The following is a 57,671-nucleotide window of genomic DNA, read 5'->3' as shown; positions in this document are numbered from 1 at the left end:
GGTGATCGTCCAGCGCCACCAGCGATGCCTGGCTCGACACGTTGACGATGCTGCCCTTCACACCCGATCCGATCATTGCCTTGGCGACACTGGCGGCCGTCATCGCTGCCGCGCGTACGTTGACCGTCATCACTTGATCGAACGCGCCTGCACTGACCTCGGTCGCGGCCTCCAGGATCGATATCCCCGCGCAGTTGACCATGCCGTGCATGACGGGCAGTTCGCCAAGCAGAGCCCCGAGCTGCAGGTGATCGGCCATGTCGATGCGCAGCACCTGACAGCCTTGAGTCGCCAATTTCTGTAACGCCAGAGGATCGCGCCCCATGGCATAAACCTGGGCGCCGGCCTTGAGCAATTGCTGCGCGACTTCCCAGCCAATGCCGCTGCTGGCGCCGGTGACCAGAATGCGCTGGCCGCTGAAATCAAAATGGGCGGTGTTCACATTCAAGCTTCCTGCAGACGATGCATGATCGGTTTCAGCGCGGGATACAGCGCTACGTAATCGGCGAACAGACGCGAATACAGCGCGACGTTTTCCGCCTGCGGTTCAGCTCGGCGCTCCAGTTGCACCCAGCCTTTGTGCACCTGTTCTTCATCGACCAGCCCGACTGCATGAGCCGCCAGCAAGGCGGCCCCCAACGCTGCTTCGACTTCCTGAACGATGGTGTAGACGGGGAAGTTGGTGACGTCGGCGATGATTTGCATCCACAGGTCCGAATGACTGGCGCCACCGACCACGATCAGTCGCGGGTCCAGCGATTGCGCGCCTTTGCTGCCCGCTTCGATGTTGTGACGCAGCGCGAAGGTGACGCCTTCCAGCACCGCCCGATACAGGTGGATTCGGCTGTGGTAGAGATTCAGGCCAACGAAACTGCCGCTGGCCTTGGCGTCCCAGACCGGGCTGCGTTCGCCCATCAGGTATGGCTGGAACAACACCCCTTCGCTGCCGGCGGGAATCTGTGTCGCGGCGCGTTCGAGGATGACGTGGCTGTCCTCCCCGGTCTCGCGCCCCTGTTGTTCTTCGGCCTGGCAGAACTGCTCGCGAAACCAGCTCACCGAGGCGCCTGCGGTGATCGCGCCGCCGAAGATGTAAAGATCTCTGGCGCCGTTGAAGACATGGGGGAAGCTCACCAGACCATGCCGCGCATCGACCTGTTGATTGAGGTAGCCCCAACACATGCTGGTGCCGATCATCGCGACGTGGTTGCCCGCTTGAGTGACGCCGGCCGCGAAGGTCGCCATGGCCGCATCCACGCCGCCGCCAAGCAACGGGATGCCTGCAACGAGGCCCAGGCGCTCGGCCCACTCGTCCAGCAGTCCGGCGGCCACTTCACCGGAGTGCACCAGGCGTTCCGGCATCATCGAGCGGGGAATCCCCAGCGCATCGAGCATCTCGGTCGACCAGCCGCGGGCTTCGACGTCATAGACGCCGCCAATGTTGCCAGCAGAACTGTGATCCACGGCAACTTCGCCGGTCAGGCAGTAATTGATGTAGCTGTTGGGCGGCAGCAGGTAGCGGGTATCGGCCCAGACTTGCGGTTGCTTGTCCTTGAGCCAGAGCATCTTGGTGAAACCGTAATAACTGTCCACCGAGTTGCCGGTGATCGCATACAGGCGTTCCAGATCGACGTTCTGGTTGACCCACTGGACCTGTTCTTCCGCGCGCCGGTCCATCCAGATCAGGCACGGGTAAAGGGGTTTGATCTGCGCATCGACCGCAATACCGGAGCCGCCGTAGAGGCTGCTGACGCAGAGTGATTTGACGCTGCCCTTGGGCACGGCGCTTTTCTTCACGCAGGCCGCGACGCAAATTTCCACGGCGTCCAGCCACACCTGCGGCCACTGCTCGGCCCAGCGCGGTTTGGGGGTGTCGACCTTATAACTGTGACTGTGCTGCGCGACGATGCGGCCCTGAGCATCGACCAGCAATGCCTTGGTGCTCTGGGTGCCGATGTCGACCCCGATGACGTATTCCATCTTCGTGCGCTCTCTTGTTATTGGATGTGTAACGCCACAAGGCTTTGGTCTGGCCACTTGTGGGAGTTGGCTTGCTGGCGAATGCGGTGTGTCATTCAACGCATCAGTGCATGACCGCACGCCTTCGCCAGCAAGCCGGCTCCCACGCCCCTCGGGCAGAAGCTCCGATCAACCGTTCACCGGCTTGAGCAGCACCTTGATCGACTTCGTCGAATCCGCCAGTGCGAACGCTTCGGCGTAGTCATCCAGGCCGAAATCGTGGGTGACGATGCCTTCGGACGTCACCAGCCCGCGCTCGAACAGGTCGATGGCGATGGGGTAGCAATACGGGCCCAGGTGCGCACCGCGAACGTCCAGCTCCTTGCGGTCGCCGATGATCGACCAGTCAGCGCTGGTCTCTGCGCCAAACACGCTGAACTCGACGAAGCGGCCCAGCTTGCGAATCAGATCCAGCCCTTGGGTCACGCCAACCGGCACGCCTGTGGTTTCGATGTACACGTCGCAGCCGTAGCCGTCGGTGAGGCCGTTGATGATTTCTTTCGCATTGTCGCGGCTCGGGTTGATCACCACGTCGGCGCCGAACTTCTTCGCCAGTTCCAGACGCTCGTCGACCATGTCGATGACCACCAGCTTCTTCGGCGTCTTCAGCGCCGCCACCTGAACCATGCACAACCCCAGAGTACCTGCACCAGCGATTACCAGTACGTCATCGAGCTGCACGTCGCCACGGTTGACGGTGTGAATCGAGCAAGCCATCGGTTCGATCAGTGCAGAATCTTCCAGCGAGACCGACTCGGGAATCTTGTGCACGATGGCGGTTTTCGGGATGCGCATGTACTGGGCCATGCCACCTTCGGCCACGTCTTTCTGGAAGCCGAAGATGTTGTGGACTTCGCACATCCAGTACTTGCCGGACTTACAGAATTTGCACTTCTCGCAGGGCACGATCTGTTCGGCGATGACCTTGTCGCCAACCTTCACGCCGAAGTGCTCTTCAGCGCCTTCGCCCACTGAATCCACGTAACCGAAAAACTCATGGCCTGGCACCACTGGCGCCTTGACCCACGGGCTTTCCCCGCCCCAGAACATCGCCGCGCCCGAATGGCATTTGCAGTCACTGGCGCAGATGCCGCACGCGCCGATACGAATGACCAGCTCATTGATGCGCGCGACCGGTTTGGTGATCTGCTCCAGACGGTAGTCTTTCGGGGCGTGGCAGACGACGGCTTGCATGGTGGTTTTTGTGTTTTGTTCCATGTCGGGTTTCCTTGTGAGGCTGATGGGTGATCTGTAGGAGCGCGCTTTCCCGCGATTGCGTCATGTCAGACGACACCGTGTTTCAGGGCTGACGTCATCGCGGGCAAGCGCGCGCCTACAGGTGCAGTGTTCAAATCGGTCTATTTATGCCGCTGCCGACTGATGAAAATCGCCAGCAGGATGATTGCGCCCTTGATCACGCTCTGCACATAAGGCGAGACGCCGAGCATGTTCAAACCATTGTTCAATACGCCCAGAAGCATGGCGCCCACCAGCGTGCCAATGATCACGCCACGGCCCCCGGCAATCGACGCACCGCCGAGCACCACCGCTGCAATGGCATCCAGTTCGAAACCAACGCCGGCGTTGGGCTGGCCGCTCATCAAGCGCGAAGACAGCACCAGTCCGGCAATCGCCGCCGTCAGCCCGCTGATCGAATACACCAGCAACTTGAATCGTGAGGCACGTACCCCTGACAGGCGCACCGCCTCTTCGTTGCCGCCAATGGCGTAAACGTAACGCCCGATGCGCGTGTGTTGCAGCAGCACCCAGGCGAAGAAGTAGGTCACCAGCATGATCAGGATCGGCACCTGAATGCCGAACAACGTGCCGCGACCAAACCAGGCAAACCAGTCAGGCATACCCGAGATCGGGTAGCCATCGGTGTACATCAGCCCCAGCCCGCGAGCGATGCCCATGGTCGCCAGCGTCACGATGATCGGCGGCATTTTCAGGTAGGCGACGAAGATTCCGTTACCGACGCCAAACCCCACGCCAATCAGCAAACCGATGAGGATCGCAATCGGCGCCGGTACGCCCGCCACCATCAAGCCGGTGGTCAATGTGCCGGACAATGCCATCACCGGCCCGACCGACAGATCAATACCACCGGTGAGAATCACGCAGGTCATGCCCACGGCGATGATCGCGTTGATCGACACCTGCCGCGCGATGTTTTCCAGGTTCGCGCCGGTCAGGAATTTGTCACTGGCGAAGATCATGAACACCGTGACCACAACCAGCCCCACGAAGGGGTAAAACGCGGGAGAGCGGATCAGTTGAGCGAAGTTGAGCTTCATTCGGTTGGGTTGTGCGGTCATGGTTTTAATGGAGGTGTTCACTGTTCAGACTCCCGGTGGCATGGCGCATCACTTCCTGGGGATTGATGTCGCTTGCCTGCAGCACGTTGACGATGGCGCCCTTGTTGAAGACGGCTACGCGGTCGCACATGCCGATGATTTCCGGCAGTTCCGAGGAGATCATGATGATCGCGAAGCCTTGTTCAGTGAGTTTGCGCATCAGGGTGTGGATCTCGGCCTTGGCGCCGACGTCGATGCCTCGGGTCGGTTCGTCGAAGATCAGGATGTCGCAGTGATGATTGATCCAGCGCGCAATGACGACTTTCTGCTGGTTGCCGCCGCTGAGGTTCAGCACCCGGCTTTCGCAGTTCGGCGCCTTGATCGACAACTGCTTCATCAGCTCGGCGGTGGTGGTGTCTTCCTTGTGCCGATCCAACAAATGCGCCGCGCTCTCGTACTTGCCCAGATTGTTCAGCGAGATGTTCTCGCGAATGCTGAAATCGACGATCAGCCCTTCGCTCTTGCGGCTTTCCGGCAGCAGTCCGATACCGTTTGCCAGCGCGTGAGCCGGATCGCTGAGATTCACAGACTGACCGCGCAGCAACACGTCCTTGCTCACCACAGGCAACGCGCCGATCACACCCAGCGCCAGTTCCGTACGCCCTGAACCGACGAGACCGGCAAAGCCGAGAATCTCGCCCTTGTGCAGATTGAAACTGTTATGCGGCCCATTGCGAACCAGTTGAATGTCGCGCACTTGCAGCACCACGTCGCCTTTCGCGTGAGTCGGCTTGGGAGGGAAGCTCGCCTCCAGGCGACGTCCCACCATCATCTCGACGAGGGTGTCGATGTCGCTGTCGGCTACGGTCAATGCGCCGACATTCGCGCCATCGCGCAGCACGCTGATGCGGTCGCAAACCTGGAAGATTTCCTCAAGGTGATGGGAGATGAAGATCACCGCCACGCCCTGATTCTTCAGCTCGCGCATGATGTCGAACAGCAGTTCGGCTTCGGACGGTGTCAGGGTCGCGGTGGGTTCGTCGAGAATCAGCAGACGCGCTTCCAGGGCCAATGCCTTGGCGATCTCGACGAACTGCTGCTCCGCCACGCTCAGGTGCTGCACCGAACAGTCCAGGTTGATCTTCACACCGAGACGATCGAACAGCGCGATCGCCTTCTCGCGCATCTCGTTTTTGCGCAGCAGTCCGAAGCCGTTGACGATCTCGTGACCGAGGAAAATGTTCTCCACGGCATTGAGATAGGGGATCAGGCTGAACTCTTGAAAGACGATGCCGATGCCCGCGGCGATGGCTTCGTTGTAGGTCGCGAAATGTTGTTCCGCGCCATCGATACGAATGCTGCCCTGATCCTGATGTTCGACCCCGGCGAGGATTTTCATCAGCGTGGACTTGCCCGCGCCGTTCTCGCCGAGCAAGGCATGAATTTCGCCGCGCTCGACCGAAAGATTTATCGACTTGAGCGCATGCACGCCGGGATAGCTTTTACAGATGTTTTCCAATTGCAGAAGGCAGCTCATACGCACCTCATCGCAGCACGGCTCTGTGTCAAAGCAGAGCGTCAATCCGTGGCGCTCGCCGCACGGATGTCAGGCGAGCGGCGACACGCTCGTCACCAGGTAAAGGTTTTAGCTTTGGCCTGATCCACCAGCAGGATGTCGACCGGGATGGTCGCCGGGACTTGCGAGCCCCACTTCCTGGCGAGCGCCAGGCCCAGCGCCAGACGTACCTGGTCACGTGGATATTGAGCAGAGGTGGCGATGAACTTGCTGTTTGGCTTCTGGATTTCCTTCACAGCCTCCGGCGAGCCGTCGACGCTGGTCAGCTTGACATCCATGCCGCTCGATTCGATGGCCGCCAGCGCGCCGAGCGAGCCGTTGTCATTGACGCTGAACAGGCCTTTCATGTTCGGCTGCGCCTGCAACATGTTCTCGGTCACGCTGAGCGCCTGATCACGTTCCTGCTTGCCGTTCTGAATGCTGACGATCTTGATGTCCGGGTGCTTGGCCAGCGCGTCTTTGCAGCCGCGCACGCGCTCAAGGATCGGCACCACAGCGATGCCATCGAGGATGCCGACATCACCCTTGCCGCCGATGTTCTTGGCCAGATACTCACAGGCCTGCACACCCGCGTCGTAGTTCTTGGAGCCGACGAAGGAATCGAGCGGGCCGTTGGCCTGAGCATCGACCGCAACGACCACGACGCCTTTGTCGTGGGCCTGCTTCACGGCAGACTGCACGCCCACGGAGTCGGTCGGGTTGATGATGAGGATGTCGATGCCCTTTTGCAGCATGTCTTCGATGTCGCTGATCTGCTTGGAGACATCGTGGCGTGCGTCGGTGACCAACAGGGTCGCACCAATGCTGCTGGTGGCGTCCTGACGAGCGTCCTTCATGGTCACGAAATAAGGGTTGTTGATCTCTTGAAACGAAGCACCGACTTTCAGCGGACCGGCTTTGGCAGCATCGGCGGCTTGAACGGTGAAGGAACCGGCGCACGCTACAGCCACAGCGAGCGAACAGAAAACGGCGGAGAAGCCCTTCTTGAGGCGAATTGTCATAGCGAAAAATCCCGTTGTTTTTATTGTTAAAGCGGAAATGTCATCGTTAACATTTTTGAAGCTAGCAGAGAAACAATTGCTCCGCAACCGCTGCTCGTCACAGGACATTCGTCGGCTGGATGCCTCAAGCAAAATATTCAGGCCAAGCGGAGTTGACAGCACAATTATCTCTGTCGATACTCGGGCCTGCGTTGTACGACAACGCATAACAGATAACAACAATAAAAAAGGAATATTCTGATGACACCCAGGATCCGTCTGCGCTCATCGCGCCCACTCAATCAGCGTCCGCTCTCCCCCCCAGACCTCTACTTCGCTATTGCCGGTTTCACTCCCGGCTGAATCGAGCGGCTGCTCGTTCAACAAGCGCTGAAGCAGGGTCGATCGCGCCTCAGCCAATCAACCAGATCATGTCGATCAATGGATTACCTGCGTTCGTATTCGAAGCGATCATCGGTGCGCGCGCGTTGGCAAAAAAGGGAGAACAATAAAAATGAATTTTCAGACCACTACCCGTTCCTGGCTATTACTGGGAGCAGGCAGCGTTGCGCTTAGTCTGCCCGGCATCAGCCACGCAGAAGGTTTCATTGATGACACCAAAGCCTCGCTCAATCTGCGTAACGCTTACTTCAATCGAAACTTCACCAACCCGGCTAACCCTCAAAATTACGCCGAAGAGTGGACGCAAAACTTTATCCTCGATGTGAGATCCGGCTTTACGCAGGGCACCGTCGGCTTCGGCCTGGATGTACTGGGGCTTTACTCTCAGAAGCTTGATGGCGGCAAGGGAACAGGCGGATCGCAGTTGTTGCCGATTCATGATGACGGCCGACCTGCTGACAATTTCGGTCGACTGGGCGTCGCGGCCAAAGCGCGTGTCTCCAATACCGAATTGCGTGTCGGTGAATGGATGCCGGTTCTACCGATTCTCCGGTCTGATGACGGACGCTCGCTGCCACAGACATTCCGTGGCGGACAGATCACATCCAAAGAAATCGCTGGTTTCACGCTCTATGGCGGTCAGTTTCGCGGCAACAGCCCGCGCAACGACGCCAGCATGGAAGACATGTTCATGAACGGTAAATCGGCGGCATTCAAGTCGGACCGGTTCAATTTCGGTGGTGGCGAATACACGTTCAACGAAAAGCGCACCCAGGTCGGCCTCTGGTATGCGCAACTGGAAGATATCTACCAGCAGGAGTTCCTGAACCTTGTTCATAAGCAACCCGTAGGCGACTGGACGCTGGGCGCCAATCTCGGTTATTTCCAGGGCAAGGAAGACGGCCGCAAACTGGCTGGCGAACTGGATAACAAGACCGCTTATGCGATGCTTTCTGCCAATTACAAAGGCAACACCCTTTACCTTGGCCTGCAAAAGCTCTACGGCGACGATCAATGGATGAGAGTCAACGGTACCAGCGGCGGCACCCTGGCCAACGACAGTTACAACTCCAGCTATGACAATGCTCAGGAGCGCTCCTGGCAGCTTCGTCACGATCTGGATTTCGCGATCTTCGGCATTCCCGGTTTAACCATGATGAACCGCTACATCAGTGGCGATAACGTTCATATCGGGGCCGTGACCGATGGCAAGGAGTGGGGTCGTGAATCTGAACTGGCCTACACGGTACAAAGCGGGACGTTCAAGAGTCTCAATTTCAGATGGCGCAACTCTTCGATGAGACGCGATTTCAGCACCAATGAATTCGACGAGAACCGCATATTCGTCAGTTACCCGATCTCGCTGCGGTGAGTGCGATTTAGCAGGATCTTGCGCGATGACAGGTCCACGCGGGTGTCGAGAAACAACGCGATGAAGGGTTCAACTTTCGTCGCGTTGACAACATCCACAACCGTTACCGATAATCGCGCAAACGTCATACGACAACCGATGACACCTATAACAACAACATAAAAAACAGGGCTTCTCCGATGACTCAATCCAACGCCCAAGCTCCGTTCAATCGCCTTCTGTTGACGGGTGCCGCTGGCGGTCTCGGCAAGGTGTTGCGCGAAAGCCTGCGTCCCTATGCCAACATCCTGCGTCTCTCCGATATCGCCGACATGGCCCCCGCTGCCGGTCCTCACGAAGAAGTGCAGATCTGCGACCTGGCGGACAAGAATGCTGTTCATCAACTGGTCGAAGGTGTCGATGCCATCGTCCATTTCGGTGGGGTGTCGGTCGAGCGCTCGTTCGAAGAAATCCTAGGCCCGAACATCTGCGGCATTTTCCACATCTACGAAGCGGCGCGCCGTCATGGCGTGAAGCGGGTGATCTTCGCCAGTTCCAATCACGTCATAGGTTTCTATCGCCAGGACGAGACCATCGACGCCAGCGCCCTGCGCCGACCTGACAGTTACTACGGCCTGTCCAAATCCTACGGCGAAGACATGGCCAGTTTCTATTTCGATCGCTATGGCATCGAGACCGTCAGCATTCGCATCGGCTCTTCGTTCCCCGAAGCACAGAATCGCCGCATGCTCGCCAGTTGGTTGAGCTATGACGATCTGACCCAACTGATCGAGCGCAGCCTGTTCACGCCCAATGTCGGTCACACCGTGGTCTACGGCGCGTCGAACAACACAACGGTCTGGTGGGACAACCGCCTGGCGAACCATCTGGGTTACGAGCCCAAGGACAGCTCCGAGCAGTTCCGCGCCAAGGTCGAAGCCCAACCCAAGCCTGCCGCGGATGATCCGGCGATGATCTATCAGGGCGGCGCGTTCGTTGCCTCAGGCCCGTTTGGTGACGAGTGATCCCCGGCAATAAAAACGGTCGGACATTGCGCCGACCTTGCCCGATAAACATCAAGGAATGATCGTCATGCAGGCTGAGTTGATCCTCGATGCACGCAATGCCACCGGCGAATGCCCGGTGTGGAACGCGAAGGAACAAGCGCTTTACTGGGTAGACATTCCGGCGAAGCGGCTGCATCGCTGGAGCCCGCTGGATAACCGAACGCAAAGCTGGGAAGCGCCGCAGATGCTCGCGTGCATCGCAAGCTATGGCGACGGCAGTTGGCTGGCCGGCCAGGAAAACGGGCTGTTCCGGATACGTCCCGACAACGACGGCACCGTTACGTCGGATCGGCTGATCGACGTTCGGCATCCGCGCTCGAACATGCGCTTCAATGATGGCCGTTGCGACCGGCAGGGTCGTTTCTGGGCCGGCACCATGTTCATGGACATGGCCGAAGCGTTGGAGGTGGGCTCGCTGTATCGCTTCGACGGCAGCCAAGGCGCCGCGCTCACCCCCTACATCACCAACATGATTGTTCCCAATGGCTTGGGCTTCAGCCCCGATGGCACGATCATGTACCTCTCCGACTCGCATCCATCCGTGCAAAAAATCTGGGCGTTCGACTACGACGTCGACAGCGGGACACCCCACAATCGTCGCCTGTTCGTCGACATGAACCAATACCCTGGCCGTCCCGATGGCGCGGCGGTCGATGCCGATGGCTGCTACTGGATCTGCGGCAATGATGAAGGCCTGATCCATCGCTTCACCCCTGAGGGCAAGCTCGACCGTTCGCTGGCCGTACCGGTGAAGAAACCGTCGATGTGCGCTTTTGGCGGCCGTGATCTGGACACCCTGTTCGTGACCTCGATTCGACCCGGCGGCGACCTGAGCGACCAGCCATTGGCTGGCGGTGTATTTGCTTTGCAACCTGGGGTAAAGGGACTCGAAGAACCGCATTTCAAAGGCTGAGCCCCACGCTTCGCCAGGACAGTCAGCCGCACCGTTTCAACATCGTAACGATCAATCTGAAAAAACAATAACAACACCGGAGAACATCCATGGACTTCAAACGCAAGCTCATTGTCGCAGCACTTCCTCTGGCGTTCTGCCTCGCGAACTCGGCACTGGCAGACGTCAAAATCAAATTCGCCGAAGTACACCCCGCAGGCTACCCCCCCGTGGTCGCCGAACAGGAGATGGGCAAGAAACTGGAACAGCAAAGCAACGGCGAGATCAGCTTCAAGATGTTCGCCGGTGGCGTGCTCGGCTCGGAGAAGGAAGTGGTCGAGCAGGTCCAGGCCAATGCCGTGCAAATGACCCGCGTGAGCCTTGGGATCGTCGGGCCCGTGGTGCCGGACGTGAACGTGTTCAACCTTCCGTTCGTATTCCGTGATCACGCCCACATGCGCAAGGTCATCGACGGCGAGATCGGTCAGGAGATTCTCGACAAGATCACCCAATCCGATTTCAACCTCGTCGCGCTGGCGTGGATGGATGGCGGCACGCGCAACCTCTACACCAAGAAACCGGTGCGTAACATCGCCGACCTCAAGGGCATGAAGATCCGCGTGCAAGGCAACCCGGTGTTCATCGACACCATCAATGCCATGGGCGGCAACGGGATTGCGATGGCCACCGGCGAGATCTTCAGCGCCCTGCAGACCGGCGTGATCGACGGCGCCGAGAACAATCCGCCGACCATGCTCGAGCACAACCACTATCAGAACGCCAAGTTCTACACGCTGACCCAGCACCTGATCCTGCCGGAGCCGGTGGTCATGTCCAAAGCCACCTGGACCAAGTTGACGCCGGAACAGCAGGCGCTGGTGAAAAAGCTTGCGGTTGAAGCCCAGGCTGAAGAACGCGTGCTGTGGGACAAGAAATCCGCAGAAAGCGAAGCCAAATTGAAGGCCGCCGGGGTGGAGTTCATCACCTTGAGCCCTGAGCAGAAGAAGGCGTTTTACGATGCCACGGCCGGGGTACGCGAGAAGTACGGCGCGCCCTACGCCGACCTGATCAAGCGCATCGAAGCGGTTCAGTAACTCCTTCAGCCTGATAACCCTCCGGTAGCGGGCGAAAGCCCGCTCACCGGCGTGGTGGTGATTTCATGAAAAACACGATTCTGCGCTTCAACGACGCCGTCTACCGCCTCTGCATCGCCGTCGCCGGCCTGTCGATGCTGACGATGGCGCTGATTATTCCCTGGGGCATCTTCGCCCGCTACGTGCTCGGCTCAGGCTCCAGTTGGCCCGAGCCTGTCGCCATTCTGCTGATGGTGGTGTTCACCTTCTTCGGCGCTGCTGCCAGTTACCGTGCCGGCGCGCACATGGCGGTGAACATGGCGACCGATCGCATGCCCCCGGCCTTGCGCCAGGGCGCGGCGATTCTGGTGCAGATTCTGATGGCCGTCGTCTGCGTGTTCATGGCCGTGAAGGGCTGGAAACTCTGCGCCAATACCTGGAACCAGTTCCTCGGTGAGATGCCCGGGCTGCGAGTGGGCGTGTCCTATCTGCCCATTCCAGTCGGTGGCGTGCTGACCCTGATGTTCGTGCTGGAGAAACTGTTTCTGGGCGACCAGAGTCACCGTCGGGTCGTGCGTTTCGATCTGGTCGAAGAAAGCGAAGGAGCGGCATGAATGGACGCTTTTATTCTGTTGGGCAGCTTTATCGCGTTGATCCTGGTCGGCATGCCGGTCGCCTATGCGCTGGGGCTGTCGGCGCTGATCGGCGCGTGGTGGATCGAGATTCCCTTTGACGCGCTGATGATTCAAGTCGCGGGCGGCGTGAACAAGTTTTCGCTGTTGGCGATTCCGTTCTTCGTACTGGCGGGGGCGATCATGGCCGAGGGCGGGATGTCTCGGCGACTGGTGGCGTTCGCGGGGGTGCTGGTGGGTTTCGTGCGCGGCGGCCTGTCCCTCGTGAACATCGTTGCCTCCACCTTCTTCGGCGCGATCTCCGGCTCCTCGGTGGCCGATACCGCGTCGGTGGGTTCGGTGTTGATTCCGGAAATGGAGCGCAACGGGTATCCGAGGGAGTTCTCGACGGCCGTGACCGTCAGCGGTTCGGTGCAGGCATTGTTGACGCCCCCCAGCCATAACTCGGTGCTGTACTCGCTGGCTGCGGGCGGCACGGTGTCCATCGCCTCGCTGTTCATGGCAGGGATCATGCCTGGCCTGCTGCTGAGCGCGGTGATGATGGGTCTGTGCATGATCTTCGCTCGCAAGCGCAACTACCCCAAGGGCGAAGTCATCCCGATGCGTCAGGCGTTGAAGATCGCTGGGGAAGCGCTGTGGGGGATGATGGCGATGGTCATCATTCTGGGCGGGATTCTGTCGGGCGTATTCACGGCCACCGAGTCAGCAGCGGTTGCGGTACTGTGGGCATTTTTCGTGACCATGTTCATCTACCGCGACTACAAATGGCGGGACCTGCCCAAGCTGATGCATCGGGCCGTACGCACGGTTTCCATCGTCATGATCCTGATCGGTTTCGCCGCCAGCTTCGGTTACATCCTGACGCTGATGGAAATCCCGATGAAGATCACCACGGCGTTTCTGACCTTGTCGGATAACCGCTACGTGATCCTGATGTGCATCAACGTCATGCTGTTGTTGCTCGGCACGGTGATGGACATGGCGCCGCTGATCCTGATCCTCACGCCGATCCTGTTGCCGGTGATTGTCGGCATCGGCGTCGATCCGGTGCATTTCGGCATGATCATGCTGGTCAACCTCGGCATCGGCCTGATCACGCCTCCGGTGGGTGCCGTGCTGTTTGTCGGCGCCGCGGTGGGCAAGGTCACCATCGAGGCGACGGTCAAGGCACTGCTGCCATTCTACGTGGCGCTGTTCCTGGTGCTGATGGCCGTGACGTACATCCCGGCGATCTCGCTGTGGTTGCCAAGCCTGGTGTTGTAAAACGCGCTGTAGCAGCACGGCTTGCCGGCGGGGGCGATTTAAAGTCCGCTCCCGCTGGCAAGCCATGCTGCTACCTGACTGGCCTCCCGTCGAAACAGAAAGTGACACAAAACCCTTACAACTCCCCACCCAAGTAACACAGCCATTTTGCGGCGATCTGTTTCAAAAACGGACGGAAAAACCGCCTTTCTCATTCAAAAAAACATAATTTGAAATATTTATTCCGGGCATCTGGCGGAAGCTGTGCTAGGTGGCTAACCTCTCGCTTCGCCCGGCTGAAACGGTACATCTCAGGCAGTAGGTCCGAGGGCTTCAACGTTCGAAGATTTCCCACTGAGGTGCCCCGCATGCCCTGCTCGACTTTTTCTGATGCTCAAGTAGCGAGCCTGATCAAGGCCATCGACAGTGACGGATACGCTGTCTTGCCGGGCTGGGCCAGTCCGGTGCAACTGAAGGAGCTGCAAGCGCTGGTCACAGACACGGTGGCCGCTGCCGGTAATGATTACGTCGCGCTATCCGGCCGACAGTCGGTGCCGGGGTCGCCTCTGGATGACTGGGGCAGCTCGCATGATTTCATCGATCTGTGCCGCCGCATCACCCAGGGCGCCACCGGCGAACGTTCGAGCGATACGACCTTGACCCAGACCCTGCGCTGCCTGACAGGCAATGGCGGGCGCAAGGAGTCATTGATCTTTCACTACGACTCTTTCGTGCTGACCACCATCATGCCGGTGTGCATGCCTGAGAGCGGAGAACGCGGCGATCTGCTGATGCTGCCAAACCGCCGACCCATCCGGCGCAGCTATCTGCGTAACCTGATGGACAAGGTGCTGGTGGACAATCAGTGGGTGCAGAAATACCTCAGAAACCGGGTGTCCGGCGATAACCAGACCTTTACGCGAATCGCGATGCAGCCTGGCCATCTGTATCTGTTCTGGGGATACCGCTCGCTGCACACCAATATGCCCGTCGCGGAAGATGCCTTGCGGGCAACCGCGGTTTTTCATTACCACAACGTCCATGGCAGCAGCTCGCTGGCGAGTCGGTTGCGCAAGTCGTTGGAAACGATGAAGGGGCAGGACATGCATGAGGATGTCCCGCAGACCTGACACCGCTCTTCTGCAGCAATCCGGCTTGCCGGCAGTAGCGTTTTCCAGAGACGTCACCGCCGGCAAGCCGAACAGCCACAAATCTCCCGGCCACACATTCAGAAATAAGCTTATGAAATCCGGTTATCTTCATAAACACTCTGCATAAACTCTCCTTCTATATTTATGACAAAAGGTGATTAGCGGAACGCTGATTTATATCTTTATGATCTGAGCCACAACAACCTAAACAGGAGTTCAGGACATGGCGATTCAGATCAAACCCGTGGCGGGACGTATTGGTGCCGAGTTGAGCGGCATCAAGCTTTCCGGTGACATCTCGGCGCAGGATTTCGAGTTCATCAATCAGGCGCTGCTCAAACACAAAGTGCTGTTCTTCCGCGAACAATTCCTCTCTGACGATCAGCACGAAAGCTTCTCCCGCCGCTTCGGCGATCAGGTCCCTCACCCCACCGTTCGCTCCGCTGAAAAAAGCAGCGCAATCCTGCATCTGGATGCCAAGGAAACCCGCGCCAACTCCTGGCACACCGATGTCACGTTCGTTGCGAACTATCCGAAGATTTCCATTCTGCGCGGCGTCGTGATCCCACCGTATGGCGGCGACACCGTCTGGGCGAATACCGCGTCCGCCTATGCTGACCTGCCCGCCCCACTCAAGACGTTGGCCGACAGCCTGCGCGCGCTGCACACCAACCTCTACGACTATGCGGCCCCTCGCGATACCGGCGACGCGGGCGTCAAGCGCTACCGCGAACAGTTCACTGCTCAAGTCTATGAAACCGAACATCCGCTGGTGCGTGTGCACCCGGAAACCGGCGAGCGCAGCCTGCTGCTCGGGCATTTTGTGAAACAGATCCAGGGCGTGAGCAGCAACGATTCCAAACAGCTGATTCGTCTGTTCCACGACCGCATTACCCACCTGGACAACACCGTTCGCTGGCGCTGGAGCGAGGGCGACGTGGTCATCTGGGACAACCGCGCCACCCAGCACATCGCGATCAACGACTACGGCAATGCCGAACGGGTCGTGCGCCGCACCACAGTGGCTGGTGACATCCCGGTCGGCGTCGACGGACGCTCTAGCCAGGCGATCAAACCAACACCCGACACCCTCTCGCCGAAGACAGAAGCCGACAAGAAACACCTGGCTGCCTGATGCCCCGTCACCCGCATTTTTTTAAGGAAGAAACCGTCATGGCAAAGGCCAAGCGAACATCTGTATTCAGCACAAAAAGCGTAGCTACCGCACTGGCGGCGCTGCTGATGATGCCCTTGGCCGAGGCCGACGTTTTGCGCATCGGCGTCGCCAGCGCGGGAGGCGGTGATCCGGTCACCTTCAGCGGCTCGCCGCTGGGTATCGTGCGCAACCAGCAACTGCTGGAAAAGGCGTTCGAAGGCTCGGGCACCGAGATTCAATGGTTCTTCTTCAAGGGCGCGGGGCCTGCGGTGAACGAGGCCCTGTCCAATCAGCAACTGGACTTCGCTTATGAGGGCGATCTACCGCAAGTGGTGGGTCGCGCCAACGGCCTGGACACCAAGCTACTTGCCGCCATCGGCGTGCGTTCAAATGTCTATCTGGCGGTTCCCAAAGGTTCTGACATCAAGACCATCGAAGACCTCAAGGGCAAGAAAGTCGCGGTCTTCCGTGGCACCAACGCTCATCTGGTATCGATCAATCTGCTGGCGGATCACGGCCTCACCGAGCGTGATTTGAAGGTGATCAATCTGGACAGCGGCAGCAGTCAGGCGGCGCTGGCCTCCAAAGGGGTCGATGCAGCCTTCGGCGGTCGCGAGCTCTTCAAACTCCGCGATCAGGGCCTGATCGACATCATCTTCGACAACCCGAATAACGACGTCCGCTACACCCGTCAGTGCGCGCTCGTCGTTCGTGGCACCTACGAAAAGGAGCACCCGGACAACGTGCAGAAAGTCGTCAACACATTGGTCGACGCCGCCAAGTGGGAGTCCGAGGAAAGCAATCGCGATGCCGTACTCAACGAATGGGCCAAGACCAATGAGCCCGTTGCCTCGCTAAAGGCTGACTTCGGCCGCCTGGCCTTGCGTGACAGCGCCTCGCCGCTGGTGGATGACTTCCTGCGCTCGCGGTATCAGGCGGTCGCCGATCAGGCCAAGGAGGAAAAGATGATTCGCAGACCAGTGACCATCGAGGGCTGGTTCGAGACCAAATATCTCGACACCGCATTGAAAGCCAAAGGGCTGGAACACTACTGGACCGCCTATGACGCGGACGGCAAACCGCCAGCCACCAGCGCAACGGCGTCTTCGGACAAAGCCGTCAACAACGGAGGCTGATGTCATGGCCAGAGCCACTGCAAACGCACTTGAGCGGCAACCGGCGCCAGCGAAACAACTGGCCCCTGTCCAACGTCTGCCCAAGGCTCCAGTCCGGGCTCCACGCCGGGTATCGGTGACGTCCCCGCCCCGTTCAGTCTGGCAAAAGCGCGCCCTGAACATTGCACTGCCCTGGCTGTTGCCGCTGGCGCTGCTCGGCATCTGGTATCTGGGGACCGAGCGCGGGTGGCTGTCTGAACAAGTGCTACCGCCACCCGCATACGTCTATCAAACCCTGACCGATCTGGTCAGCACCGGTGATCTCTGGCTGAACGCGTCGGCCAGTCTGCAGCGTGTACTGGTCGGCTTCCTCATTGGCTCGGGGCTGGGGGTGACCCTGGGGTTAGCAATGGGCCTGTCGAAAACCGTCGAGGATTACCTGCTGCCTACCTTCAACGCGCTGGTGCAGATTCCGGTGCTGGGGTGGATGCCGTTCGCGCTGTTGTTGTTCGGCATCGGCGAGCCATTGAAGTACGTGTTAATCGCGCACGCGGCTCTGGTGCCGGTCACGCTGTGTACGTTGCAGGCGTTTCATCAGGTACCCAAGCGCCTGCTGGAAGTAGGTCAGGCGTATGGCTTCAGTCAGCGCCAAATCGTCACTGATATCGTCCTGCCCTCTGCCGTTGCGCCGATTTTCACTGGCCTGCGGCTGGGGTTCACCAAGGCGTGGTTGTCGCTGGTGGTGGTCGAACTGCTGGCCTCCAGCGAAGGGCTGGGTTATCTCATCGCCTATGGCCGTCAGCTGTTTCAGCTGGATCTGGTGATCGCTGCGGTGGTCGTGGTCGGCACGGTCGGTCTGCTGATCGATCGCGGTTTCGAGCTCATCGAGCGTCGGCTCAACAAGGGTCGCGCTGCGACGCCAGGGAGACTGATATGAATTCGTTGGCATCCGCTCCAGTTTCACGCTCTACGCGCTATCGAGGCTGGGTTGTGCCGGTTGTCGGTGTCGCTCTCTGGTGGCTGGCGGCCAGTCAGGGCTGGAGCGATTCGGGCTTGCTGGTCTCACCTCAGAGGGTCGCGATCACCGCGTGGGAACAGGTGTCGTCCGGGCAATTCTGGCGCGCGATTTCAGCGAGCCTGACCCGCAACCTCAGCGGCTTTTTCATCGGCATCACGCTGGGCCTGATGCTCGGCTGCCTGCTGGGGTTCTCGCGCCTGTTCGAGCGTCTGNGCTCGGTGTGGTTCGGACTTGGAGACGTGGCCAAGGTGGTGTTTCTCTCACTGGCCGCACTGGTGCCCGTGGTGGTCAACACCTGCGACGGCCTGCGTAACGTGCCGCCGGCTTTCCTTGAAGTGGCAAAGGTATACGGCTTTAGCCGTTGGCAAACGGTCATCGGCGTGATGCTGCCCGCCGCACTGCCTTCGATCTTCACCGGAATCTACCTGGCGCTGGTGTATTCATGGCTGGCGACCATCGGCGCGGAATACCTGTTGGTCTCCGGCGACGGCATCGGCAACACGCTGATCGATGGCAGTGAGCATTTCATGATGGACCTGGTGCTGTTCGGCATGGTCATCATCGGTCTGGTCGGCTGGGCACTGAACGTGCTGGCACGCCAAGTCGATCGCCGCATGCAGCGGCTATACGGCATCACCCCTCGCTAGCTCCCACTATTCGGCCAATCAGGATTTTTCTCATGACTGCCAGCCAAGCGCTTCCTCTCCCGACACAACAAGGCAATGGCCTGCGTCTTGAAAACATCAGCAAGCGCTTCATCTCTGCTGGGTCAGGTGCAGGCGCTGACACTCAACTGCAAGTGCTGGACAACGTTCAGCTGGACATTGCCCCCGGCGAGTTCATCACCATCGTCGGCGCCAGCGGTTGCGGCAAGTCGACGTTGCTGCGACTGATTCTGGGCCTGGATGAAGCGTTCGACGGGCGCATCCTGCTGGATGACAAGCCGATCAAGGGCACCGGACTTGAGCGCGGCATCGTGTTTCAGGACCACCGCTTGTTTCCCTGGCTGACCGTGGAGCAGAACGTCGCCGTCGGGCTGAAGAACGCGCCGCTGACGCCTGCGCAAAAGCGCGAAACGGTGCGCGAGCACATTCATCTGGTCGGTTTGCAAGACTTCACCGAGTCCTACCCGCATCAGATCTCCGGGGGCATGGCCCAACGTGTGGCGATTGCCCGTGGACTGGTGAATAGACCCAGCGTGCTGCTGCTGGACGAGCCCTTCGGTGCGCTGGATGCCTTGACCCGCACGCGCCTGCAACGTGAGCTGCAAAACATCTGGCAGCAGGAAAAGATCACCATGGTCCACGTCACCCACGATGTGGACGAAGCGGTGTATCTGGGAGATCGCGTGGTGGTGATGCAACCGCATCCGGGACGGATCCGACGCATCGTCGACATCGACCTGCCTCGACCGCGCAATCGCAGCGATGCCAATTTCATTGCCCTGCGAGATGACGTGCTGAGTGATTTTGCGGAGCTGGCCTGATCTTTAACCTGTAGAAGTGCGCTTGCCCGCGACGGCAATCTGTCTGACATGCCTGGGTTGCTGATAGATCGCATTCGCAGGCAAGCGCGCTCCTACCAGGTTTGCGTCAAAGCGGGTTACCTCGCCTCGTGCAACGACACCTGATTGCGCCCATTCTTCTTTGACGCATACAGCGCCTGGTCAGCCCGCTCAATCAGAGTTTTGTGCTCCGCCAGGGGTGAGTTCATGTCTGCGACCCCTAAGCTGATGGTGCAGCGAATGCCCTCTCCCTCGTGCATGATTTCCTGCGACGCCACGGCCACTCGCAACCGCTCGGCGAACATGCCGGCGCCATACTTATCGGTGTCGGGCAACAGCACCGCATACTCTTCGCCGCCATAGCGTCCGGCGATGTCGGAATCCCGGATGTGTTCGCGAATGACGTCCGCCACGCGCTGGATCACCTTGTCTCCGCACTGATGGCCATAGGTATCGTTGACCCGTTTGAAGTGATCGATGTCGAACATCACCAGCGCTGCCGACGTGCCATAGCGCACATGCCGCGCATGCTCCAGCCGCAACGCCTCCTCCCAGTGCCCGCGGTTGTACAGCCCGGTCAGGCGGTCGGTACTGGAAAGCTTCTGCAGCTCCCTGTTGGCGGCCTGAAGTTGCAGGCGGTTGGTCGCCACATCGGTCACGTCATAGATCACCAGGCACACATGAGTGACATCGCCGCTGGTCGCGCGCAGCGGGAACATCGTGGTGTTCTGGTACATGAAATCTTCTTGCCCGGTGATCGGCTGATAGCTCTTGAAGCGCACCAGATACGGCCGCTGCTCCCATATCGTGAAGGCCGGCGTGCCGAGGGTGATCACGCTGTCGATCTTGTTCTTCAACCAGTCCTGATTGACCTCGGGAAACAGGTCGAAAAACGAACGGTTTGCCGCTTCATAGGGCAGCACGCCGGAGCGGTTTTCCATGAAGGTATTCCACACCTGTACCTGATATTCCTGATCCAGCACCACCACGCCGACGTCGATGCTCTGGGTGATGGTCAACAGCCAATGCAGCTCTTTGATGTCGATACGATCGTTCATGAATCAACTCATCAGGTAAGCAAGTTTGCGCGAAAGCCGCTCGACCGAGTCTTCGGTGAACAACATCAACAGGTCGAAATGAATGTTGTGGCCTTCCAGGCTGTAACTGATCTCCACAGCGAGGGTCTTCTTCCAGCGCTGCTGGTTGATGCGGATCAGCTCTTCAATGCCGCTGTGTGCGCCCAGCACCTGCGGATGCCCCTGCGAAAAGTCGATATCGATCTGCTCGGCAATCCCACTCAGACAGGCGCCGATCAGGATCGACGACAAATCCAGCAACATCTCCATTTCCGAGTAATCGTTGTCCCGGACTTTCATCAGCTGGGCCATGTCGGCGATCTCAGAATCGTGAAACAGCAGCAATGCCTCGCCCGCGATGCCGCCACCGATGTACCCCTGACACACCGCAGTGAGCCGGTCGCTCCCCTGGGCGTAAGCCAGTGCCATGTGTAACTCGCCCACTTCCAGCATATTGACGTTGGGCACCGGCAACTGCACGAAGACCCCTAATACCCGCGCCAGCAGCGCAGCGGCACGCCCCATGGCGACGTTGATGGTTTCGCGAAAGGCGTCCTGAAAGCTAATGGTGGTCTGTTCGGCTTTCGGCGCAACGGGGGCAGCCTTTACAGGTTCACCCAGCAATCCAAGCCGCTGCAGCGTCAGTTGCAGTTCGAGGGGATCCGCCGGTTTCTTGAGGAAGGCCAGAGCCCCAAGCTCAAGGGTGCGTCGCACGGCCTCTTCCTGGACGTCTCCGGACACCACGATCACCTTGGCCTGCATGTTCTCGGCACGCATCGCCGCCAAGGCCTGATAGCCATCCATGTCCGGCATTGTCAGGTCCAGCAACACCACCTGACCCAAGCCCTGGCGAATCGCTTCCAGCCCTTCATGTCCGTTGGCAGCGGTGGTGACCGACACCCCCCAGTCGGAAGGCAGCGCTCTGATCAACTGTTTGCGCGCCATATTGGAGTCGTCGCAAATCAGCAGGGGAATCATGGGCATCGCTTTCAATCTCACAGCAAAAGAGTTTCAGGCAGGGCCCGGACTATCAATGCAATTAGTTGTGATGAATACAGGAGCGGTCGGCAGCGTTTGAATGCTGCCGACTGACAAAGTGGGTCGATTCTTCACCCCTTCCTGGATGGGCATCGTGGTATGCAATATCTATGCTCAGCAAATACTGACTTCTTATAAGTAACTTATTGAATGCACGACGCTTGTTTTATGGCGTCAATCTTTCGAAGAGCAGGGCGTGCGAGTGTTGTTATTACCGCGCTCACAGCCTCTGAAACCTGAATTCGCGTGGTCGAGCAATTGATACTCAGGTATGAGTCAGGTGTACCCAAGTAGTAACTCACTGTATTCACGTAGGAGTGAAGCTGTCCATGAACTGAATTATTGTTCTCATGCGACATGATTCAGATCAATGTTCATATCGAGTACGAGGACGGGTCGTCATGAACAGCCATAAAAAAGTGCAACGCACCTACGCTCTTGCTCACGGCATGATCCAATACGGTGCCCACGACTCGGCTGTGGTTTCGGAACGCATGGCGCTCGTGGACTTGCTGCGTGAGCATCTGCTGACCACCCTGCAGCTGCGCCAGCATGTTCTCAATCTTGAGCTGCGGCTGCGCAATGTCAGTTTCGTCGATGTGCGCCAGCTGTTTCACCGTATCGGCGAAGCAACCGAGCAATGCTCGGCATTTCTGGATGAGCGCATTCATGACCTCGGCGCCCCACCTCAACGTCAGGCGCTAAGCCTTCTGGGAATGAGCTCCCACGCAGACGAAACGAGTTTTGCCACTTGCCTGCATCACATCAGCGAAAATACTTGCGCATTGATGGGATTTGCCCCGCAGACAAAAGTCTTCATGGACCGAGCCGTGATCAATGGCGATTACAACAGCCTGCACCTGATGACCGACTGCGTTTATCAGATCAGCCAACTGGTGGCGCTGATTCAAATACATCTTCCGGCTGAACCGGTTGGCACTTCCTCCCGCACGCCGGTGCAGCACGCGATATAGCAAAAGCGCCCTCACAGGCACTTGATTCTTTTGCCGGCCTTCGTAGTTGCTTTCGGCGCTTGCGAATAAGCTCGGGGCTCGCACTCAAACAGAAATGTCAGGCACATCAACTTCCTGAACAACGGCGAAGTTGCAGCCGTTGAGCGGCCATTCGTAAAGAATAATCAGAAGTGAAAATCAGGCCAGCGTCGACTCCAGGCAGTCGATCAGTGCCTGCACTTGAAACGGTTTGGCGAGAAAGCCCACTGCGCTGCCGACCATCGCCCGTTTGCGAACAGTTTCCTCAGCAAATGCCGTAATGAAGATGGTCGGGATGACTATCCCTTGGGATGTCAAATGCTCGTGAAGTTCGACACCGCTCATGCTGGGCATTTGCACATCGGTGATCAGGCAGTCCGCGTTACCCACATCGGCGGAACCCAGAAACTCCTCGGCCGAGGAGAAAACACANCGCGGTGTCATCATCGACACCGGCGACCATTGGGGGGCTGGACAAACGAGATACCTATGAGGGCAGAGATAAAAGCATGAGCAATGATGCACATGGCCATACCTCACACGGTACCGACCCTGCTTGCGCACGAGAAGTATACGGTTGTATGACCGCGACGAATGGGCGTTTTCTGACCAGTCAGACAACACTCGGAACTCGTGCCCTATCGCGCCGATTATTCCCCCTCGAGGGCCTGGGACATTTTCACAAGGTCAGCGAAGGTCCGGGCGTGCATCTTCTTCATGGCATGCCCCCGATGAATTTTCACGGTTATTTCGCTCAGCCCCATCTCGGCGGCAATCTGCTTGTTCATGAGCCCTGTCACCGCATAAGCCATCACTTCCTGCTCGCGTGAGGTCAGCGTCNTTGCCGTCTTCTTGCAGGGCCAGGGTCACAGCGTCCAGCAAATCCTGCTCCCGGAAAGGTTTGACCAGAAAATCCAGCGCCCCTGCCTTCATCGCCTTTACCGACATTGCGATATCACCGTGGCCGCTGACGAACACGACAGGCATCGAAACCTTCATTTCGGCCAGCCGAACCTGAAAGTCCAGGCCGCTTTCCCCTTGCAAACGCACATCAAGGATCAGACACGCCGGCACGTCTTCGAAGGGATGCAGCAAGAACTCCGCACCCGAAGCGTAGGTGTGCACACGCATGCCGACCGACCTCAACAGGCTATCGAGACCTGTACGAATGGCAGGGTCATCGTCCACCACAAACACGATTGGGCTTATATCAGCGACCGTCATGATGGAACCTGCTCAGCGGCGGGCACCGAAAAGCTGAGCACCGCGCCATGGCCCAGTTCGCTCTCTGCCCAGATACGGCCGCCATGGGCATCGATGATCGAGCGGCAAATCGACAGGCCCATGCCCATCCCCTCCGGTCTGGTGGTGAAAAATGGATTGAACAGGCTGGGCAGATTCTGCACCGCTACACCTGGCCCGTTATCCTCAACGCGCAGCAAAACATCGCCCCCTGGCGTGTTGCTCAGTGAAACCGACAACACGCGCTCCTTGCCATGCATGCCCGACATCGCCTGCATGGCGTTCATCATCAGGTTGATGATGACCTGTTGCAATTGCACCTTGTCACCTTTGACTCTCATTGGGGCGTCTGTTGGCCGGAAATCCAGATTCACCCGATGACGCAATATCTCGCGGCGTACCAGGGCAATCGATTCCTGCAGTACATCTTGTAGATCAATCGGCAGATGCGTGGGATCCGTCTTGCGGGACAAGGCCCGGATACGTCGAATGACCTCACTGGCGCGGTGCGCTTCGCTCTTGATGCGCTCGATAGCGCTGCGCACCTCTTCCAGATTCGGCACGTCGCGATTCAACCAGCGCAATCCTGCTTCAGCGTTGGTCGTAACCGCCGACAAAGGCTGATTCACCTCATGCGCAATCGACGCCGCCATCTCACCGAGCGTCGTGACTCGCGTCACATGGGCAAGATGGCTCTGCGAACGATGGAGTGCGTCCTCCGCGTTCTTGGCGGCCGTGACGTCCATCAGCGCGCCGATGTACTCACACTCACCTGACGCGTCATGAACCTGCTGCGCGAGCATGCGCACGAATTTGCACGAGCCATCGCTCATCACTAACCGAAACTCGGTCTCCATATTCGCGTGACGCGCATAAGCCTGCTCGACCAGGGATTTGAGGTCATCGGTATCTTCGGGATGGGTGCGGCTGATCATGTACTCCAGCGTGGGCTGGGATCGGTCATCGAACTGGAAAATCCGCCGCGCCTCGTCAGACCAGTACATCTCGGCACTCGGCATTTTCAACCCGATGCTGCCGGTCTGACTCAGCCGCTGAGCGCCGGCGAGAAATGCTTCGCTGCGATGCAGCAGATGCACCTGCCCTTGCAACGCATCCCGGGCAGCCTTGTTCTTCAACGCCAGAAAGGCGGTGATCGCAATCGCACACAGGCTCACCATGCAACGGGCGAATGGGGGCACCAGCCATTCAGTACCATGGGACAAAAGATAGGCCGTCAGCGTCAGCGCTCCGCACGCCGTAGCAACCACCGCGACGCCCCGGCGAGAGAACAGGTCTCCGGACATCAGAATCACGGCCACGTAGAGCACGGCGATGGCGACGTCGAGCGAACTCAGCCAATCGATCAGGAAAATGATCAACGCGAGTATCATTGCACCCAGTCTCAACAACCAGACGCTGGGCGTAACCTCAGCCCGAGACGCTGCCATGTGGACAGCTGGAACAGTATTCATTGCGACATTCTTGCCTTGTTCTGAATCATTGGAATGGCAGCGCAAATGCTTTTTCGCAGACGGCGAGTCCGCGATGACTCCGGCCGAGGGACGGCGCAGAACGTTCAGGATAGTATTTTTCAGACCACGCGTTTGTTCATAGGACCACATTCAGTCCTAAGGAAAATATACGCGTGAGTGTTTGCGGGAGGCAGGCTAAGGCTCGACACAAAAAGATTCTTGTGCGGATGTGCTCTTGTTTCATTCAGGAGGGAATAAAACAAGCCCCGACGTAAACGCCGGGGCTTGTAGTGGCCACATCCATATGGCCTTCGCATGAACCTTCAATCGACCGACCGACGACCTCCCTGGCCGTCAATTGCTCGTTCTAGTGGCTCTTGGGAATAGCTTTACTCAGCTTTCAGGCCGTCAGCCGAAACAGCTTTAACGCCTTTGATTTTCTTGGTGATCGCTACTGCGGTAGTTTTCTGTGCTTCAGTGATAGCGACAGTCGACGACAGGGAAACCACGCCTTTGTTGGTCTCAACCTTGATGTCAGAACCTGGAATGCCTTTTTCGGTCAGCAGATCGGATTTGACCTTGGTGGTGATCCAGGTATCGGAGGTAGCTTCCTGGGTTTTGGCGACTTCATTTGCAGCGACCACCATTGGAGCTTGAGTAGAGGTCTGGGCCATGGCTACGTTTGCCATGGTCAGAGTCAGAGCAGTGGCGGTAGCGGCAGCAATAGCGAACTTCTTCATACGAGTAACTCCTGTTTTTCTCAGAATCTGCGCCAACCTCGTTGGCCGCAGGGTTACTGTGTATATCGCAAGCCCTGTGCCAAACCGCTGAAAGATATAATCCCCTTTATTATCAATTACTTATAAATTCATGGATCCGACACGATCGTGCAGATTGCCCGTTTACGGAAAGTTCCGCTTGCAAGATGCATGTTCTGACCGAGCCGTGACTGTCTTTTTTTTGCCGTAACTCATTAATTACACACGAAAAAAAAGAGCCCCGGAGGGCTCTTTTCTCAAGCGCTGACGCGATGTGACAAGAAGCTCTTGCGATTAAACGCCCGACGCCTTGGCAGCAGCTACGTCTTTGATCGACAGCTTGATACGGCCGCGGTTGTCCACGTCCAGAACCAGAACTTCGACTTCCTGACCTTCTTTCAGCACGTCGGTGACTTTCTCGACACGAGCATCGCTCAGCATGGAGATGTGCACCAGACCGTCTTTGCCAGGCAGGATGTTGACGAATGCCCCGAAGTCGACGATGCGCTCAACCTTGCCCACGTAGATCTTGCCGATTTCAGCTTCTGCGGTGATACCCAGAACGCGCTGACGTGCCGCTTCAGCCGCTTCCTTGGTTTCGCCGAAGATCTTGATCGAGCCATCGTCTTCGATGTCAATCGAGGCCTTGGTTTCTTCGCAGATGGCACGGATGGTCGCGCCGCCTTTACCGATGACGTCACGGATCTTGTCGGTGTCGATCTTCATCGCGATCATGGTCGGAGCGTTTTCCGACAGCTCGGTACGCGACTGACCAATGATGTTGTTCATCTGGCCGAGGATGTTCAGGCGAGCTTCCAGGGCCTGACCCAGGGCGATCTCCATGATCTCTTCGGTGATGCCCTTGATCTTGATGTCCATCTGCAGTGCGGTGACGCCTTTGGCGGTACCGGCCACTTTGAAGTCCATGTCGCCGAGGTGGTCTTCGTCACCCAGAATATCGGTCAGAATGGCGAATTTCTCGCCTTCCTTGACCAGACCCATCGCGATACCGGCAACGGGTGCCTTCATCGGAACACCGGCGTCCATCAGTGCCAGGGAAGCACCGCAGACCGAAGCCATCGAGCTTGAACCGTTGGATTCAGTGATTTCCGATACGACGCGGATGGTGTACGGGAAAGCGTCAGCTGCTGGCAGCATGGCCTGAACCGAACGACGGGCCAGACGGCCGTGACCGATTTCGCGACGACCAGCACCACCCATGCGACCACACTCGCCTACCGAGAACGGAGGGAAGTTGTAGTGCAGCATGAACGGGTCTTTTTTCTCGCCTTCGAGGGTGTCGAGCAACTGAGCATCACGAGCAGTACCCAGCGTGGCAACGACCAGCGCCTGAGTTTCACCACGGGTGAACAGTGCCGAACCGTGAGTCTTCGGCAGAACACCGACTTCGATGTTCAAAGGACGTACGGTACGGGTGTCGCGACCGTCGATACGTGGCTTGCCGTTGACGATGTTTTCGCGAACGGTGCGGTATTCGATTTCGCCGAATGCAGCTTTGACTTCGGAAGCCGACGGGCTGCCGTCTTCAACGGCCAGCTTGGCGACGATCTGATCCTTCAACTCGCCCAGGCGCGCATAACGGTCAGCCTTGACGGTGATGGTGTAGGCCTCGGAGATGGCAGCGCCGAACTCGGAGCGGATAGCGCCCAGCAGTTCAGTGGCTTCTGCCTTCGGAGCCCAGGTCCAGGTAGGTTTGGCGGCCTCGGCAGCGAGCTCCTTGACAGCCTTGATCACCGACTGGAATTCGTCGTGGGCAAACAGAACAGCGCCCAGCATCTGGTCTTCAGTCAGCTCTTTGGCTTCCGACTCAACCATCAGTACCGCTTCTTCGGTACCGGCAACAACCATGTCCAGGCTCGACGCCTTCAGTTGTTCGTAAGTCGGGTTCAGCAGGTAACCGGTGCTTTCGTGGAAAGCCACGCGAGCAGCGCCGATCGGGCCGTCGAAAGGAATACCGGAGATAGCCAGGGCAGCCGAAGTACCGATCATCGCAGCGATGTCCGGATCGGTTTTCTTGCTGGTGGAAACGACGGTGCAGACAACCTGCACTTCGTTCATGAAGCCTTCAGGAAACAGAGGGCGGATCGGACGGTCGATCAGACGCGAGGTCAGCGTTTCCTTCTCGGAAGGACGGCCTTCGCGCTTGAAGAAACCACCAGGGATCTTGCCGGCAGCGTAGGTTTTTTCTTGGTAGTGAACGGAAAGTGGGAAGAAGCCTTTGCCAGCGTCTGCTTGTTTGGCGCCGACCACAGTCACGAGAACGGTGACGTCGTCGTCAACGGTGACCAATACTGCACCAGAAGCCTGACGGGCGATGCGGCCTGTCTCCAGGGTTACGGTCGATTGACCGAATTGAAACTTCTTGATTACCGGGTTCACGGTTTCCTACCTTCTTTGTGGCTCTTGGGGGAACTGGTTTCTTGCGAATTCTTGGGCGGTGAGGGGAATCGGCCCTTCATCAGTCCAGGGTGAAGCGTAAAACGTGTATCCAGATAAAACTTGAGGCTGGAAGCCTGCCACACGTCTTCGGGAACCCGCAGACGTACGACAGACAACCAACCTCTAGCGCAATCGCTGATTAGCGACGCAGACCCAGGCGACCGATCAGAGCGCTGTAACGGCTCACGTCTTTGCCTTTCAGGTAGTCCAGCAGCTTACGACGCTGGTTAACCATGCGGATCAGACCACGACGGGAGTGGTGATCTTTACCGTTGGCCTTGAAGTGACCTTGCAGTTTGTTGATGTTGGCGGTCAGCAGTGCAACTTGCACTTCTGGCGAACCAGTGTCACCAACGGCTTGCTGGTAGTCAGCAACGATTTGAGCTTTTTCTTGAACGTCGAGAGCCATGAGGCAATCCTTTTATCAGGAAACTGTTTCAAAAAAACAGCTTCAACAGGCCAGGGACAAATCCCTGTATCTAAGAGAGAGGTGTGACCGCGCCTGTTAACAGCCACCCTCTTACCGCCGTGTCAGAACCCCGACCCGACGGGTTCGGTCACTCTGACCGAATCAGTCGACGTGGCGCGATCCGCCCGTCTTCACTCACTTCACCAATCCCGATGAAGCGTCCTTCATGATCCTGCACCCGGACCATGCCGAATTTCGGCGCATCCGGGGCTCTGACTGGCTGACCATGCAACCAGTAAAACGAACTGTGCTCGGAAAACTTCAGCAGAGGCCAGTCGAGCAAACCGCTGTCGGAAGGCATCAGGAAGCGGTCGACTGCTTCATTGCCACCTTCAGCGTGCACCGCCTCCAACTCCTCCAGCGTGACCGTCTGGGCAAGCGTGAAAGGTCCGGCTTGTGTACGACGCAGTTCGGCAACATACGCACCACAGCCAAGCTTTTCACCAATATCTTCCACCAGGGTACGAATATAGGTGCCTTTGCTGCAGTCGACGGCCAAACGAGCGGTCTCGCCTTCGCTCGCCAATAATTCCAGGCGCGCAATAGTAACAGAACGCGCTTCGCGCTCCACCACTTCCCCTGCCCGCGCCAACTTGTACAACGGCTGGCCATCACGCTTGAGGGCTGAGTACATGGGCGGTATCTGACTGATTTGTCCGCGAAAACCGGGCAGCACAGACTCGATGTCGGCGCGACCAACGGTCACCGGACGCGTCTGCAAAACTTCGCCCTCGGCATCGGCTGTGGTGGTGGTCTTGCCCAGCTGCATCAGAGTCTCGTAACCCTTGTCGGAATCCAGCAGGTACTGCGAGAACTTGGTCGCTTCGCCGAAGCAAAGCGGCAGCACGCCGGTAGCCAACGGATCGAGACTCCCCGTGTGACCGGCCTTTTCCGCATTGAGCAACCAGCGAACCTTCTGCAAGGCTGCGTTGGAAGTGAAACCCAGCGGCTTGTCCAGCAGGATGATGCCACTGACGTTGCGGCGGATACGCTTGACCTGAGCCACGCCGTTACTCCTCCGAACCATCTTGCTTGGCAGCGGGTTCGTGCTGACCGTCTTCGGCCACTGCGCGCTCGATCAGCGCGGACAGGTGCGCGCCACGGGCAACGCTTTCGTCGTAGTGGAAGTGCAACTGAGGCACGCTGCGCAACTTCATTTCACGTGCCAGCTGCATGCGCAGAAAGCCTGCTGCGGAGTTCAGCGCCTTGATCGATTGAGCGATCTCTTCAGCACTGTCCTGCCCCATCACGGTGATGAAGATCTTGGCGTGACCGACGTCACGACTGACATCGACCGCAGTGATGGTGACCAGCCCTACACGAGGGTCTTTGACTTCGCGTCGAATCAATTGAGCCAGTTCGCGCTGCATCTGATCGCCGATACGTTGGGTACGGCTATATTCTTTTGCCATGTCTTGTTACCTGTACTGACCCACGGCAAAAGCCATGCGGTCTGAAAGCGGCAAACGCCCGGCCTGGCAGAAGCCGGACCGGGCGTTGCATTTAGAGTCCATGACGGGCGCGGTGCATTTGCGTGCGGCGACCGCCATGACTCCTGAAGCTCGCGACTTAAAGGCTGCGAGCCACTTGGACCTTCTCGAAGACTTCGATCTTGTCACCGACCTTGACGTCGTTGTAGCTCTTGACGCCGATACCGCACTCCATGCCGGCCCGTACTTCGGAAGCGTCATCCTTGAAGCGGCGCAGGGATTCCAGCTCACCTTCGAAGATAACGATGTCTTCACGCAGTACACGGATCGGACGGTTACGGTGCACAACACCTTCGATCACCATGCAGCCAGCGATCGCGCCGAACTTCGGCGAACGGAACACGTCGCGAACTTCGGCGATACCCAGGATGTTCTCCCGGACGTCGCTGCCAAGCATGCCGGTCAGGGCTTTCTTGACGTCTTCGATGATGTCGTAGATCACGTTGTAGTAACGCATATCCAGACCTTCCTGCTCGACGATCTTGCGAGCGCCGGCATCGGCACGCACGTTGAAGCCAAACAGTACAGCGTTGGAAGCCAGTGCCAGGTTGGCGTCGGACTCGGTGATACCACCGACACCGCCACCGACCACGCGCACTTGCACTTCGTCGTTGCCCAGGCCATTCAATGCTCCCTGCAAAGCTTCCAGCGAACCACGGACGTCGGATTTGAGGACGATGTTGAGCGTCTTCTTCTCGGCCTGACCCATGTTTTCGAAGATGTTTTCCAGCTTGCCGGCGTGAGCGCGAGCCAGTTTGACTTCGCGGAACTTGCCTTGACGGAACAGAGCCACTTCCCGGGCTTTCTTCTCGTCAGCAACCACGCTCATCTCGTCGCCAGCGTCCGGGGTACCGTCCAGGCCGAGGATCTCGACAGGGATGGATGGACCGGCTTCCTTGATTGGCTTGCCGTTCTCGTCGAGCATGGCACGCACTCGGCCATAGTTCGAACCGACCAGAACCATGTCGCCTTGGCGCAGGGTACCGTCTTGAACCAGAACGGTTGCAACCGGTCCACGACCTTTGTCGAGACGCGATTCAACCACAACACCACGGCCAGGGGCCGACGGAGTCGCTTTCAGTTCGAGCACTTCAGCTTGCAGCAGAACGGCTTCAAGCAGCTCGTCCACGCCAGTACCGACTTTCGCCGACACAGGTACGAACGGCGTGTCACCGCCCCACTCTTCGGACGTCACGCCGTGAACCGACAGTTCGCTACGGATGCGATCGAGATCGGCGCCCGGCTTGTCGATCTTGTTCACTGCTACAACCAGTGGCACGCCAGCCGCTACCGCGTGCTGAACGGCTTCAATGGTCTGAGGCATCACGCCGTCGTCCGCTGCAACCACCAGAATCACGATGTCGGTCGCCTTGGCACCACGAGCACGCATTGCGGTAAACGCGGCGTGACCCGGGGTGTCGAGGAAGGTGACCATGCCGCGTTCGGTTTCAACGTGGTATGCACCGATGTGCTGGGTGATGCCACCGGCTTCGCCAGCAGCTACCTTGGCACGACGGATGTAGTCGAGCAGCGAGGTCTTACCGTGGTCAACGTGGCCCATTACAGTCACGACTGGTGCACGGGAGAACGTCTCGCCTTCAAACTTCAGGGACTCGGCCAGGGAATCTTCCAGAGCGGTGTCGCTGACCAGGGTCACTTTGTGGCCCAGTTCTTCGGCTACCAGCTGAGCAGTTTCCTGATCAAGCACCTGGTTGATGGTGGCTGGAGTACCCAGTTTGAACATGAACTTGATGATCTCAGCAGCCTTGACCGACATCTGATTGGCGAGATCGCCAACCGTGATGGTCTCGCCGATCTGCACATCACGCACCACAGGGCCGGTCGGGCTCTGGAAACCGTGGGCGTTGCGCTTCTTCAGCTTGGCCTTGCCGCGACCACCACGACGGAAGCCATCGCTTTCTTCGTCGGTAGTACGTGGAGCAACGCGTGGCGCTGGAGCCTTTTCCTTGACCGAGGCACGATGGGGAGCGTTTTTGCGCTCACCATCACCACCACCGCTGCGGCGATTGTTATCGTCGTTACGTGGCTTGTCCGGACGACGTTGTTCGTCCTTCTTGCGAACATCGGCAACAGGGGCAGGTGCAGCAACAGGTGCTTCCTGAACAGGCTCGGCAACGGCTTGCACCGCAGGCTGCGAGGCTGAAGCAGCAACCGCGTCAGCAGCTTGCGGAGCAGGAGCAGGCTGGCGGCGCGCTTCTTCTTCGGCACGCTGACGGGCTTCTTCTTCAGCCTTTTGACGAGCGGCATTTTCTACCGCGCGGCGCTCGTCCTGCTCACGTTTGCGCTCGGCTTCGATTTCTTCCGGGCTGCGCTGTACGAAGACTTTCTTTTTACGTACTTCAACGCTGATGCTCTTGCTGCCAGCAACGCGTAGGGTACTGGTGGTTTTACGCTGCAAAGTGATCTTGCGCGGTTCTTCCACTTTAGCCTTGTGGCCGCTTTTCAGGTGCGTCAACAGGGCTTGTTTTTCGTTATCGGTCACAACTTGCTCGGCGGCGGTGTGCGGCAGACCTGCCTCACGCATCTGCTGCAACAGGCGCTCTACCGGTGTGTCGACCGTTTTGGCCAGTTCTTTCACCGTGACTTGCGTCATGCACTTCTCTCCTCAGGCCGCATTTACTTACTCGAACCAATGGGCTCGGGCGGCCATGATCAACTTGCCGGCACGATCATCGTCAATGCCGTCGATGTCGAGCAGATCGTCAATAGACTGCTCGGCCAGGTCTTCGCGGGTAATTACGCCGCGCACCGCCAGTTCCATCGCCAAATCCTTGTCCATACCCTCAAGCGAGAGCAGGTCTTCGGCCGGATGGGCGTCTGCCAGCTTTTCCTCAGTAGCGATGGCTTTAGTCAACAAGCGATCCTTGGCACGAGCACGAAGCTCGTTGACGATGTCTTCGTCAAAGCCGTCGATGTTGAGCATTTCTTCCAACGGTACGTAGGCAATCTCTTCCAGGCTGGTGAAGCCTTCGTCTACCAGCACCTGAGCGAGCTCTTCGTCGACTTCCAGCTCGTCGATGAAGTTGCGCAGGATGTCGCCGGTTTCCGCTTGCTGCTTGGCCTGGATGTCCGATTCGGTCATTACGTTCAAGGTCCAGCCAGTCAACTGGCTCGCCAGACGCACGTTCTGACCACCGCGACCAATCGCCTGGGCCAGGTTGTCTGCGCCTACAGCGATATCCATGGCATGGGCGTCTTCATCAACGATGATCGCTGCCACTTCGGCAGGCGACATGGCATTGATGACGAACTGCGCCGGATTGTCGTCCCAGAGCACGATATCCACACGCTCGCCGCCCAACTCGCCGGAAACAGCCTGAACACGCGAACCGCGCATACCGATGCAAGCGCCCTGCGGGTCAATGCGTTTGTCCTTGGAACGAACTGCGATCTTTGCTCGCGAACCAGGATCACGGGAGGCAGCCATCACCTCGATGAGACCTTCGGCAATTTCCGGAACTTCAATCCGGAACAGCTCGATCAGCATCTCTGGCGCAGTACGCGACAGGATCAGCTGAGGACCACGGTTTTCAGTGCGGATCTCTTTGAGCAATGCACGAACGCGGACACCTACACGGAAAGTCTCCCGGGAGATGATGTCTTCACGCGCCAGCAGAGCCTCGGCGTTGTTACCCAAGTCGACGATGACATTGTCACGTGTAACTTTTTTAACAGTACCGGAAATGATTTCGCCCAGACGCTCACGATAGGCGTCTACGACTTGAGCGCGCTCGGCTTCGCGAACTTTCTGCACAATGACTTGCTTGGCAGTCTGAGCAGCGATTCGGCCGAACTCGATAGATTCGATCTTCTCTTCTACAACGTCGCCAACGTTCGCGCCCGGATGAGTTTCCGCGACCTTGCTTGGCCAGGTTTCGATAGCCGGATCGTCGAGATCTTCTTCCTCGACGACCGTCCAGCGACGGAATGTCTCATAAGCGCCCGTGTGGCGATTGATTTCCACACGAAGGTCAACTTCGTCTTCGAAACGCTTCTTAGTGGCCGTGGCCAGGGCTATTTCAAGCGCTTCAAAAATCACACTGGCCGGTACGCCCTTTTCATTGGATACCGACTCAACAACCAGCAGTACTTCTTTGCTCATCGTACGCCTCGCCTTTCGCAAGCCATTGGATCCGCGGGATCCGCGTCTCAGTCAAACGTGGGAATAATGTTGGCTTTGTCGATCAGATCGATCGGCAACAGGTATTCGTGATCGTCCACTTGCACCACGACGTCCTGCTCCTCCACCCCGCGGAGAAGGCCTTGAAAGTTGCGTCGACCATCGAAGGGCGAACGCAGCTTTATCTTCACTTGTTCCCCGGCAAAGGCTGCAAACTGCTCGATCGTGAACAGCGGGCGTTCCATGCCAGGAGAAGAAACTTCGAGCGTATATTCGGAGCTGATCGGATCTTCTACGTCCAGAACACCGCTGATCTGACGGCTGACAATGGCACAATCGTCCACCAGCACGCCGCCCTCTTTATCGATATAAACGCGCAACATTGAGTGACGACCCTGGGCCGAAAACTCGATACCCCAGCATTCATAGCCAAGGGCCACGACCACCGGGGCCAGCAAGGCCTGCAACTGTTCTAGCTTGCTCGACACCTGAACCCCCTCGTGCATGCTGTGCAAATAAAAAATGGGCAAAGCGCCCATCATGAAAAAACGCCGTTGAACAGCGGCGTAATAAAGTGTCCAGCTAACAAAAAGCCCCTGAAAAGGGGCTCCGCTAAAACTGGTTGCGGGGGCTGGATTTGAACCAACGACCTTCGGGTTATGAGCCCGACGAGCTACCAGACTGCTCCACCCCGCGACAAAGCTGGGGCGGAAGTATACGACCGATCCCGTTTTGGGTCAATCCGACACATCCACCTACAAGAAAGCCCGCTACTGCGGGCTAACTTGTTCAATTGGTACCGAGAAGGGGACTCGAACCCCTACACCCTATGGGCACAACCACCTCAAGGTTGCGTGTCTACCAATTCCACCACCTCGGCATTACAACTCTTTTGCAGCCCCAACATCAGCTGCGAATCCTGTATTACTTCTGTTCTGGAGCGGCAGGAACATCCGCTGGAGCAGCGGCTGGTTTCTGTTGTCCTTCCAGTACCGGAACATCATCCGTCGCCGGCTTTTGCTTCACTTCCAAAACCGCTGGATCCGGCAAACCTACTTGAGTCAGCTGATGAGCTTTCTCTTTAGCAAAGTAACCTAACCCTAAGCTGGTCATGAAGAAACAGGCGGCAAGTATAGCAGTAAATTTACTAAGAAAGGTAGAGGAACCTTGGCCTCCGAAGACAGTATTTGATGCACCTGCTCCGAACGACGCGCCAGCGTCCGCACCTTTACCCTGCTGCAGCAATACCAGAGCAACAACGCCCAGAGCACCCAGCAGATGAAGAACGACTACGACTGTTTCCAGCATTTTTCAGTTTCCCGCGGCGCGAATGATCGCACCGAACTCATCTGCATTCAGGGAAGCCCCACCAATGAGACCCCCATCGATATCCGGCATGCCGAACAGTTCAGCCGCATTGGCCGCCTTCACGCTGCCGCCATATAGAAGCCGCACACCTTGCGCGACTTCAGAATTCTCTTTCGCCAACTGCGCACGAATGGCTGCGTGCACGTCTTGCGCCTGCTGAGGCGTAGCCGTCAATCCGGTACCAATGGCCCAGACTGGCTCGTAGGCAATTACCGCATTCACGAAAGCATCGATGCCCAGCTCTTCGATGATGCTGTCGAGCTGCCGCCCGACGACCTCAAGCGTTTTACCAGCTTCGCGCTGCTCAAGTGTCTCACCGATACACAGCACCGGCGTCAAACCACTTGCCTGGGCCGCCGCAAACTTGCGGTTCAGGATCTCGTTGCTTTCGCCCAGGATCTGGCGGCGCTCCGAGTGCCCTACAAGCACCAGCTTGCAACCTGCGTCCTGCAACTGAGTCGGCGAAATCTCACCGGTCAGCGCTCCCTGCCCCGCTTCGTGCGCGCAGTTCTGCGCTCCTACCGAAATCGAGTGTTCTTCGAAGCACTCGGCAACGAAGCTGACGTGCAGGCTCGTAGGGAATACCGCAACATCGACACCGTCAGGAATGGCCATATTTGCCAAACCTTCGACCAGCTCAGCGACGCTGGCGCAGGTACCGTGCATTTTCCAGTTACCAGCTACCATAGGGCGACGCATGCTGTACCTCGTCGGTCAAAGTGGGCGCAGATGTTACCCAACAGTTTCAACACTGGCAAGCCGAAATCAGGCGCAAACTTCAGCAACCAGTTTTGCCAGCTCGTCGGCATAGCCGGCGACCAATGCTTGATCCTCACCTTCTACCATTACGCGCACCAACGGCTCTGTGCCGGACTTACGCAACAGCACACGACCGCGACCACCCATGGCTGCAGTGACACGCTCACAGGCCTCGTTGACCGCAGGGTGCTGGACAGGATCGATCTTGCCACCCTCAAAGCGGACATTGACCAGAACCTGGGGGCATTTTTTCAGACCTTGGCGCGACTCGGCCAGGCTCTGACCGGAACGCTTCAATGCCAGCAATACCTGAAGTGCGGCGATGATCGCATCTCCGGTTGTAGTGTGCTGGAAGCAGACGACGTGACCGGAGTTTTCACCGCCAACCTGCCAATTGCGCTCAAGGAGCTCAGCTATGACATAGCGGTCCCCCACGTTCGCGCGCACAAACGGAATATTGAGGTCGGCAAGCGCAAGCTCCAGCCCGAGATTACTCATGAGAGTACCGACCACACCGCCCTGCAAACGGCCACGCTCGTGCAGATCACGGGCAATGATGTAAATCAGCTCATCACCATCAACGACCGCTCCCGTGTGATCGACCATCAGTACGCGATCGCCATCGCCATCGAACCCGATGCCAAGATCAGCCTTCTCGGCAACGACAGCGGCCTGCAGCGCCCCCATATGGGTCGAACCGCAGTCGTCATTGATGTTCAGGCCGTTAGGCGCAGCCGAAAGCACCGTGACGTGCGCACCAAGCTCACGAAAAACATTCGGCGCCACTTTGTAAGTCGCTCCATGCGCGCAGTCGACGACCAACCTCAAGCCGGCAAAGCTGGTGCTGGTCGGCACGCTGCTCTTGCAAAACTCGATATAACGGCCGGCGGCGTCGTTGATTCGCGAGACTTTGCCAAGCTGCTCGGACTCGACGACAGTCATCGGGGCATCGAGCAACTCTTCGATCATCATCTCGACCTCGTCCGGCAACTTCGTGCCCTGGCCTGAGAAAAACTTGATGCCGTTGTCATGATGCGGGTTATGCGATGCGCTGATGACGATCCCGGCCTGAGCGTGAAAAGTGCGTGTCAGGTAGGCGATGGCAGGCGTCGGCATCGGGCCGAGCAACATCACGTCGGCGCCTGCAGCGGACAAACCGGCCTCCAGCGCCGATTCGAACATATATCCCGAAATGCGCGTGTCCTTGCCCACCAGAATGCGGCATGCACCCATTTTGCGGAACGCCATCCCCGCGGCCCACCCCAGCTTGAGCATGAAATCAGGGGTGATCGGAAATTGACCTACACGGCCACGAATGCCGTCGGTTCCGAAATATTTTTTAGTACTCATGGGTGCTCCAGATTTCTTATTTTGCTGATTCGACAGCAGCAATCATACGAACGACATCGACGGTTTCCGGGACATCGTGGACACGCAAAATTCTTGCGCCCTTGATCATCGCCATTCCAGCCAGGGCCAACGCACCATACAGACGCTGGTCCACCGGCTTGTCCAGCACCTTGCCGATCATACTCTTGCGAGAGACGCCGACGAGCAAGGGCCGACCTAGCGCCAGAAGCGCCTCCATATGCTTGAACAGACTGAGATTATGTTCCAGCGTCTTGGCAAACCCGTAGCCAGGATCAAGGATAATCTTTTCGGCAGCGATTCCGGCGGCTACACAGGCATCCATCCGCTCCTGAAGAAAGGAGCTGACCTCCCCGACAAGGTTGTCGTAATGAGGGTCGTCCTGCATATCAGTCGGCTCGCCACGCATGTGCATAAGGCACACGGGCAAACCAGTGGCGACAGCAGCGTCCAGCGCCCCGTCACGACGCAGTGAGCGTACGTCATTAATAAGCCCCGCCCCAAGACGTGCTGTCTCGCGGATGACCGCTGGTGTGGACGTGTCGACCGAAATGATCACATCCAGCTCGCGACTGATCGCCTCAACGATAGGCGCCACACGCTCCAACTCTTCGACCGAAGACACTGCACGCGCACCAGGGCGCGTCGACTCACCACCCACATCGATGAGCGTTGCACCCGCAGCAACCATTTCGGCCGCATGACGCAAGGCGAGATCGCGCTGGGCGAAACGACCGCCGTCAGAGAAAGAATCAGGGGTGATATTGAGGATTCCCATGACGTGCGTCCGGGATAAATCAAGAACCCGGTTGCCGCAAGGCAACCGGGTTGGGTACAGCGCAGAAGTCATGTCAGGCCTTAGTGGTCAGCAGCGGGACCGCCAATCGGAGTTTCCGGGCGCGGACCGACCGGAGCGGTCGGCGTGCCGGAAGTACCGGAGCCACCTTCCCAGTCACGCGGTTCGCGTGGAGTGCGGCCCGCCATGATGTCATCGATCTGCTCGGCATCGATGGTTTCGTACTTCATCAACGCGTCAGCCATCGCATCCAGCTTGTCGCGATTGTCGGTGAGAATCTGTTTCGCCGTGCCATAGCACTGGTCGATGATGCTGCGCACTTCAGAGTCGATCATCTTCGCGGTTTCACCCGAGAGACTTGAACTCTGACCGCCACCACCACGACCCAGGTAGCCGCCATCTTCATCTTCGGAGTACATCAGCGGACCCATTTTTTCGGAGAGGCCCCACTTGGTGACCATGTTCCGCGCAATCTGGCTCGCGCGCATGATGTCGTTGGACGCACCAGTGGTGACACCGTCGAAGCCCAAAGTCATTTCTTCAGCGATACGACCGCCATACAGCGAGCAGATCTGACTGATCAACGCGCGCTTGGACAGGCTGTAGCGATCCTCTTCAGGGAGGAACATGGTTACACCCAGAGCGCGCCCACGTGGAATGATCGAAACCTTGTAGACCGGGTCGTGCTCAGGCACGACGCGACCAACGATGGCGTGACCCGCCTCGTGGTAAGCAGTGTTCTGCTTCTCTTTCTCGGACATGACCATGGACTTGCGCTCGGCGCCCATCATGATCTTGTCCTTGGCCAGTTCGAATTCTTTCATTTCAACGATGCGCTTACCAACGCGAGCGGCGAACAACGACGCCTCGTTCACCAGGTTAGCCAAGTCCGCACCGGAGAAGCCAGGTGTACCACGTGCGATAACGGCAGGATTGACGTCGTCCCCCATAGGCACTTTACGCATGTGCACTTTGAGAATCTGCTCGCGACCGCGAATGTCCGGCAACCCCACAACGACCTGGCGGTCGAAACGGCCTGGACGCAGCAATGCCGGGTCGAGAACATCTGGACGGTTTGTCGCAGCGATCACGATGATGCCGTCATTCATTTCAAAGCCGTCCATCTCCACCAGCAACTGGTTGAGAGTCTGCTCGCGCTCGTCATGACCGCCGCCCATGCCGGCGCCACGATGGCGACCAACAGCGTCGATTTCGTCGATGAAGATAATGCAAGGCGCGTGCTTCTTGGCTTGTTCGAACATGTCACGGACGCGGCTCGCACCAACGCCCACGAACATTTCGACGAAGTCGGAACCGGAAATGGTGAAAAACGGTACTTTCGCTTCGCCAGCGATAGCCTTGGCGAGCAGGGTCTTACCGGTACCCGGAGGACCGACCATCAAGACACCGCGCGGGATACGGCCACCTAGCCGTTGGAACTTGCCGGGATCGCGAAGAAACTCCACAAGCTCGCCGACTTCTTCCTTGGCTTCGTCGCAACCTGCAACGTCAGCCAGGGTAGTCTTGACCTGATCTTCAGAGAGCAGACGTGCCTTGCTCTTTCCGAAGCTCATCGGCCCACCCTTGCCTCCCGCACCGCCCTGCATCTGGCGCATGAAGAACATGAAGACAGCGATTATGACGAGAATCGGGAAGCTGGCCACCAGCAGTTGAGTCCAGATGCTCTGCTGCTCCGGCTGCTTGCCTTCGATCACGACATTGTTGTCGACCAGATCACCGATCAGGCCGTTGTCCTGAATCGCCGGACGAATGGTCTTGAAGGTGTCGCCATCGCTGCGCTTACCTGTGATGACGTAACCGTCAACAGCAACTTTCTCGACCTTGCCATCCTTCACCTGCTGGATGAACTCGGAGTAGTTGAGGGTCTGCGGCTCGTTCGGGCTGGAGAAGTTGTTCATCACAGTCACCAGGACCGCAGCGATGATCAACCACAGGATCAAATTCTTTGCCATATCGTTCAATTAGCTACCCTCTGAAGCAAGCTCCACGCTGGAGCGTGCCTCGCATGATATTCACCGGCCTAACTTACTACAGATCCTACAGGCGTGGCAGGCGGCGTCTGTAACCCTTTGTGAAACTTTGACTACAAGATGTTCGTTACGCTTCGTAAATAAAGCCATTTGAAAAAAGCTATTGCCCTTACTCGAAAGCGCCCGGAACTTCATAACCGCCTTTGAAACCGCGGCCCAGAAGGTACTGCTCGCGAGAGCGGTCACGGGAGGACAGAGGCTTGCGCATCTGTACCTTATCGAACATTTTGCGAACCTCCTTGTGGTACACGTCGAAGCCCTCACCCTGGAAGACTTTGATCAGGAAATCACCACCCGGACGCAGAACCCGACCCGCCAGGTCGAGCGCTAACTCACAGAGGAACATGGCGCGTGGCATATCCACAGCGCTCAATCCACTCATATTGGGGGCCATATCGGAAATCACAAGGTCTACTTCAGTATTACCGATCGCTGCGAGGATCTGCTTGAACACTTCATCCTCGGTGAAATCCCCTTGAATAAAGGTCACATCCGGGATGCTGTCCATCTCAAGAATGTCGGATGCGATCAGACGACCTTTACCACCTATCAGACGACTGGTCACTTGCGACCAGCCTCCCGGTGCTGCACCGAGGTCCACAACCGTCATGCCGGGACGAATGATTTTGTCTTTCTCCTGGATCTCCAGAAGCTTGTAGCTGGCACGGGAACGGTAGCCATCTTTCTGTGCCATCTTGACGTATTTGTCGTCGAAATGTTCTCTCAGCCAGTTATGGCTACTCTTGGAACGCTGCGCCACGGGGCACCTCGATGATATGCGTCGTGATTAAGTGGGCGGAGCCACGAGCCCTCGGGTAAAATGGCCGCCAATTTTACAGAATCAGACGAAAAGGGTCAGATTATGCCGCTCACTAACGAGCAGAAGAAACAATACAAATCCATTGGACATGACCTGAAGCCGGTCCTGATGGTCGCCGGCAACGGCCTGAGTGAGGGCGTGCTGACCGAGCTTGATCGCGCTTTGGTAGACCATGAACTGATCAAGGTTCAGATCAAGCTGGAAGACCGCGACGATCGCCGTGCCGTCATTGAAGAACTGTGCAAACAGGGCCGTGCAGAACTGGTACAGACCATCGGCAAAATGGCGTTGATCTACCGCAAGAACCCACAGCCTAACAAACAGCTGTCCAATATTCACCGTTACAAGTAATGATGATTCCAGTCAGCGGCGCGGCTCGCGCGCCCTGACCGGCACCACCCGATCATCAGCCAGAAGCAGCATTTCCACCACTTCCCACCCGTGCCCACTCTGCAGAAGCCGCCCAAGGGACGACCTCTCAGAGCATCGGTCAGATGTGCTTGACCTCGACAATCTCGTACTCGACAACGCCGCTCGGCGTCTTGACCGCTACGACATCACCCTCTTCCTTGGCGATCAAAGCGCGCGCAATCGGAGATCCCACAGAGATCTTGCCCGACTTGATATCCGCCTCGTCTTCGCCAACGATCTTGTAGGTCACACGCTCGTCGGTATCGACGTTGGCGATTTCTACAGTGGTGCCGAAAATCACTTTGCCAGTGTGAGGAATCGTAGTGACGTCGATGACCACTGCGTTTTGCATGCGGCCTTCGATATCACGAATACGCGCCTCGACCATGCCCTGCTGTTCACGAGCGGCATGGTATTCAGCGTTTTCCTTCAAGTCACCCAGCTCGCGCGCAGTACCGATGTCCTGGCTGAGCTTGGGGCGAACCACTTTGGTCAGATGGGTCAGTTCTTCTTCCAGGGCGCGAGCGCCCTGGACGGTCATTGGATACTTGGTTGTGCTCATGCTTTCAATCCTGCATGTAGATCCTGCAAGCGGCGAACGGTTTTTTCAGGACCGAATTTCAACGCTTCACAGATAGCCTCGCCCGCAGCAATGGTGGTAGTGCAGTAGATCTTGTGCTGCAAGGCGTTACGACGGATGGAGTAGGAATCCGCGATCGATTGACGGCCTTCGGTGGTATTGATGATCAGAGTCACTTCATCGTTCTTGATCATATCGACCACATGAGGGCGCCCCTCGGTCACTTTGTTGACGCGACGGACTTTCAGGCCAGCCGCCTCGATCAGGCGCGCGGTACCGGCAGTAGCGACAACTTCGAAACCCAGTTCGATCAGGTCGCGCGCAACGCCCGCCACCAGCGGCTTGTCGTCGTCACGAACGCTGATGAAAGCGGTTCCGCCAGTTGGCAGCACTTCGCTAGCGCCCATCTGAGCCTTGGCGAAAGCCTCACCAAAGGTGTCACCGACACCCATGACCTCACCGGTGGATTTCATCTCCGGGCCAAGGATCGGGTCGACGCCAGGGAATTTGGCGAATGGGAATACCGCCTCTTTCACACTGTAGAAGTTCGGGATGATTTCTTTGGTGAAGCCCAGTTCTTTGAGGGTTTTCCCTGCCATGACGCGAGCCGCGATCATGGCCAGGGAAACGCCGATGCACTTGGAAACGAATGGTACGGTACGCGAGGCGCGCGGGTTCACTTCAATGACGTAAATGTCTTCGCCCTGCAAGGCCAGCTGTACGTTCATCAGACCGACGACGCCCAGCTCCAGAGCCATTTTCTTGACCTGCTCGCGCATCTCGTCCTGGATATGGGCAGGCAGCGAGTAAGGCGGCAGCGAACATGCGGAGTCACCAGAGTGAACGCCCGCCTGCTCGATGTGCTGCATGATGGCGCCGATCACCACGTCGGTGCCGTCGCACACAGCATCCACGTCCATTTCGATAGCGCAGTTGAGGAAGTGGTCCAGCAGCACAGGGCTGTCGTTGGACACTTGAACGGCTTCGCGCAGGTAGCGCTTGAGTTCTTCCTCTTCGTAGACGATTTCCATCGCACGTCCGCCCAGAACGTAGGACGGACGAACGACCAGCGGATAACCGATCTTGGCGGCAGCGCGAATGGCTTCGTCTTCGCTGCGAACAGTGGCGTTTGGCGGCTGACGCAGGTTCAGACGCTCAACCATCTGCTGGAAGCGCTCACGGTCTTCGGCGCGGTCGATGGCGTCAGGGCTGGTGCCGATGATAGGTACGCCTGCAGCCTCCAGCGCACGAGCCAGTTTCAAAGGGGTCTGGCCACCGTACTGGACGATCACGCCTTTCGGCTTCTCGACCCGGACAATCTCCNAGACGTGTCGTAGTCAGTCGACACGGTTTCCGGGTTGCAGTTGACCATAATGGTCTCGTAACCGTCGTCGCGCAGCGCAAGTGCAGCGTGTACGCAGCAGTAGTCGAACTCGATACCCTGGCCGATACGGTTAGGACCACCACCCAGAATCATGATCTTGTCGCGAGTCGAAGGATTGGCTTCGCACTCTTCTTCGTACGTGGAGTACATGTACGCGGTGTCGGTCGCGAACTCGGCGGCGCAGGTGTCCACACGCTTGTAGACCGGCAACACGTCCAGCTTGTGGCGATGGGTGCGCACGCTCTTCTCGGTGACGCCCAGCAGCTTGGCCAGACGTGCGTCGGAGAAACCCTTGCGCTTGAGACGGAACATCACGTCACGATCGATGGCAGACATGCCCATGGTCTTGACCTTCTCTTCTTCCTTGATCAGATCTTCGATCTGCACGAGGAACCAAGGGTCGATCATGTTCATGCCGAAGATTTGCTCGACGGTCATGCCGGCGCGGAACGCATCAGCGACATACCAGATACGCTCGGCGCCCGGCACGGTAAGCTCGCGCTTGAGGATGCTGGCGCTCTCAGGGTTGCTCAGATCCAGTTTCGGATCGAGACCGCTGACGCCTACTTCCAGGCCACGCAGAGCTTTCTGCAGGGATTCCTGGAAGGTGCGACCGATTGCCATGACCTCACCGACCGACTTCATCTGAGTAGTCAAGCGAGCATCTGCCTTGGAGAACTTCTCGAAAGCAAAGCGCGGCAGCTTGGTCACGACGTAGTCGATGGAAGGCTCGAACGACGCCGGGGTCTTGCCGCCGGTAATGTCGTTCTGCAACTCGTCGAGGGTGTAACCGACAGCCAGCTTCGCAGCCACTTTGGCGATCGGGAAACCGGTAGCCTTGGAAGCCAGCGCCGAGGAACGGGAGACGCGGGGGTTCATTTCGATCACGACCATGCGACCAGTATCCGGGCAGATACCGAATTGCACGTTGGAACCGCCGGTCTCGACGCCGATCTCGCGCAGGACCGCCAGCGAGGCGTTACGCAGGATCTGGTATTCCTTGTCCGTCAGGGTCTGTGCGGGCGCGACGGTGATGGAGTCACCGGTGTGGACGCCCATAGGGTCAAAGTTCTCGATGGAGCAGACGATGATGCAGTTGTCCTTTTTGTCGCGGACAACTTCCATTTCGTATTCTTTCCAGCCGATCAGCGATTCGTCGATCAGCAGCTCTTTGGTCGGAGAAAGGTCCAGACCGCGAGCACAGATTTCTTCGAATTCTTCGCGGTTGTAAGCGATGCCGCCACCAGTGCCGCCCATGGTGAAGGACGGGCGAATGATGCACGGGAAGCCCAGCTTTTCGAGGACCGCATTGGCCTCTTCCATTGTATGGGCGATTCCGGAACGCGGGCATTCCAGACCAATGGCCTTCATGGCCTTGTCGAAACGCGAACGGTCTTCAGCCTTGTCGATGGTGTCAGCGTTGGCGCCAATCATTTCTACGCCAAACTTCTCCAGAACGCCTTCGCGCTCCAGATCCAGTGCGCAGTTCAATGCGGTCTGACCACCCATGGTCGGCAGCAATGCGTCCGGACGTTCTTTCTCGATGATCTTGGCGACGGTCGCCCATTTGATCGGTTCGATGTAGGTCGCGTCCGCCATGGCCGGGTCGGTCATGATAGTGGCCGGGTTGGAGTTTACCAGGATAACGCGGTAACCCTCTTCGCGCAGGGCTTTACAGGCCTGGGCGCCGGAGTAGTCGAATTCACAGGCCTGGCCGATCACGATCGGGCCAGCGCCAAGAATCAGGATGCTTTTAATGTCTGTACGTTTTGGCATGGGTTGTCACTCGAATCCTGTGTCAGTCGGCAAGCCGTCTTGAACATTCTCTGAGGCGCCCGGGTCATCGGAGGTATCCGATTCACCGCAGGCACCTGCTCGCTACAGTCGCAAGTCAGCCGCTTTTAGCGACGCTTGGCCATGGCTGTGATGAAGCGATCAAACAGCGGGGCAACGTCGTTAGGACCCGGGCTCGCTTCCGGGTGACCCTGGAAGCTGAACGCTTCCTTGTCGGTACGTTCGATACCCTGCAATGTGCCGTCGAACAGCGATTTGTGAATAGCACGCACGTTGCTCGGCAGAGTGCTTTCGTCTACGGCAAAACCGTGGTTCTGGCTGGTGATCATGACCACACCACTGTCCAGATCCTGGACCGGGTGGTTGGCGCCGTGGTGGCCGTGACCCATTTTGACGGTCTTGGCGCCAGAGGCCAGCGCCAGCAGTTGGTGGCCCAGGCAAATGCCGAACACCGGAACGTCTGTCTGCAGCACGTCCTTGATGGCCTGGATTGCGTAATCGCAAGGTTCTGGATCGCCTGGACCGTTGGACAGGAAAACACCATCGGGATTGAGCGCCAGGACTTCGCTGGCTGGCGTCTGAGCCGGTACTACGGTTACGCGGCAGCCACGTTCGACCAGCATGCGCAAGATGTTGGTCTTGACGCCGTAGTCATAGGCCACCACGTTGTAAGGCAAGTCAGCCGCGGCGACTTCTGGATGGCTATCGGTTTTCAGGCTCCAGACACTGGAGCGCCACTCGTAGGTTTCCTTGGTGCTGACTTCTTTCGCCAGATCCATACCCTTGAGGCCAGGGAAGCCGCGTGCCGCTGCAATGGCGGCTTCTTCGGTGATGCCGTCGCCCGCCATGATGCAGCCGTTCTGCGCACCTTTCTCACGCAGGATGCGAGTCAGGCGGCGAGTGTCGATGCCAGCGATGGCGACGACATTGTTGGCTTTCAGATAGTCGGCCAGGGACATCTTGTTGCGCCAGTTGCTCGCGACCAGAGGCAGGTCACGAATGACAAGTCCCGCCGACCATACACGGTCGGACTCGGCGTCTTCCGGCGTGGTGCCGGTATTGCCGATGTGAGGGTATGTCAGGGTGACGATTTGCTGGGCATAGGAAGGATCGGTAAGGATTTCCTGATAGCCGGTCATTGCGGTGTTGAACACCACCTCACCAACGGTCTGACCGTCGGCTCCAATGGCTTCGCCGCGAAAAATGCTGCCATCAGCAAGGGCGAGTATGGCTGGCTTAGTCAAGAAGACCTCCCGTAATAAAGCCTGAAAGGGCGATCGCAGGTTGTAAAAAAGCGGAATGACGTATAGACACGTCACCCCGCTTTTTTTCATCGAATTATCTGCGCGCTTTTAGTGGACACACTAAAGCTGTAGCTTACAGAAAAGGGGTTTTTTAATCCACCGCTAAAACGCCTTCAAGGCTGGGGAATGCGACAGGACATCGCGTAGCGGCTCAAAACTGCGGGCAGGATACAGGTAAAAACCCCTTCCTGCCCGCATTGTTGCGTATATCAGTGCGCCATTCAGTGAAGACCCAACACGTCCTGCATGTCGTACAGCCCAGCCGTTTTGCCGTCGAGCCACAATGCCGCACGAACGGCACCCTTGGCGAATGTCATGCGACTGGACGCCTTGTGAGTGATCTCCAGGCGCTCGCCTTCAGCGGCGAAAAGCACCGTGTGATCACCGACCACATCGCCGCCACGCACCGTAGCAAAACCGATGGTGTCGCGCTCGCGAACGCCGGTGTGACCCTCACGCCCATAAACCGCAACTTTGCCCAGATCCCGCCCTAACGTATTAGCGATCACCTCACCCATGCTGACCGCAGTACCCGACGGGGCGTCAACCTTATTGCGGTGATGCGCTTCAATGATTTCGATATCCGAATCTTCACCCATCACCCGCGCAGCCAGTTCCAGCAGCTTGAACGACAGATTCACACCCACACTGAAGTTGGACGCAAAGACGATCGGAATTTCCTTGCTCGCCTCTGCCAACACGTGCTTCTGCTCAGCCGTAAGACCCGTGGTGCCGATGACCATGGCCTTGCCCGCCTTGCGGCAGAACGCCAGGTTTTTGAGCATCACGTCGGGCAGGGTGAAGTCGATCAACACGTCAAACTCGTCGGCAACCTGCTCCAGATTGCCGGTCAGCTGAACACCGATACGGCCCAGCGAGGCCAACTCACCAGCGTCAGCCCCAATCATCGTGCTACCCGGACGGACGATTGCAGCAGTCAGGCCTGTCAGGGGCGCGCGCTCCTGAACAGCCTCGACCAGATGCTTGCCCATGCGCCCGGCAGCGCCCATCACAGCAATACGTCGCATGCGTTATTCCTTAGAGGTCGCCGAAGAATCGCTTCACGCCTTCAAACCAGCCACTGGCCTTGGGCGAATGCGAGCTGTCGCCTTCCAGCGAGGCACGAAACTCTTCGAGCAGTTCGCGCTGACGACGCCTCAGGTTGACCGGGGTTTCCACCGCCACACGACACATCAGATCACCGGCACCACCACCACGCACCGGGGCAACGCCTTTGCCGCGCAGACGGAACTGCTTGCCGGTCTGAGTCCCCTCGGGAATCTTCAGCTTGACGCGACCGTCGAGGGTTGGCACTTCCAGCTCGCCACCCAGAGCAGCATCGGTGAAGCTGATCGGCACTTCGCAATACAGGTGCTTGCCGTCACGCTGGAAGATCGCGTGCTCGCGAACATTGATCACGACATACAGGTCGCCAGTAGGACCACCCTGAACGCCGGCCTCACCTTCGCCCGACAGACGAATACGGTCACCCGTATCAACACCGGCCGGCACCTTGACAGACAGCGTCTTGTACTCCTCGACACGGCCTTCGCCATGGCAGGAATCGCAAGGATCGGAAATGATCTTGCCGTTGCCGTGGCAACGCGGGCAGGTCTGCTGAACAGAGAAGAAACCCTGCTGCATACGAACCTGGCCAATACCGCCGCATGTCGGGCAGGTCACTGGGGAAGAGCCCTTCTTCGCGCCACTGCCGTCGCATGGTTTGCAGTTGACCAACGTTGGCACACGAATACTGACCGTGGTGCCGCGAACGGCTTCCTCCAGGTTCAGTTCAAGGGTGTAACGAAGATCACTGCCGCGCTGCGCACCGCCGCGACCACCGCCACCGGCACGTCCACCACCGAAGAAATCACTGAAGACATCACCGAAGATGTCGGAGAAGTTCGCACCGCCGCCGAAACCACCACCGCTACCCATGCCCTGATCGATGCCGGCATGACCGTATTGGTCATAGGCCGCACGCTTACTGGCGTCAGACAAGACCTCATAAGCCTCGTTGGCTTCCTTGAAAGCATCTTCCGAGGCCTTGTCGCCCGGATTGCGGTCGGGGTGATATTTCATCGCGAGACGACGGTATGCCTTTTTCAGGTCCGCCTCACTGGAGCCACGCTCCACCCCCAATACTTCGTAATAGTCACGCTTTGACATAAGTTTCTGCACTCTTGAGGACGTTCGACATAACCCTCCTGAGTTTGCCGAACTCGTTGAGCCCCTTTCAGGCCCGGACCCAACTCACGTCAATTCAACGATCCTGGTCTTGGTTCAACGGCCTTTGATCGACCGAAAAAGCGGCAGAACAAGCCGGATTGCAGGAGCTCCCGGCTTTGCCACGAGGCCCGCGAACACAGCACGCGAACCTTAAAAATTCTGGGTATTCCAGACACGCCAACGCGGGAGCAAGCTCCCGCGCGGCGACATCCTACCAGCGACCACCCGAGAGTGGTCAACCGGCTACCAAGTGAGCCTGCGCCTGTTACGGCGTGTCACTTTTGCTCTTTGACTTCTTCGAACTCAGCGTCGACGACGTCATCGGCGGGCTTGCTTTCTTCCTGCGCGGCTTGCGCGCCCTCAGGCTTCTCAGCCTGCTCGGCGTACATTTTCTGGGCAACCGGCGCGGAGACTTTCGACAGTTCTTCGACCTTGGCGTCGATGGCCGCCTTGTCGTCACCCTTCACGGCGGCTTCCAGCGCAACCACTGCAGCTTCGATCGCGGTCTTCTCGTCAGCAGTGACCTTGTCACCGGCATCAGCGACCATCTTACGAGTCGAGTGAACCAGCGCATCGCCCTGGTTACGAGCAGAGGCCAGCTCTTCGAACTTGCGGTCTTCGTCAGAGTTCGCTTCAGCATCACGAATCATCTGCTGGATTTCTTCGTCCGACAGACCGGAGTTGGCCTTGATCACGATCGACTGAGTCTTGCCGGTAGCCTTGTCTTTCGCGCCGACATGCAGGATGCCGTTAGCGTCAATGTCGAAGGTCACTTCGATCTGAGGCACGCCGCGCGGTGCTGGCGGGATCTCAGCCAGATCGAATTTACCCAGCGACTTGTTCTGCGAAGCCTGCTTGCGCTCACCCTGCAGTACGTGAATGGTCACTGCGCTCTGGTTGTCGTCGGCTGTCGAGAAAACCTGCGATTTCTTGGTAGGAATCGTGGTGTTCTTCTCGATCAGCGCAGTCATCACGCCACCCATGGTTTCGATACCCAGCGTCAGCGGGCTGACGTCCAGCAGCAGGACGTCCTTCACGTCGCCCGCCAGAACGGCACCTTGAATAGCAGCACCCATGGCAACGGCTTCGTCAGGGTTGACGTCTTTGCGAGCTTCTTTGCCGAAGAACTCAGTCACTTTCTGTTGAACCAGTGGCATACGGGTCTGACCGCCGACCAGGATCACGTCGTTGATCGAACCAACGTCGATACCGGAGTCTTTCAGTGCGATGCGGCAAGGCTCGATGGTGCGCTGAACCAGGTCTTCAACCAGCGACTCGAGCTTGGCGCGCGAGATCTTAACGTTCAAGTGCTTAGGACCGGTGGCATCTGCAGTGATGTACGGCAGATTGACGTCGGTCTGCAGGCTCGAAGACAGTTCGATCTTCGCTTTCTCGGCAGCTTCTTTCAGGCGCTGCATCGCCAGCGGGTCACCTTTGAGGTTCATGCCGGTTTCTTTCTTGAATTCGTCAACCAGGTAGTCGATCAGACGAATGTCAAAGTCCTCACCACCCAGGAAGGTGTCGCCGTTGGTAGCCAACACTTCGAACTGGTGCTCGCCATCGACTTCAGCGATTTCAATGACCGAAACGTCGAAGGTACCGCCACCCAGGTCATAAACGATGACAGTGTGGTCACCCTTGGCCTTGTCCATACCGTAGGCCAGCGCGGCTGCGGTAGGTTCGTTGATGATGCGCTTGACGTCCAGACCGGCAATACGACCGGCGTCCTTGGTGGCCTGACGCTGACTGTCGTTGAAGTAAGCCGGAACGGTGATGACCGCCTCGGTTACAGCTTCGCCCAGGTAGTCTTCGGCAGTCTTTTTCATCTTCTTCAGGATTTCTGCAGAAATCTGAGGAGGGGACATTTTCTTGCCATTGACTTCAACCCATGCGTCGCCGTTGTCAGCCTTGGCGATTTTGTAGGGGACCATCTTGATGTCTTTCTGCACGACTTCTTCGTCGAACTTGCGACCGATCAGACGCTTCACCGCGTACAGAGTGTTGTGCGGGTTGGTAACTGCTTGACGCTTGGCCGACTGACCGACCAGGGTTTCGCCGTCATTGGCGTACGCGATGATCGATGGAGTGGTACGCGCGCCTTCGGCGTTTTCGATAACCTTGGCTACACCGTTTTCCAGCACGGAGACGCAGGAGTTGGTGGTCCCCAGGTCGATACCGATAATCTTGCCCATGTTTAACTCTCCCGAAACTTTAATTTGGTTGCCGCAACTGCGTTTACAAATTGCGGTAATTCTTTAAACGCTTGGCCTGTAGATGGGGGCCACTCAGCTAATTTCAAGCCTGCTCGTCAATTGACGGTGCGACAGGCGACGGTGCCTTGCTGACCACGACCATGGCCGGGCGCAGCAGACGACCGTTGAGCTGATAGCCCTTCTGAAACACCTTCAAAACACTGTTTGGCTCGACATCTGCGCTTTCCTGCATCGCCATTGCCTGGTGGTGCTCGGCATTGAACGGCTGGCCGTGCGGGTCGATGGCTTCCAGGTGATAGCGCTTGAGGGTGTCAGCGAACATCTTCAGGGTCAGCTCGATGCCTTCACGCATCGGACGGATGCTTTCGTCATCGGGGTTGGACAGATCCAGACCACGTTCCAGACTGTCGACGATCGGCAGCAGGTCGCTGGCGAACTTCTCCAGCGCAAATTTGTGGGCCTTCTCTACATCCTGCTCTGCACGGCGGCGGACGTTCTGCAGATCCGCAGCGACACGCAGAGACTGGTCCTGCGCCGCAGCCAGTTGCTCTTCGAGCACCTGCACGCGGGTTGCCAAATCGTCACCGGAAGTCGCCGCATCGGCAGCCTGATCCTGAGCCTGCGTATCCGGGTTCTGTTCGTCAGCCATAGTTCTCTCCTTCTAATTGCGTCCGTGAGCTCAACTCACGCTTCTGCCCGGCTATATGGGGCCGTAATTTCCGGCTTCAAGGGGTTTGATTGCAGGATCGGGCGAATAGCCCTACAAATTTTCCGACATGATCTTTTTCAAGGCGCGCCAGCTAAAACAGCGGGCAGATGCTAAAAATTCATTCGGACCTGCCAAATCGAGCTAAGACCAGGCATTGTCAGCCCAAAGCAAAACACTGTATAAATAACCAGACAAATCGCTTGGGAGCCGCCCTTATGCTGGTGCACCTGTCCATACATAACTACGCCATCGTTGAACATCTCGACCTTGAACTGGATCGCGGGATGAGCGTGATCACCGGAGAAACCGGCGCTGGCAAGTCGATCATGCTCGATGCGCTCGGGCTTACGCTTGGTGATCGTGCCGATAGCGGCGTCGTCAGACCGGGATCAGACAAGGCGGATATCCTGGCGACTTTCGATGTATCGGACATCCCCGAAGCCGGCACCTGGCTGAAGGAACGCGACCTGGAAACTGACGGCCCGTGCATCTTGCGCCGAGTGATCACGGCAGAAGGCCGTTCCCGCTCTTATATAAATGGAACGCCCTGCCCCCAGGGCGACCTGAAGGCGCTGGGCGAACTGTTGATCGACATCCACAGCCAACACGAGCATCAGTCGCTACTCAAGACCGACACCCATCGTCGGCTGCTCGATGAGTATGCAGGCGCAACGGATCTCGCTCGCCAGGTTCAACTCGCCGCCCAACGCTGGCGCCAGACGCGCCATGAACTCGAACGCCTTGCCAATTCCGGCGATGAGCAGCGCGCCAAGCATCAATTACTCAGCTACCAGCTGGAAGAACTCGAAAGCCTGAGCCTGGGCGAGAACGAACTTCTGCAACTGGAGCAGGAACACACTACGCTCACCAACGCTGAAAGCCTGCTGGGCATTTGCCGACAAGTGGTCGAGCTATGCAGCGAAAGCGATTCCGGCAATGCGCTCAACGCGCTGACGGCGAGCCTGAACCGTCTGACCAGCGTCAATAACTCTCCAGATGCCCTCAACGAAGCCACCAACCTGCTCTCCAGTGCGCAGATTCAGGTCGAAGAGGCGGTAGGTGAGATCAATCGGTTTCTGGATCGCTTTGAAGCCGATCCCGCGCGTCTGCAACAGATTGAGGAGCGCCTCGACACGATTTACACACTGGCTCGCAAACACCGCGTACAGCCTCACGAAGTCCCTGCGCTGCACCAGAAGCTCCTGGACGAAATCGAGACGCTTAATGCCAATGACGAGGCAGTCGAACGCCTGGAGCATGAGCTTGGCTCCTACGCCCGCCATTACCAGGAGAAGGCTCGCGAGCTAAGCGACCTGCGCCATCGCGCTGCGCCGGAACTGGCTCATGCAGTGGAGCATGAGATTCAGCGACTGGGCATGCCAGGCGGCCGCTTCAACATCGAATTGCGAGAAAACGCGGACAAGGAGCTATCGCCTAATGGCCTTGAACAGGTCGAACTGCTGGTCAGCGCAAACCCCGGCCAACCGCTCAAGGCGCTGGCAAAAGTGGCATCGGGCGGCGAGCTTTCCAGGATAAGCCTGGCGATCCAGGTCATTACCGCGCAGACCTCACGAGTGCCAACTCTGGTCTTCGACGAAGTGGATGTCGGCATTGGCGGCCCTACGGCGGAAATCGTCGGTCAATTACTGCGACGCCTTGGAGAGCGCGGCCAAGTGATGACCGTCACGCACTTGCCGCAGGTCGCGGCCCAAGGGCACCAGCACCTCTTTGTGCACAAGGTCCGCGATGAAAAAGCCACGCGTACTGCCGTGTCAAAGCTCAGCAAAAGCGAACGCGTGGAAGAAGTGGCGAGGATGCTCGGCGGCATCGACCTGACCAAGGAGTCTCTGGCTCACGCGAAGAAAATGGTCGTGGCGGCCAAATCCTGAAATCCGAAGCAGCTGAAACAACAAAGGCGACCTCAGGGTCGCCTTTGTTTTGTTTCAAAAAAAGACTTACGCCTTTTTCTTGCGTACGTAGAGCACCAGATTGTGATCGACCAGTTCGAAGCCATGCTCCGTCACGATCTGCTTCTGCAGCTCTTCGATTCCTTTGTGGAAGAACTCGATAACCTCACCGGAATCCACGTTGACCATATGGTCGTGGTGGCCTCCGTCCGCCAGTTCGAATACGGCATGACCGCCGTCGAAGTTGTGGCGAACCACCAACCCGGCTGCTTCGAACTGAGTCAAAACACGGTAAACCGTTGCCAGACCGACGTCTTCGTTGGCCTCCATAAGCGCCTTGTAGACGTCCTCCGCGCTCATGTGGCGCTGCTCTGCAGAATCGAGCATTTGAAGGATCTTGACCCGCGGCAGGGTCACTTTAAGTCCAGCTTTGCGTAGTTCGCTATTTTCAACCATGGTCAGCTTTCTCGCAGACGCTGCTTCGCAGCTTCTCTTAATGCAGGTATGATCGGGGTTTACGTTGTCCCAGCCAAGATAGTGGAAGTCGCCCACCGATGCAAAACACCAAGCTCTTGCTAACCAGTTTCACCTTCGTGGGACTGCTCGCACTCGCCGGTTGTTCATTCCCCGGGGTTTATAAAATCGACATCCAACAGGGCAATGTCGTCACGCAAGACATGATAGACCAGTTACGGCCCGGAATGACCCGTCGGCAAGTAAGGTTTATCATGGGCAACCCCTTGTTGACCGACACGTTCCACCCTGAGCGCTGGGACTACCTGTACAGCCTGCAGCCCGGTGGCGGTGAACGCCAGCAGGAACGAATCAGCCTGATCTTCAACGGCAACGATCAACTGGCGAGCCTTTCCGGCGACTTCAAACCGGGTGTCAGCCGCGACGAGGCAATCCTCGGCAAGAGCAGCGACACCAGCGTGACCCCCGAAAACAAAGGGGAACCGGCTCCAGAGAAGGAAGAGCCCCCAAAACCAGGCTCTCTGCTCGAACAGATCCAGAACGACGTCGACAAGGTCGAAACCGTTCCGGTGCCCACTCAGGAACCGCTGGATACCACTCCACGCTGATCCTCGCAGGCCTCAAGCGGCCGCGACAAAAAAGCCCGGCATGCCGGGCTTTTTTTCGTCTTTCAATCGAGTCGATGAAAAACTTAAATCGGCTTTATTTCTTTCTTTGCCTGCGCTGCCTTCTCGGCACGCAAGCGGCGGACTTCTTTAGGGTCAGCCAACAGCGGTCGGTATATTTCCACCCTGTCACCCTGCTCCAACTGACGCGCCTGCGGATCAGCTACGACCTTGCCAAAGATCCCCAACGTGCACCCTGCCAGATCCAGGCCACCCATCCGCTCAGCGATGCCTGCGGCAGCGACAGCATCGAGCATCGTCGCGCCCACCGGCAGCTCGACTTTGCGTAACTCCTGACGATCAGCAGTGGCGTACACCACCTCGACAATGATCATCGCCTTAGCCATGCAACTCTTTGGCTCGCTGACAGAACGCGTCGACCAAAGTGTTCGCAGCCTGATTGAACAAAGGCCCCAGGGTTGCGCGAACGATAGGCCCGGAATAATCGAAGGACAGGTCAAGGCTGATCTTGCAGGCTTTCTCCCCCAACGCCTTGAAGGTCCAGACGCCATGCAACTGGCTGAACGGCCCCTCCTCCAGATTCATTTCAATGGTCTGCCCGGGCGTCAGCGTATTGCGCGTTACGAAGTGCTGACTCAGGCCACCCTTGGCCACCTCCACCCGAGCACGCATCGACGTATCGGTCAGCTCCAGCACCGTGGCGCCGGAGCACCAAGGCAGAAACTCGGAATAGTGAGCCACGTCGTTGACCAGGTCATACAGTGCCTGAGCGGGATACGGCAACAGGGCCGAACGTTGAATATGCGTAGTCATGTCAGCGTCATTTCCAAAGCTGAGCGGCAAATACAATAAGAATGCCGATCGGCGCCACATAGCGCATCAAAAAGAACGTTAGAGCGAACAGCACCGGACTGCGCACCGACAACTCATCGCGCACTGCGTCACGGCCCATCACCCAACCTGCGAAGATTACAAAGCACAGCCCACCCAGCGGTAGCATGATCCGCGAGGTGAAAAAATCGATCACGCCGAAGAAATCCAGCCCCGCCGTCGCACCCCACTGGTAGAGGTAAAACGCTCCGCCTTCGTTCACGAAGAATTTGGCCTGTTTCCAGATATTGAAGGAGAACACGGTTCCCAATCCCACGAACCAGCAGATGAACGACAACCAGAACGTGACCCACCCACGACGGACCTTCGTGCGTTCCACCAGATAAGCCACCATCGGCTCCAGAAGCGAGATCGCCGAACTCCAGGCGGCCACGGCGACAAGGATAAAAAACACCACGCCCATGACCGTACCGAACGCTACGTTACCAAACGCATAGGGCAAGGTGACGAACATTAACCCCGGCCCCTCGCTCGGATTCAGGCCCGCGGCGAACACAATCGGAAACAATGCCAGACCGGCCAGCAGCGAAACGAAGGTATCCAGCAGGGCGACGCCCACCACTGTGGCACTGATCGACGCTTCTTTGGTCATGTAGGCGCCATAAATCATGATCGAGCCCACGCCCACGCTCAGTGAGAAGAACGCATGTCCCATCGCCGGCAACAGACCCTCCATGATCTGCTCGGGCTTGAAGTCGAACATGAAGTGCACGCCCTCCATGAAATGCCCGGTGGTGAGGCTGTAGCCAAGAAGAACCACCATCAGCACGAAAAGCAGCGGCATCAGGATGCGCAGGCTGCGCTCCAGACCGGCATTCACGCCTTTGGCGATAGTGAACGCCGACAGCAACATGAACAGCGTGTGCCAGGCAACAAGGCGCCATGGGTCAGCGATCAGCTCGCCGAAAAACGCGCCGACGCCATCAGGGGTCACTGCCTGAAAATTGCCTTTGCCGACATCGATGATGTACTCCAGCGACCAACCGCCAACGACACTGTAAAAAGAAAGGATCAGCAATGCAGTGATCATCCCGGCGAATGCGCCCCAGGACCACTTGCTCGAATGACCGGCCTCACGCGCCAGCACCTTCAGCGCATTGGCCGGACTCTGACGTGCGCGTCGACCGATCAGGGTTTCGGCCATCATGACGGGAATGCCGATCAGGGCGATGCACGCCAGGAACACCAGAACGAACGCACCACCCCCATAGACGCCGACCATGTAGGGGAATTTCCATATGCTGCCCAACCCCACGGCAGAGCCGGTCGCAGCCAGGATGAACACCCAGCGACTCGCCCAGCTACCGTGAACTGAAACCTTGTCCGTCGACATCGTTGACACGCCCAACACGCAAAAAAGATCGCGCATTGTCCGGG

The 57,671-nt window shown here is 57.9% G+C and carries 49 protein-coding genes, 2 tRNA genes and 6 pseudogenes (1 of these 57 only partly in view); 17 read left to right on the top strand and 40 right to left on the bottom strand.

Annotation, left to right across the window (positions count from 1 at the left end; all coding sequences use genetic code 11):
* The 6 genes from D3M70_RS07595 to D3M70_RS07570 form a co-directional block, all read right to left on the bottom strand.
* On the bottom strand, positions 1-442 hold the 5' portion of the coding sequence (locus D3M70_RS07595) for an SDR family oxidoreductase (protein ID WP_120125195.1). The gene continues 296 nt to the left of window position 1, outside the view; the window shows 442 of its 738 coding nt (coding positions 1-442); its start codon is at positions 440-442; the stop codon falls past the left edge of the window.
* A gap of 2 nt (positions 443-444) precedes the next feature.
* Positions 445-1,977: an FGGY-family carbohydrate kinase gene (locus D3M70_RS07590; protein ID WP_120125194.1), complete on the bottom strand. Its 1,533-nt coding sequence runs from the start codon at positions 1,975-1,977 to the stop codon at positions 445-447.
* A 168-nt stretch (positions 1,978-2,145) separates the two neighbouring features.
* Positions 2,146-3,234, bottom strand: a complete 1,089-nt coding sequence (locus D3M70_RS07585; protein WP_120125193.1) for an alcohol dehydrogenase catalytic domain-containing protein — start codon at positions 3,232-3,234, stop codon at positions 2,146-2,148.
* Between the two features lie 140 nt (positions 3,235-3,374).
* Positions 3,375-4,334, bottom strand: coding sequence for an ABC transporter permease (locus tag D3M70_RS07580; protein ID WP_120125284.1), 960 nt, complete (start codon positions 4,332-4,334; stop codon positions 3,375-3,377).
* Positions 4,335-4,338: 4 nt separating this feature from the next.
* Entirely contained in the window at positions 4,339-5,850 is a 1,512-nt protein-coding gene (locus D3M70_RS07575; RefSeq protein ID WP_120125192.1) for a sugar ABC transporter ATP-binding protein, read from the bottom strand.
* A 92-nt stretch (positions 5,851-5,942) separates the two neighbouring features.
* Entirely contained in the window at positions 5,943-6,890 is a 948-nt protein-coding gene (locus D3M70_RS07570) for a substrate-binding domain-containing protein (protein ID WP_120125191.1), read from the bottom strand.
* A 493-nt stretch (positions 6,891-7,383) separates the two neighbouring features.
* On the opposite strand from D3M70_RS07570, the gene D3M70_RS07565 reads away from it, so the two are divergent.
* From D3M70_RS07565 to D3M70_RS07510, 13 genes and pseudogenes are all read left to right on the top strand, one after another.
* Positions 7,384-8,643, top strand: coding sequence for an OprD family porin (locus D3M70_RS07565; protein ID WP_120125190.1), 1,260 nt, complete (start codon positions 7,384-7,386; stop codon positions 8,641-8,643).
* 179 nt (positions 8,644-8,822) lie between these two features.
* A complete protein-coding gene (locus D3M70_RS07560; protein ID WP_120125189.1) occupies positions 8,823-9,647 on the top strand; it encodes an NAD(P)-dependent oxidoreductase in 825 nt (274 codons plus the stop codon).
* 67 nt (positions 9,648-9,714) lie between these two features.
* On the top strand, positions 9,715-10,602 hold the full coding sequence (locus tag D3M70_RS07555; protein ID WP_120125188.1) for an SMP-30/gluconolactonase/LRE family protein: 888 nt from the start codon (positions 9,715-9,717) through the stop codon (positions 10,600-10,602).
* A gap of 89 nt (positions 10,603-10,691) precedes the next feature.
* Positions 10,692-11,675 carry a TRAP transporter substrate-binding protein gene (locus tag D3M70_RS07550; RefSeq protein ID WP_120125187.1) on the top strand — a complete coding sequence of 328 codons (984 nt, stop codon included), beginning with the start codon at positions 10,692-10,694 and terminating at the stop codon, positions 11,673-11,675.
* Positions 11,676-11,740: 65 nt separating this feature from the next.
* Positions 11,741-12,268 (top strand): TRAP transporter small permease, encoded by a 528-nt coding sequence (locus tag D3M70_RS07545; RefSeq protein WP_120125186.1) that lies wholly within the window; start codon positions 11,741-11,743, stop codon positions 12,266-12,268.
* Complete coding sequence (locus D3M70_RS07540; RefSeq protein WP_120125185.1) at positions 12,269-13,549, top strand: TRAP transporter large permease; 1,281 nt, start codon at positions 12,269-12,271, stop codon at positions 13,547-13,549.
* Positions 13,550-13,896: 347 nt separating this feature from the next.
* Complete coding sequence (locus tag D3M70_RS07535; RefSeq protein WP_120125184.1) at positions 13,897-14,658, top strand: hypothetical protein; 762 nt, start codon at positions 13,897-13,899, stop codon at positions 14,656-14,658.
* 244 nt (positions 14,659-14,902) lie between these two features.
* Entirely contained in the window at positions 14,903-15,814 is a 912-nt protein-coding gene (locus D3M70_RS07530; RefSeq protein WP_120125183.1) for a TauD/TfdA family dioxygenase, read from the top strand.
* A 38-nt stretch (positions 15,815-15,852) separates the two neighbouring features.
* Positions 15,853-16,971 (top strand): ABC transporter substrate-binding protein, encoded by a 1,119-nt coding sequence (locus tag D3M70_RS07525; RefSeq protein WP_120125182.1) that lies wholly within the window; start codon positions 15,853-15,855, stop codon positions 16,969-16,971.
* A 4-nt stretch (positions 16,972-16,975) separates the two neighbouring features.
* Entirely contained in the window at positions 16,976-17,887 is a 912-nt protein-coding gene (locus D3M70_RS07520; protein ID WP_120125181.1) for an ABC transporter permease, read from the top strand.
* Positions 17,884-18,180: pseudogene (locus D3M70_RS32820) on the top strand (ABC transporter permease); the annotation flags it as partial. The gene D3M70_RS07520 and the pseudogene D3M70_RS32820, both read left to right, overlap by 4 nt.
* A 1-nt stretch (position 18,181) precedes the next feature.
* Positions 18,182-18,615: ABC transporter permease (locus tag D3M70_RS32815; RefSeq protein ID WP_256659745.1), on the top strand; the 434-nt coding region annotated here is incomplete at its 5' end.
* Positions 18,616-18,647: 32 nt separating this feature from the next.
* A complete protein-coding gene (locus D3M70_RS07510) occupies positions 18,648-19,454 on the top strand; it encodes an ABC transporter ATP-binding protein (protein ID WP_120125179.1) in 807 nt (268 codons plus the stop codon).
* A gap of 116 nt (positions 19,455-19,570) precedes the next feature.
* Here D3M70_RS07510 and D3M70_RS07505 read toward each other — a convergent pair whose 3' ends face one another.
* Together D3M70_RS07505 and D3M70_RS07500 are read right to left on the bottom strand one after the other, a co-directional pair.
* On the bottom strand, positions 19,571-20,530 hold the full coding sequence (locus D3M70_RS07505; protein WP_120125178.1) for a sensor domain-containing diguanylate cyclase: 960 nt from the start codon (positions 20,528-20,530) through the stop codon (positions 19,571-19,573).
* A gap of 3 nt (positions 20,531-20,533) precedes the next feature.
* Entirely contained in the window at positions 20,534-21,532 is a 999-nt protein-coding gene (locus tag D3M70_RS07500; protein WP_120125177.1) for a response regulator, read from the bottom strand.
* Between the two features lie 455 nt (positions 21,533-21,987).
* Here D3M70_RS07500 and D3M70_RS07495 point away from each other — a divergent pair, with 455 nt between their 5' ends.
* Entirely contained in the window at positions 21,988-22,560 is a 573-nt protein-coding gene (locus tag D3M70_RS07495) for a hypothetical protein (RefSeq protein ID WP_120125176.1), read from the top strand.
* A 177-nt stretch (positions 22,561-22,737) separates the two neighbouring features.
* Here the strand turns inward: D3M70_RS07495 and D3M70_RS07490 are convergent.
* The 20 genes and pseudogenes from D3M70_RS07490 to rlmE form a co-directional block, all read right to left on the bottom strand.
* Positions 22,738-23,010: pseudogene (locus D3M70_RS07490) on the bottom strand (response regulator transcription factor); the annotation flags it as partial.
* Positions 23,011-23,228: 218 nt separating this feature from the next.
* Positions 23,229-23,418: pseudogene (locus D3M70_RS32810) on the bottom strand (response regulator transcription factor); the annotation flags it as partial.
* A 1-nt stretch (position 23,419) separates the two neighbouring features.
* A pseudogene (locus D3M70_RS07485) lies at positions 23,420-23,802 on the bottom strand (response regulator transcription factor); the annotation flags it as partial.
* Entirely contained in the window at positions 23,799-25,292 is a 1,494-nt protein-coding gene (locus D3M70_RS07480) for a sensor histidine kinase (protein WP_256659744.1), read from the bottom strand. The pseudogene D3M70_RS07485 and the gene D3M70_RS07480, both read right to left, overlap by 4 nt.
* Positions 25,293-25,681: 389 nt before the next feature.
* Positions 25,682-26,032, bottom strand: a complete 351-nt coding sequence (locus D3M70_RS07475; protein ID WP_120125174.1) for a BON domain-containing protein — start codon at positions 26,030-26,032, stop codon at positions 25,682-25,684.
* Between the two features lie 312 nt (positions 26,033-26,344).
* Positions 26,345-28,450 carry a polyribonucleotide nucleotidyltransferase gene (gene pnp, locus D3M70_RS07470; RefSeq protein WP_120125173.1) on the bottom strand — a complete coding sequence of 702 codons (2,106 nt, stop codon included), beginning with the start codon at positions 28,448-28,450 and terminating at the stop codon, positions 26,345-26,347.
* Positions 28,451-28,649: 199 nt separating this feature from the next.
* Positions 28,650-28,919, bottom strand: a complete 270-nt coding sequence (gene rpsO, locus D3M70_RS07460; RefSeq protein WP_046820615.1) for a 30S ribosomal protein S15 — start codon at positions 28,917-28,919, stop codon at positions 28,650-28,652.
* A gap of 148 nt (positions 28,920-29,067) precedes the next feature.
* Positions 29,068-29,985, bottom strand: coding sequence for a tRNA pseudouridine(55) synthase TruB (gene truB / locus D3M70_RS07455; RefSeq protein WP_081566575.1), 918 nt, complete (start codon positions 29,983-29,985; stop codon positions 29,068-29,070).
* Positions 29,986-29,989: 4 nt separating this feature from the next.
* The gene (gene rbfA, locus D3M70_RS07450; RefSeq protein ID WP_120125172.1) at positions 29,990-30,391 is read right to left on the bottom strand and encodes a 30S ribosome-binding factor RbfA; all 402 of its coding nucleotides are present in this window, start codon (positions 30,389-30,391) and stop codon (positions 29,990-29,992) included.
* Positions 30,392-30,548: 157 nt separating this feature from the next.
* Positions 30,549-33,083: a translation initiation factor IF-2 gene (gene infB, locus D3M70_RS07445; RefSeq protein ID WP_120125171.1), complete on the bottom strand. Its 2,535-nt coding sequence runs from the start codon at positions 33,081-33,083 to the stop codon at positions 30,549-30,551.
* A 27-nt stretch (positions 33,084-33,110) separates the two neighbouring features.
* Positions 33,111-34,592, bottom strand: coding sequence for a transcription termination factor NusA (gene nusA, locus D3M70_RS07440; protein WP_120125170.1), 1,482 nt, complete (start codon positions 34,590-34,592; stop codon positions 33,111-33,113).
* Between the two features lie 47 nt (positions 34,593-34,639).
* Entirely contained in the window at positions 34,640-35,098 is a 459-nt protein-coding gene (gene rimP, locus D3M70_RS07435; protein ID WP_081566696.1) for a ribosome maturation factor RimP, read from the bottom strand.
* Between the two features lie 131 nt (positions 35,099-35,229).
* A tRNA-Met gene (locus tag D3M70_RS07430) sits at positions 35,230-35,306 on the bottom strand.
* Positions 35,307-35,404: 98 nt separating this feature from the next.
* Positions 35,405-35,490, bottom strand: a tRNA-Leu gene (locus tag D3M70_RS07425).
* Between the two features lie 44 nt (positions 35,491-35,534).
* The gene (gene secG, locus D3M70_RS07420) at positions 35,535-35,918 is read right to left on the bottom strand and encodes a preprotein translocase subunit SecG (protein ID WP_120125168.1); all 384 of its coding nucleotides are present in this window, start codon (positions 35,916-35,918) and stop codon (positions 35,535-35,537) included.
* A gap of 3 nt (positions 35,919-35,921) precedes the next feature.
* Complete coding sequence (tpiA, locus tag D3M70_RS07415; protein ID WP_120125167.1) at positions 35,922-36,677, bottom strand: triose-phosphate isomerase; 756 nt, start codon at positions 36,675-36,677, stop codon at positions 35,922-35,924.
* Between the two features lie 66 nt (positions 36,678-36,743).
* Complete coding sequence (glmM, locus tag D3M70_RS07410; RefSeq protein WP_120125166.1) at positions 36,744-38,087, bottom strand: phosphoglucosamine mutase; 1,344 nt, start codon at positions 38,085-38,087, stop codon at positions 36,744-36,746.
* 16 nt (positions 38,088-38,103) lie between these two features.
* Positions 38,104-38,955 (bottom strand): dihydropteroate synthase, encoded by an 852-nt coding sequence (folP, locus tag D3M70_RS07405; RefSeq protein WP_120125165.1) that lies wholly within the window; start codon positions 38,953-38,955, stop codon positions 38,104-38,106.
* Positions 38,956-38,963: 8 nt separating this feature from the next.
* Entirely contained in the window at positions 38,964-40,874 is a 1,911-nt protein-coding gene (gene ftsH, locus D3M70_RS07400) for an ATP-dependent zinc metalloprotease FtsH (protein ID WP_120125164.1), read from the bottom strand.
* Positions 40,875-41,061: 187 nt separating this feature from the next.
* The gene (rlmE, locus tag D3M70_RS07395; RefSeq protein ID WP_120125163.1) at positions 41,062-41,712 is read right to left on the bottom strand and encodes a 23S rRNA (uridine(2552)-2'-O)-methyltransferase RlmE; all 651 of its coding nucleotides are present in this window, start codon (positions 41,710-41,712) and stop codon (positions 41,062-41,064) included.
* Between the two features lie 102 nt (positions 41,713-41,814).
* Here rlmE and yhbY point away from each other — a divergent pair, with 102 nt between their 5' ends.
* Complete coding sequence (gene yhbY, locus D3M70_RS07390) at positions 41,815-42,123, top strand: ribosome assembly RNA-binding protein YhbY (RefSeq protein ID WP_120125283.1); 309 nt, start codon at positions 41,815-41,817, stop codon at positions 42,121-42,123.
* A gap of 139 nt (positions 42,124-42,262) precedes the next feature.
* Here yhbY and greA read toward each other — a convergent pair whose 3' ends face one another.
* From greA to grpE, 8 genes and pseudogenes are all read right to left on the bottom strand, one after another.
* On the bottom strand, positions 42,263-42,745 hold the full coding sequence (greA, locus tag D3M70_RS07385; RefSeq protein WP_120125162.1) for a transcription elongation factor GreA: 483 nt from the start codon (positions 42,743-42,745) through the stop codon (positions 42,263-42,265).
* Positions 42,742-44,086: pseudogene (carB, locus tag D3M70_RS32805) on the bottom strand (carbamoyl-phosphate synthase large subunit); the annotation flags it as partial. The gene greA and the pseudogene carB (D3M70_RS32805), both read right to left, overlap by 4 nt.
* 1 nt (position 44,087) lies before the next feature.
* Positions 44,088-45,923: pseudogene (carB, locus tag D3M70_RS32800) on the bottom strand (carbamoyl-phosphate synthase large subunit); the annotation flags it as partial.
* Positions 45,924-46,048: 125 nt separating this feature from the next.
* Positions 46,049-47,185 (bottom strand): glutamine-hydrolyzing carbamoyl-phosphate synthase small subunit, encoded by a 1,137-nt coding sequence (gene carA / locus D3M70_RS07375; RefSeq protein ID WP_120125161.1) that lies wholly within the window; start codon positions 47,183-47,185, stop codon positions 46,049-46,051.
* A gap of 281 nt (positions 47,186-47,466) precedes the next feature.
* Positions 47,467-48,273 carry a 4-hydroxy-tetrahydrodipicolinate reductase gene (gene dapB, locus D3M70_RS07370; RefSeq protein WP_120125160.1) on the bottom strand — a complete coding sequence of 269 codons (807 nt, stop codon included), beginning with the start codon at positions 48,271-48,273 and terminating at the stop codon, positions 47,467-47,469.
* A 10-nt stretch (positions 48,274-48,283) separates the two neighbouring features.
* Positions 48,284-49,414 (bottom strand): molecular chaperone DnaJ, encoded by a 1,131-nt coding sequence (gene dnaJ, locus D3M70_RS07365; RefSeq protein ID WP_120125159.1) that lies wholly within the window; start codon positions 49,412-49,414, stop codon positions 48,284-48,286.
* A 335-nt stretch (positions 49,415-49,749) separates the two neighbouring features.
* Positions 49,750-51,666, bottom strand: coding sequence for a molecular chaperone DnaK (gene dnaK / locus D3M70_RS07360; protein ID WP_120125158.1), 1,917 nt, complete (start codon positions 51,664-51,666; stop codon positions 49,750-49,752).
* A 103-nt stretch (positions 51,667-51,769) separates the two neighbouring features.
* On the bottom strand, positions 51,770-52,336 hold the full coding sequence (gene grpE / locus D3M70_RS07355; RefSeq protein WP_120125157.1) for a nucleotide exchange factor GrpE: 567 nt from the start codon (positions 52,334-52,336) through the stop codon (positions 51,770-51,772).
* A 275-nt stretch (positions 52,337-52,611) separates the two neighbouring features.
* Between grpE and recN the strand changes: the two genes are divergently transcribed.
* A complete protein-coding gene (recN, locus tag D3M70_RS07350) occupies positions 52,612-54,285 on the top strand; it encodes a DNA repair protein RecN (protein WP_120125156.1) in 1,674 nt (557 codons plus the stop codon).
* 66 nt (positions 54,286-54,351) lie between these two features.
* Here recN and fur read toward each other — a convergent pair whose 3' ends face one another.
* The gene (gene fur / locus D3M70_RS07345) at positions 54,352-54,759 is read right to left on the bottom strand and encodes a ferric iron uptake transcriptional regulator (protein WP_120125155.1); all 408 of its coding nucleotides are present in this window, start codon (positions 54,757-54,759) and stop codon (positions 54,352-54,354) included.
* 98 nt (positions 54,760-54,857) lie between these two features.
* Here fur and D3M70_RS07340 point away from each other — a divergent pair, with 98 nt between their 5' ends.
* Complete coding sequence (locus tag D3M70_RS07340; protein WP_120125154.1) at positions 54,858-55,385, top strand: outer membrane protein assembly factor BamE; 528 nt, start codon at positions 54,858-54,860, stop codon at positions 55,383-55,385.
* Positions 55,386-55,468: 83 nt separating this feature from the next.
* On the opposite strand, the gene D3M70_RS07335 is transcribed toward D3M70_RS07340, so the two are convergent.
* From D3M70_RS07335 to D3M70_RS07325, 3 genes are read right to left on the bottom strand one after another with little or no spacing between them, the layout of a single operon-like run.
* A complete protein-coding gene (locus D3M70_RS07335) occupies positions 55,469-55,789 on the bottom strand; it encodes an RnfH family protein (protein WP_120125153.1) in 321 nt (106 codons plus the stop codon).
* Positions 55,782-56,216, bottom strand: coding sequence for a type II toxin-antitoxin system RatA family toxin (locus D3M70_RS07330; RefSeq protein ID WP_120125152.1), 435 nt, complete (start codon positions 56,214-56,216; stop codon positions 55,782-55,784). Before D3M70_RS07330 ends, D3M70_RS07335 begins: the two co-directional genes overlap by 8 nt.
* Positions 56,217-56,223: 7 nt before the next feature.
* Positions 56,224-57,627, bottom strand: a complete 1,404-nt coding sequence (locus D3M70_RS07325) for a sodium-dependent transporter (protein WP_120125282.1) — start codon at positions 57,625-57,627, stop codon at positions 56,224-56,226.
* Positions 57,628-57,671: the final 44 nt, after the last annotated feature.

It is taken from the genome of Pseudomonas sp. LS-2 (assembly GCF_003605735.1).
Lineage (GTDB): Bacteria > Pseudomonadota > Gammaproteobacteria > Pseudomonadales > Pseudomonadaceae > Aquipseudomonas.
Note: the sequence above shows the minus strand (reverse complement) of the source record. Positions and strands in the feature narration are given on the sequence as shown.

Coding starts and splice junctions, on each gene's coding strand:
- tpiA (WP_120125167.1), bottom strand. CDS start 36,677: ATGCGTCGCCCTATGGTAGCTGGTAACTGGAAAATGCACGGTACCTGC.
- glmM (WP_120125166.1), bottom strand. CDS start 38,087: ATGAGTACTAAAAAATATTTCGGAACCGACGGCATTCGTGGCCGTGTA.
- D3M70_RS07325 (WP_120125282.1), bottom strand. CDS start 57,627: ATGTCGACGGACAAGGTTTCAGTTCACGGTAGCTGGGCGAGTCGCTGG.
- D3M70_RS07535 (WP_120125184.1), top strand. CDS start 13,897: ATGCCCTGCTCGACTTTTTCTGATGCTCAAGTAGCGAGCCTGATCAAG.
- D3M70_RS07495 (WP_120125176.1), top strand. CDS start 21,988: ATGAACAGCCATAAAAAAGTGCAACGCACCTACGCTCTTGCTCACGGC.
- folP (WP_120125165.1), bottom strand. CDS start 38,955: ATGACTTCTGCGCTGTACCCAACCCGGTTGCCTTGCGGCAACCGGGTT.
- D3M70_RS07510 (WP_120125179.1), top strand. CDS start 18,648: ATGACTGCCAGCCAAGCGCTTCCTCTCCCGACACAACAAGGCAATGGC.
- D3M70_RS07340 (WP_120125154.1), top strand. CDS start 54,858: ATGCAAAACACCAAGCTCTTGCTAACCAGTTTCACCTTCGTGGGACTG.
- D3M70_RS07570 (WP_120125191.1), bottom strand. CDS start 6,890: ATGACAATTCGCCTCAAGAAGGGCTTCTCCGCCGTTTTCTGTTCGCTC.
- D3M70_RS07540 (WP_120125185.1), top strand. CDS start 12,269: ATGGACGCTTTTATTCTGTTGGGCAGCTTTATCGCGTTGATCCTGGTC.
- grpE (WP_120125157.1), bottom strand. CDS start 52,336: ATGGCTGACGAACAGAACCCGGATACGCAGGCTCAGGATCAGGCTGCC.
- D3M70_RS07555 (WP_120125188.1), top strand. CDS start 9,715: ATGCAGGCTGAGTTGATCCTCGATGCACGCAATGCCACCGGCGAATGC.
- D3M70_RS07335 (WP_120125153.1), bottom strand. CDS start 55,789: ATGGCTAAGGCGATGATCATTGTCGAGGTGGTGTACGCCACTGCTGAT.
- D3M70_RS07580 (WP_120125284.1), bottom strand. CDS start 4,334: ATGACCGCACAACCCAACCGAATGAAGCTCAACTTCGCTCAACTGATC.
- D3M70_RS07475 (WP_120125174.1), bottom strand. CDS start 26,032: ATGAAGAAGTTCGCTATTGCTGCCGCTACCGCCACTGCTCTGACTCTG.
- D3M70_RS07330 (WP_120125152.1), bottom strand. CDS start 56,216: ATGACTACGCATATTCAACGTTCGGCCCTGTTGCCGTATCCCGCTCAG.
- rbfA (WP_120125172.1), bottom strand. CDS start 30,391: ATGGCAAAAGAATATAGCCGTACCCAACGTATCGGCGATCAGATGCAG.
- D3M70_RS07560 (WP_120125189.1), top strand. CDS start 8,823: ATGACTCAATCCAACGCCCAAGCTCCGTTCAATCGCCTTCTGTTGACG.
- dapB (WP_120125160.1), bottom strand. CDS start 48,273: ATGCGACGTATTGCTGTGATGGGCGCTGCCGGGCGCATGGGCAAGCAT.
- D3M70_RS07545 (WP_120125186.1), top strand. CDS start 11,741: ATGAAAAACACGATTCTGCGCTTCAACGACGCCGTCTACCGCCTCTGC.
- D3M70_RS07585 (WP_120125193.1), bottom strand. CDS start 3,234: ATGGAACAAAACACAAAAACCACCATGCAAGCCGTCGTCTGCCACGCC.
- D3M70_RS07500 (WP_120125177.1), bottom strand. CDS start 21,532: ATGCCCATGATTCCCCTGCTGATTTGCGACGACTCCAATATGGCGCGC.
- fur (WP_120125155.1), bottom strand. CDS start 54,759: ATGGTTGAAAATAGCGAACTACGCAAAGCTGGACTTAAAGTGACCCTG.
- D3M70_RS07525 (WP_120125182.1), top strand. CDS start 15,853: ATGGCAAAGGCCAAGCGAACATCTGTATTCAGCACAAAAAGCGTAGCT.
- secG (WP_120125168.1), bottom strand. CDS start 35,918: ATGCTGGAAACAGTCGTAGTCGTTCTTCATCTGCTGGGTGCTCTGGGC.
- D3M70_RS07565 (WP_120125190.1), top strand. CDS start 7,384: ATGAATTTTCAGACCACTACCCGTTCCTGGCTATTACTGGGAGCAGGC.
- D3M70_RS07530 (WP_120125183.1), top strand. CDS start 14,903: ATGGCGATTCAGATCAAACCCGTGGCGGGACGTATTGGTGCCGAGTTG.
- recN (WP_120125156.1), top strand. CDS start 52,612: ATGCTGGTGCACCTGTCCATACATAACTACGCCATCGTTGAACATCTC.
- dnaK (WP_120125158.1), bottom strand. CDS start 51,666: ATGGGCAAGATTATCGGTATCGACCTGGGGACCACCAACTCCTGCGTC.
- yhbY (WP_120125283.1), top strand. CDS start 41,815: ATGCCGCTCACTAACGAGCAGAAGAAACAATACAAATCCATTGGACAT.
- D3M70_RS07590 (WP_120125194.1), bottom strand. CDS start 1,977: ATGGAATACGTCATCGGGGTCGACATCGGCACCCAGAGCACCAAGGCA.
- nusA (WP_120125170.1), bottom strand. CDS start 34,592: ATGAGCAAAGAAGTACTGCTGGTTGTTGAGTCGGTATCCAATGAAAAG.
- infB (WP_120125171.1), bottom strand. CDS start 33,083: ATGACGCAAGTCACGGTGAAAGAACTGGCCAAAACGGTCGACACACCG.
- D3M70_RS07480 (WP_256659744.1), bottom strand. CDS start 25,292: ATGAATACTGTTCCAGCTGTCCACATGGCAGCGTCTCGGGCTGAGGTT.
- D3M70_RS07505 (WP_120125178.1), bottom strand. CDS start 20,530: ATGAACGATCGTATCGACATCAAAGAGCTGCATTGGCTGTTGACCATC.
- greA (WP_120125162.1), bottom strand. CDS start 42,745: ATGAGCACAACCAAGTATCCAATGACCGTCCAGGGCGCTCGCGCCCTG.
- D3M70_RS07575 (WP_120125192.1), bottom strand. CDS start 5,850: ATGAGCTGCCTTCTGCAATTGGAAAACATCTGTAAAAGCTATCCCGGC.
- ftsH (WP_120125164.1), bottom strand. CDS start 40,874: ATGGCAAAGAATTTGATCCTGTGGTTGATCATCGCTGCGGTCCTGGTG.
- D3M70_RS07550 (WP_120125187.1), top strand. CDS start 10,692: ATGGACTTCAAACGCAAGCTCATTGTCGCAGCACTTCCTCTGGCGTTC.
- dnaJ (WP_120125159.1), bottom strand. CDS start 49,414: ATGTCAAAGCGTGACTATTACGAAGTATTGGGGGTGGAGCGTGGCTCC.
- rpsO (WP_046820615.1), bottom strand. CDS start 28,919: ATGGCTCTCGACGTTCAAGAAAAAGCTCAAATCGTTGCTGACTACCAG.
- D3M70_RS07520 (WP_120125181.1), top strand. CDS start 16,976: ATGGCCAGAGCCACTGCAAACGCACTTGAGCGGCAACCGGCGCCAGCG.